The 56,451-nt window shown below is 73.6% G+C and carries 50 protein-coding genes and 1 pseudogene (2 of these 51 only partly in view); 37 read left to right on the top strand and 14 right to left on the bottom strand.

The features are described 5' to 3' along the window. The 6 genes and pseudogenes from ACFYU0_RS17940 to ACFYU0_RS17915 form a co-directional block, all read left to right on the top strand. A protein-coding gene (locus ACFYU0_RS17940) for an IS110 family transposase (protein ID WP_389302122.1) crosses the window boundary here: on the top strand, positions 1–807 show its 3' portion. Its footprint begins 291 nt before the window's first position; the window shows 807 of its 1,098 coding nt (coding positions 292–1,098); its start codon lies beyond the left edge, outside the window; the stop codon is at positions 805–807. Positions 808–839: 32 nt separating this feature from the next. Next, positions 840–2,126, top strand: coding sequence for a 4-carboxymuconolactone decarboxylase (gene pcaC / locus ACFYU0_RS17935; protein ID WP_351671722.1), 1,287 nt, complete (start codon positions 840–842; stop codon positions 2,124–2,126). 36 nt (positions 2,127–2,162) lie between these two features. Continuing rightward, positions 2,163–2,798 (top strand): MBL fold metallo-hydrolase, encoded by a 636-nt coding sequence (locus ACFYU0_RS17930; protein ID WP_389302118.1) that lies wholly within the window; start codon positions 2,163–2,165, stop codon positions 2,796–2,798. Positions 2,799–2,838: 40 nt separating this feature from the next. After that, a complete protein-coding gene (locus tag ACFYU0_RS17925; RefSeq protein WP_351671716.1) occupies positions 2,839–3,618 on the top strand; it encodes an exodeoxyribonuclease III in 780 nt (259 codons plus the stop codon). 15 nt (positions 3,619–3,633) lie between these two features. Beyond that, the gene (locus ACFYU0_RS17920) at positions 3,634–4,053 is read left to right on the top strand and encodes a DUF6278 family protein (RefSeq protein WP_351671713.1); all 420 of its coding nucleotides are present in this window, start codon (positions 3,634–3,636) and stop codon (positions 4,051–4,053) included. A 148-nt stretch (positions 4,054–4,201) separates the two neighbouring features. After that, positions 4,202–4,519: pseudogene (locus ACFYU0_RS17915) on the top strand (amino acid ABC transporter permease); the annotation flags it as partial. Positions 4,520–4,568: 49 nt separating this feature from the next. On the opposite strand, the gene ACFYU0_RS17910 reads toward ACFYU0_RS17915, so the two are convergent. Further along, positions 4,569–6,134: an alpha/beta fold hydrolase gene (locus tag ACFYU0_RS17910; protein WP_389302114.1), complete on the bottom strand. Its 1,566-nt coding sequence runs from the start codon at positions 6,132–6,134 to the stop codon at positions 4,569–4,571. 117 nt (positions 6,135–6,251) lie between these two features. Continuing rightward, entirely contained in the window at positions 6,252–7,001 is a 750-nt protein-coding gene (locus ACFYU0_RS17905) for a hypothetical protein (RefSeq protein WP_351671707.1), read from the bottom strand. A gap of 143 nt (positions 7,002–7,144) precedes the next feature. On the opposite strand from ACFYU0_RS17905, the gene ggt reads away from it, so the two are divergent. Further along, the gene (gene ggt, locus ACFYU0_RS17900; RefSeq protein ID WP_389302111.1) at positions 7,145–8,947 is read left to right on the top strand and encodes a gamma-glutamyltransferase; all 1,803 of its coding nucleotides are present in this window, start codon (positions 7,145–7,147) and stop codon (positions 8,945–8,947) included. Positions 8,948–8,982: 35 nt separating this feature from the next. On the opposite strand, the gene ACFYU0_RS17895 is transcribed toward ggt, so the two are convergent. Continuing rightward, the gene (locus tag ACFYU0_RS17895; RefSeq protein ID WP_389302108.1) at positions 8,983–11,685 is read right to left on the bottom strand and encodes an ATP-dependent Clp protease ATP-binding subunit; all 2,703 of its coding nucleotides are present in this window, start codon (positions 11,683–11,685) and stop codon (positions 8,983–8,985) included. A 145-nt stretch (positions 11,686–11,830) separates the two neighbouring features. After that, the gene (map, locus tag ACFYU0_RS17890) at positions 11,831–12,607 is read right to left on the bottom strand and encodes a type I methionyl aminopeptidase (RefSeq protein ID WP_351671699.1); all 777 of its coding nucleotides are present in this window, start codon (positions 12,605–12,607) and stop codon (positions 11,831–11,833) included. 62 nt (positions 12,608–12,669) lie between these two features. Between map and ACFYU0_RS17885 the strand changes: the two genes are divergently transcribed. The 10 genes from ACFYU0_RS17885 (at position 12,670) to ACFYU0_RS17840 (ending at position 24,595) form a co-directional block, all read left to right on the top strand. Next, positions 12,670–12,921, top strand: a complete 252-nt coding sequence (locus ACFYU0_RS17885; protein ID WP_351671696.1) for a helix-turn-helix transcriptional regulator — start codon at positions 12,670–12,672, stop codon at positions 12,919–12,921. 148 nt (positions 12,922–13,069) lie between these two features. Next, on the top strand, positions 13,070–14,884 hold the full coding sequence (locus ACFYU0_RS17880) for a hypothetical protein (protein WP_389302105.1): 1,815 nt from the start codon (positions 13,070–13,072) through the stop codon (positions 14,882–14,884). A gap of 157 nt (positions 14,885–15,041) precedes the next feature. Further along, the gene (locus ACFYU0_RS17875; protein WP_351671690.1) at positions 15,042–15,884 is read left to right on the top strand and encodes a nitrilase-related carbon-nitrogen hydrolase; all 843 of its coding nucleotides are present in this window, start codon (positions 15,042–15,044) and stop codon (positions 15,882–15,884) included. Then, positions 15,881–17,164, top strand: a complete 1,284-nt coding sequence (locus tag ACFYU0_RS17870) for an aspartate aminotransferase family protein (RefSeq protein ID WP_389302103.1) — start codon at positions 15,881–15,883, stop codon at positions 17,162–17,164. The genes ACFYU0_RS17875 and ACFYU0_RS17870 overlap by 4 nt, the downstream gene beginning before the upstream one ends. 17 nt (positions 17,165–17,181) lie before the next feature. After that, positions 17,182–18,804: a PucR family transcriptional regulator gene (locus ACFYU0_RS17865; protein ID WP_389302101.1), complete on the top strand. Its 1,623-nt coding sequence runs from the start codon at positions 17,182–17,184 to the stop codon at positions 18,802–18,804. A gap of 155 nt (positions 18,805–18,959) precedes the next feature. Next, positions 18,960–19,802 (top strand): nitrilase-related carbon-nitrogen hydrolase, encoded by an 843-nt coding sequence (locus ACFYU0_RS17860; RefSeq protein WP_389302098.1) that lies wholly within the window; start codon positions 18,960–18,962, stop codon positions 19,800–19,802. A 31-nt stretch (positions 19,803–19,833) separates the two neighbouring features. After that, positions 19,834–21,237, top strand: a complete 1,404-nt coding sequence (gene hydA, locus ACFYU0_RS17855; protein WP_351671683.1) for a dihydropyrimidinase — start codon at positions 19,834–19,836, stop codon at positions 21,235–21,237. Positions 21,238–21,248: 11 nt separating this feature from the next. Beyond that, positions 21,249–22,268: a TIGR03842 family LLM class F420-dependent oxidoreductase gene (locus ACFYU0_RS17850; protein ID WP_351671681.1), complete on the top strand. Its 1,020-nt coding sequence runs from the start codon at positions 21,249–21,251 to the stop codon at positions 22,266–22,268. A 134-nt stretch (positions 22,269–22,402) separates the two neighbouring features. Then, positions 22,403–23,941, top strand: coding sequence for an NCS1 family nucleobase:cation symporter-1 (locus ACFYU0_RS17845; RefSeq protein ID WP_389302094.1), 1,539 nt, complete (start codon positions 22,403–22,405; stop codon positions 23,939–23,941). A gap of 111 nt (positions 23,942–24,052) precedes the next feature. Further along, positions 24,053–24,595: a TlpA disulfide reductase family protein gene (locus ACFYU0_RS17840; protein ID WP_351671677.1), complete on the top strand. Its 543-nt coding sequence runs from the start codon at positions 24,053–24,055 to the stop codon at positions 24,593–24,595. A gap of 7 nt (positions 24,596–24,602) precedes the next feature. Here ACFYU0_RS17840 and ACFYU0_RS17835 read toward each other — a convergent pair whose 3' ends face one another. Continuing rightward, complete coding sequence (locus ACFYU0_RS17835; RefSeq protein WP_389302090.1) at positions 24,603–25,268, bottom strand: hypothetical protein; 666 nt, start codon at positions 25,266–25,268, stop codon at positions 24,603–24,605. A gap of 161 nt (positions 25,269–25,429) precedes the next feature. Then, positions 25,430–26,494: a biotin/lipoate A/B protein ligase family protein gene (locus ACFYU0_RS17830; protein WP_351671671.1), complete on the bottom strand. Its 1,065-nt coding sequence runs from the start codon at positions 26,492–26,494 to the stop codon at positions 25,430–25,432. 259 nt (positions 26,495–26,753) lie between these two features. On the opposite strand from ACFYU0_RS17830, the gene ACFYU0_RS17825 reads away from it, so the two are divergent. The 4 genes from ACFYU0_RS17825 to ACFYU0_RS17810 all read left to right on the top strand — a co-directional run bounded on the left by ACFYU0_RS17825 (position 26,754) and on the right by ACFYU0_RS17810 (position 31,513). Then, entirely contained in the window at positions 26,754–28,571 is a 1,818-nt protein-coding gene (locus ACFYU0_RS17825; RefSeq protein WP_389302087.1) for a gamma-glutamyltransferase family protein, read from the top strand. Positions 28,572–28,663: 92 nt separating this feature from the next. Beyond that, positions 28,664–29,509 (top strand): inositol monophosphatase family protein, encoded by an 846-nt coding sequence (locus ACFYU0_RS17820; RefSeq protein WP_389302085.1) that lies wholly within the window; start codon positions 28,664–28,666, stop codon positions 29,507–29,509. An 88-nt stretch (positions 29,510–29,597) separates the two neighbouring features. Beyond that, on the top strand, positions 29,598–31,007 hold the full coding sequence (locus ACFYU0_RS17815; RefSeq protein ID WP_351671662.1) for an NAD(P)/FAD-dependent oxidoreductase: 1,410 nt from the start codon (positions 29,598–29,600) through the stop codon (positions 31,005–31,007). After that, a complete protein-coding gene (locus tag ACFYU0_RS17810) occupies positions 31,004–31,513 on the top strand; it encodes an O-acetyl-ADP-ribose deacetylase (protein ID WP_351671659.1) in 510 nt (169 codons plus the stop codon). Before ACFYU0_RS17815 ends, ACFYU0_RS17810 begins: the two co-directional genes overlap by 4 nt. 272 nt (positions 31,514–31,785) lie before the next feature. Here ACFYU0_RS17810 and ACFYU0_RS17805 read toward each other — a convergent pair whose 3' ends face one another. The 3 genes from ACFYU0_RS17805 to ACFYU0_RS17795 all read right to left on the bottom strand — a co-directional run bounded on the left by ACFYU0_RS17805 (position 31,786) and on the right by ACFYU0_RS17795 (position 33,069). Continuing rightward, the gene (locus ACFYU0_RS17805) at positions 31,786–32,112 is read right to left on the bottom strand and encodes an SHOCT domain-containing protein (RefSeq protein WP_351671829.1); all 327 of its coding nucleotides are present in this window, start codon (positions 32,110–32,112) and stop codon (positions 31,786–31,788) included. A 36-nt stretch (positions 32,113–32,148) separates the two neighbouring features. Continuing rightward, complete coding sequence (locus tag ACFYU0_RS17800) at positions 32,149–32,607, bottom strand: DUF6325 family protein (protein WP_389302082.1); 459 nt, start codon at positions 32,605–32,607, stop codon at positions 32,149–32,151. 87 nt (positions 32,608–32,694) lie between these two features. Beyond that, positions 32,695–33,069 carry a GAP family protein gene (locus ACFYU0_RS17795; protein WP_389302079.1) on the bottom strand — a complete coding sequence of 125 codons (375 nt, stop codon included), beginning with the start codon at positions 33,067–33,069 and terminating at the stop codon, positions 32,695–32,697. Between the two features lie 150 nt (positions 33,070–33,219). Here ACFYU0_RS17795 and ACFYU0_RS17790 point away from each other — a divergent pair, with 150 nt between their 5' ends. The 6 genes from ACFYU0_RS17790 (at position 33,220) to ACFYU0_RS17765 (ending at position 41,629) form a co-directional block, all read left to right on the top strand. Continuing rightward, positions 33,220–34,107 (top strand): hypothetical protein, encoded by an 888-nt coding sequence (locus tag ACFYU0_RS17790; protein WP_351671653.1) that lies wholly within the window; start codon positions 33,220–33,222, stop codon positions 34,105–34,107. Between the two features lie 863 nt (positions 34,108–34,970). After that, a complete protein-coding gene (locus ACFYU0_RS17785; protein WP_351671650.1) occupies positions 34,971–36,209 on the top strand; it encodes a hypothetical protein in 1,239 nt (412 codons plus the stop codon). Positions 36,210–36,369: 160 nt separating this feature from the next. Beyond that, on the top strand, positions 36,370–39,093 hold the full coding sequence (locus tag ACFYU0_RS17780; RefSeq protein ID WP_389302076.1) for a LuxR C-terminal-related transcriptional regulator: 2,724 nt from the start codon (positions 36,370–36,372) through the stop codon (positions 39,091–39,093). 29 nt (positions 39,094–39,122) lie between these two features. Continuing rightward, positions 39,123–40,751, top strand: a complete 1,629-nt coding sequence (locus ACFYU0_RS17775) for an MFS transporter (protein ID WP_389302073.1) — start codon at positions 39,123–39,125, stop codon at positions 40,749–40,751. An 18-nt stretch (positions 40,752–40,769) separates the two neighbouring features. After that, the gene (locus tag ACFYU0_RS17770) at positions 40,770–41,288 is read left to right on the top strand and encodes a hypothetical protein (protein WP_389302071.1); all 519 of its coding nucleotides are present in this window, start codon (positions 40,770–40,772) and stop codon (positions 41,286–41,288) included. A 143-nt stretch (positions 41,289–41,431) separates the two neighbouring features. Further along, positions 41,432–41,629, top strand: a complete 198-nt coding sequence (locus ACFYU0_RS17765) for a hypothetical protein (protein WP_351671639.1) — start codon at positions 41,432–41,434, stop codon at positions 41,627–41,629. Positions 41,630–41,706: 77 nt separating this feature from the next. On the opposite strand, the gene ACFYU0_RS17760 is transcribed toward ACFYU0_RS17765, so the two are convergent. After that, positions 41,707–43,116 carry a DUF2252 domain-containing protein gene (locus ACFYU0_RS17760; protein WP_389302068.1) on the bottom strand — a complete coding sequence of 470 codons (1,410 nt, stop codon included), beginning with the start codon at positions 43,114–43,116 and terminating at the stop codon, positions 41,707–41,709. A 185-nt stretch (positions 43,117–43,301) separates the two neighbouring features. Between ACFYU0_RS17760 and ACFYU0_RS17755 the strand changes: the two genes are divergently transcribed. From ACFYU0_RS17755 to ACFYU0_RS17720, 8 genes are all read left to right on the top strand, one after another. After that, complete coding sequence (locus tag ACFYU0_RS17755; RefSeq protein ID WP_351671633.1) at positions 43,302–43,961, top strand: DUF308 domain-containing protein; 660 nt, start codon at positions 43,302–43,304, stop codon at positions 43,959–43,961. Positions 43,962–44,208: 247 nt separating this feature from the next. Beyond that, positions 44,209–44,709, top strand: a complete 501-nt coding sequence (locus ACFYU0_RS17750; protein ID WP_389302065.1) for an SHOCT domain-containing protein — start codon at positions 44,209–44,211, stop codon at positions 44,707–44,709. Between the two features lie 33 nt (positions 44,710–44,742). Next, positions 44,743–45,171, top strand: a complete 429-nt coding sequence (locus ACFYU0_RS17745; protein WP_351673532.1) for a hypothetical protein — start codon at positions 44,743–44,745, stop codon at positions 45,169–45,171. A 94-nt stretch (positions 45,172–45,265) separates the two neighbouring features. After that, the gene (locus tag ACFYU0_RS17740; RefSeq protein WP_389302063.1) at positions 45,266–47,179 is read left to right on the top strand and encodes a glycoside hydrolase family 15 protein; all 1,914 of its coding nucleotides are present in this window, start codon (positions 45,266–45,268) and stop codon (positions 47,177–47,179) included. Next, a complete protein-coding gene (locus tag ACFYU0_RS17735) occupies positions 47,172–48,683 on the top strand; it encodes an MFS transporter (RefSeq protein ID WP_389302060.1) in 1,512 nt (503 codons plus the stop codon). Before ACFYU0_RS17740 ends, ACFYU0_RS17735 begins: the two co-directional genes overlap by 8 nt. A 62-nt stretch (positions 48,684–48,745) precedes the next feature. After that, a complete protein-coding gene (locus ACFYU0_RS17730) occupies positions 48,746–49,621 on the top strand; it encodes a methylenetetrahydrofolate reductase (RefSeq protein WP_389302058.1) in 876 nt (291 codons plus the stop codon). A 95-nt stretch (positions 49,622–49,716) separates the two neighbouring features. Then, the gene (locus ACFYU0_RS17725; RefSeq protein WP_351673524.1) at positions 49,717–51,198 is read left to right on the top strand and encodes an AlkA N-terminal domain-containing protein; all 1,482 of its coding nucleotides are present in this window, start codon (positions 49,717–49,719) and stop codon (positions 51,196–51,198) included. Positions 51,199–51,209: 11 nt separating this feature from the next. Then, on the top strand, positions 51,210–51,692 hold the full coding sequence (locus tag ACFYU0_RS17720) for a methylated-DNA--[protein]-cysteine S-methyltransferase (protein ID WP_389302055.1): 483 nt from the start codon (positions 51,210–51,212) through the stop codon (positions 51,690–51,692). Positions 51,693–51,701: 9 nt separating this feature from the next. Here ACFYU0_RS17720 and ACFYU0_RS17715 read toward each other — a convergent pair whose 3' ends face one another. Continuing rightward, entirely contained in the window at positions 51,702–52,445 is a 744-nt protein-coding gene (locus tag ACFYU0_RS17715) for an NAD-dependent deacetylase (RefSeq protein ID WP_389302052.1), read from the bottom strand. Positions 52,446–52,555: 110 nt separating this feature from the next. Here ACFYU0_RS17715 and ACFYU0_RS17710 point away from each other — a divergent pair, with 110 nt between their 5' ends. Then, positions 52,556–52,756: a type II toxin-antitoxin system VapB family antitoxin gene (locus ACFYU0_RS17710; protein WP_351673514.1), complete on the top strand. Its 201-nt coding sequence runs from the start codon at positions 52,556–52,558 to the stop codon at positions 52,754–52,756. 4 nt (positions 52,757–52,760) lie between these two features. Here the strand turns inward: ACFYU0_RS17710 and ACFYU0_RS17705 are convergent, their stop codons facing one another. Together ACFYU0_RS17705 and ACFYU0_RS17700 are read right to left on the bottom strand one after the other, a co-directional pair. Next, positions 52,761–53,255, bottom strand: a complete 495-nt coding sequence (locus ACFYU0_RS17705) for an NUDIX hydrolase (protein ID WP_351673512.1) — start codon at positions 53,253–53,255, stop codon at positions 52,761–52,763. Positions 53,256–53,282: 27 nt separating this feature from the next. Further along, positions 53,283–54,356, bottom strand: a complete 1,074-nt coding sequence (locus ACFYU0_RS17700; protein WP_351673510.1) for an ADP-ribosylglycohydrolase family protein — start codon at positions 54,354–54,356, stop codon at positions 53,283–53,285. Between the two features lie 150 nt (positions 54,357–54,506). Between ACFYU0_RS17700 and ACFYU0_RS17695 the strand changes: the two genes are divergently transcribed. Next, positions 54,507–55,658, top strand: coding sequence for a glycerate kinase (locus ACFYU0_RS17695; RefSeq protein WP_389302047.1), 1,152 nt, complete (start codon positions 54,507–54,509; stop codon positions 55,656–55,658). A 4-nt stretch (positions 55,659–55,662) separates the two neighbouring features. Here the strand turns inward: ACFYU0_RS17695 and ACFYU0_RS17690 are convergent, their stop codons facing one another. Then, positions 55,663–56,451, bottom strand: partial view of an alpha/beta fold hydrolase gene (locus ACFYU0_RS17690; RefSeq protein WP_351673508.1) — the 3' portion only. It continues 444 nt past the right edge of the window; 789 of the gene's 1,233 nt are visible here — the last part of the coding sequence; its start codon lies off the right edge, out of view — the gene reads right to left on this strand; its stop codon occupies positions 55,663–55,665.

The following is a 56,451-nucleotide window of genomic DNA, read 5'->3' as shown; positions in this document are numbered from 1 at the left end:
AACCGGCCGGATCGCTCGGCCCGCCGGCTGCTGGGGAAGTCGGACCCGCTCGATGCCCAGGCCGCAGCGCGAGCCGTGCTCAGCGGTCGCGCCCGGGCCCGGGCCAAGTCCGGCGACGGTCCAGTGCACAGCGCCCGGATATTGAAACTCGCCAAGGACTCCGCAGTCAAAGCCCGTACCCAGGCGATCAACCAGCTCAAAGCCGTCCTGGTCATCGCCGACCCCGCACTGCGGGAACGACTGTCCAGCCTGGGCAACCGCGAGCTGTTCCGCACCTGCGCACGCCTCGGCCTACCCGCCGGTGGGGGAGACGAGGACGCGGTGGCCCAGGCCACCCACCTGACGTTGCGCATGCTCGCCGAGCGCATCGAACAGCTCACCGAGCAGATCAATGAGCTGAACCAACGCCTGACCCAGCTCGTCGAACACCACGCCCCACAGCTGCTCGTACCGGTGGGCATCGGTCCGGACAGCGCCGTCACTCTCCTGATCACCATGGGAGACAACCCCGAGCGGCTGAACACCGAGGCGTCCTTTGCTGCCCTTTGCGGAGTCAGCCCCATCGAGTACTCCTCCGGCCGTCGGAGCACGCGCCGGCTCAACTACGGCGGCGACCGACAGGCCAACGCCGCCCTGCACCGCATCGTCTTCACCCGCCTGCGCCACGACCCGCGTACCCAGGCGTACTTCGAACGCCGCACCCAGGAGGGCAAGACCCGACGCGAGATCATCCGATGCCTGAAGCGATACGCCGCCCGCGAGGTCTTCAACCTGGTCAGACCAGTATCCAGCGTCCCCCTGTTATAGGGGCGTCCGTGAGACGTGAGAGGGTCTGGGGCGTGAGTGAGACACCCCCGAACACCCTGCAATACCGCTTCGACGGGCCAGAGGACGCTCCGGTCCTGATCCTGGGTCCCTCACTGGGTACCACATGGCACATGTGGGACCGGCAGATCCCCGAGCTGACGAAGCAGTGGCGGGTCTTCCGGTTCGACCTGCCGGGCCACGGCGGCGCACCCGCACACCCGGCCCCGTCCGTCGGCGAGCTGGCGGCCCGGCTGCTGGCCACGCTGGACGCGGTCGGCGTGCAGCGCTTCGGATACGCGGGCTGCGCCCTCGGCGGCGCGGTCGGCCTCGAACTGGCCCTGCGGCACCCCGAGCGCCTCGCCTCGCTCGCGCTGGTCGCCGCCTCGCCCCGGTTCGGCACCGCCGACGAGTTCCGCCAGCGCGGGGTGATCGTCCGCACCAACGGGCTCGACCCGATCGCCCGGACCTCCCCCGACCGCTGGTTCACCGGCGGGTTCGCCGCCGCCCAGCCCGCGATCACCGAGTGGGCGGTGCAGATGGTCCGCACCACCGACCCGGGCTGCTACATCGCCGCCTGCGAGGCCCTGGCCGGCTTCGACGTGCGGCCCGAGCTGGGCCGGGTCGGCGTGCCGACGCTGGTGCTGGTCGGCTCCGACGACCAGGTCACCGGCCCCGCCGAGGCCCGCACCCTGGTCGCCGGCATCCCGGACGCCCGCCTCGCGGTCGTGCCCGGCGCCTCCCACCTGGTCCCGGTCGAGCAGCCCGCCGCCGTCACCGACCTGCTGGTCCGCCACTTCTCCACCGCCTGGCAGCAGCCCTACGACACCGGTCAGACCGCCCTGCCGGCCGCGCCCGTCCATCCGGCCGTCGCCGCGCCGCCGCAGGCGGGCCCGGTCGCCGAGATCGCCCCCTTCGTGCCGCCGCAGCCGCCCGGGCCGCCGGACCGGTACCAGAGCGGGCTGAAGGTCCGCCGGGAGGTGCTGGGCGACGCGCACGTCGACCAGGAGCTGGCGCAGGCCGACGAGTTCTCCGGGGACTTCCAGGAGTTCATGACCCGCTACACCTGGGGCGAGGTCTGGGACCGGCCCGGCCTGGACCGCCGCACCCGGAGCTGCGTCACGCTCACCGCGCTGATCGCCGGCGGCCATCTGGAGGACCTGGCCCTCCACGTCCGCGCCGCCCTGCGCAACGGACTCACCCCCCACGAGATCAGGGAAGTGCTGCTCCAGGCGGCCGTGTACTGCGGGGTGCCGGCGGCGAGCCGGGCGTTCCGGGTGGCCCGGCAGGTCGTCCGGGAGGAGACCACCCCCGCCGAGTGAGGCCCCAGGCCGCCGCACGCGGCAGGATGGGGAGCCATGAGGCTCACCAAGAAGACCCACGCCTGCGTCCGCCTCGAGAAGGACGGGCGGACGCTGGTCATCGACCCGGGCGGGTTCAGCGAGCAGGACGCGGCGGCCGGCGCCGACGCCATCCTGGTCACGCACGAGCACCCGGACCACTTCGACGAGGGACGGCTGCGGGCCGCGCTGGAGGCCCGCCAGGGCACGGAGATCTGGACCCTGAAGTCGGTGGCCGCCCTGCTCGCGCCGGCCTTCCCGGGCCGCGTGCACACCGTCGGCCACGGCGACGCCTTCACCGCGGCCGGCTTCGACGTGCGGGTCCACGGCGAGCTGCACGCGGTCATCCACCCGGATCTCCCGCGCGTCACCAACGTCGGCTACCTGATCGACGACGGCCGGGTCTTCCACCCGGGCGACGCCCTCACGGTCCCCGGGCAGCCGGTCGAGACCCTGATGGTCCCGGTGATGGCCCCCTGGAACAAGATCTCCGAGGTCATCGACTACGTCCGGGAGGTCCGGCCGCAGCGCGCCCTCGACGTGCACGACGCCCTGCTCACCGACCTCGCCCGCCCGATCTACGACGGCCACCTCGGCCGCCTGGGCGGCACGGACCACCGCCGGCTGGCGCCTGGAGCGTCCGCCGAACTGTGACCCGGGCCGGCTGTCACACCCGGCGGGTAGGTTGTGAGACATGCGCATCGCCACCTGGAACGTGAACTCGATCACCGCCCGCCTGCCGCGGCTGCTCGCCTGGCTGGAGAGCAGCGGCACCGACGTGCTCTGCCTCCAGGAGGCGAAGATCGCCGAGGAGCAGTTCCCGTTCGAGCCGCTGCGGGAGCTGGGCTACGAGGCGGCGGTGCACGCCACCGGCCGGTGGAACGGCGTGGCGGTGCTCTCCCGCGTCGGCATCGACGACGTGGTCAAGGGCCTGCCCGGCGACCCGGGGTACGACGGCGCCACCGAGCCGCGCGCCCTCGCGGCGACCTGCGGCCCGGTCCGCGTCTGGTCGGTGTACGTGCCCAACGGCCGCGAGGTGGAGCACCCGCACTACGCCTACAAGCTCCAGTGGTTCGAGGCCCTGCGGGCCGCCGTGGCCGGTGACGCGGCCGGCAGCCGCCCGTTCGCCGTGCTGGGGGACTACAACGTGGCGCCGACCGACGAGGACGTCTACGACCGGGCCGCCTTCGAGGGCTCCACCCACGTCACCCCGGCCGAGCGCGCCGCCCTGGCCTCGCTGCGCGAGGCGGGCCTCGCGGACGTCGTCCCGCGCCCCCTGAAGTACGACCACCCCTACACCTACTGGGACTACCGCCAGCTCTGCTTCCCCAAGAACCGCGGCATGCGCATCGACCTGGTGTACGGCAACGCGCCCTTCGCCGCGGCCGTGAAGGACGCCTACGTCGACCGCGAGGAGCGCAAGGGCAAGGGCGCGTCCGACCACGCGCCGGTGGTGGTCGACCTGGACGTGTGATGCCACGCTGGGCCCATGAACATTCCGTTCCTGGGCCACCGGCACCACAAGAACGGCCGCGCGGCGCTTCCGGCCGACCCCGAGGCGATCGCCGCGCTGCTGTCCGAGTGTGAGCTGCTCCGCTCGCAGGCGGCCCAGGCGGGCGTCCGGCTCGACGACACCCCGGCCTCCCTGGAGGCCCTGGACCAGCTCGTCCCGCGCTGGCGCGACGACCCGGAGATCCTGCCCTGGCTGGGCAATGACGCGGGGCTGTACGTGGGCACGGTCGTGGTGCGCACCGTGCCCGGCGCGGCCTGGCGGATCCGGGCCGACGGCGAACCGGTCGTGCGGCTCGCCTCCGGCCGTGAATTCGAGCTCGTGCGGGCGGGGCAGGAGTGGGCCGCGAGCGGTGTCCCCGAACTGTCGCAGCTCTACGCCGAGGTCTCCGAGGCCTGAGTCGATCGCGGGCGCGTTCAGCGTCACCGGACGGCTCGGCGCCCAGGCTCCTTCGCCGGGCCCTGATCTCCTCCCCGTCACCGGCCAGTTCACCTCCGCCCCGTGGACGCCGTTCGAGCACGAGGGCGTCCAGCGGCTGCTCCCGCCGGCCGTGCTGCCCGCCGTCGTAGGCCAGTTGACGGTCGTGCTGAGGGACACCTCCCTGGGCTTTCTCATCACGTATGAGGAGTTCCTCCACGCGGGGAAGCTCATCGCGTCCAACCTCGACTACGATTTGCCGTTCATCCCCGTGGTGATGGTGATCGCGCCGATCCGCATCGGGATGTGCACGCTGCTCTCGTGGTTCGCCGGCCGGGTGTCCCGCCGTGGGCAGCGCAGTCCCGGGACCGATGCGGTGACGGTCGTCACGGCCGGTCCGGGGGCGCTGCTGCCGGGTGGGGAACCCCCCACGGCCCCGCGACCGTAGGGGGGGTGGCAGTTCATACGGGCCAGGCTCGTCCGGCGGCAGCCGGAGATCACTGCTCGCGCAAGGGGACGGACAGGTACGACGGGTCGTCCGCCGGCGAGGAGAAGGTCAGCTGCGCGCCGGACGGGTTGTGCTCCGTGTAGAGCGGGTCGACCGTGTCCACCACCAGCGCGAGGCGGTGTCCGGCGGGGACGTCGTAGGCGGTGGAGAACAGGTCGAGGTCCACGTCGAACGGCTCACCGGGCGTCCTGCCGTGCCAGGTGAGGGGCGCGTTGGTCACCAGCTTGCCGAAGCCGAGCGGGCCCACGTCGTACAGATAGGCGATCATGGTGCCGCTCTCCGCGGTCGGGGTGAGCGTGGTGTGCAGCGCCGCGGTGCCGCGCACCCGCTGGGCGGTGCCGTACCGCTCCGACTGCCAGACGGCCGCCCAGCGGCGCGGCAGCAGCGGTATGGACGCCACGGGCGGCAGCTGGGCGACCTGGTCCAGGATGCTGGAGAGGAACACGGTCCCGCCGTCGGCGCCGGAGTCGACGCCCGTGTGGATGGTGGTGGATCCGCCGAGCGCGACCTTCCGGCGGGTCGCGCCGACCGACTTCCAGTCGGGGTAGCCCTCGTACCCTTCCGCGCTGCGGGACTTGAGCTGCACCGGCTGCTCACGGTCGATGCCGTTGTCGGCGCCCTTGAGGTAGTGGTCGAACCACCGCCCGGTGTCCGTCCACACGTCGTTGGGCACTCCGAACAGGCCGGGCAGCTCGGCGGTCGCGTGGTCGCCGGGGCGCAGCTCCAGCCGCTTGGGCACGGTCAACTTCTGGTAGAAATCGGCGTTCTGGTTGGCCGGGAAGACGGTGTCGCCCCAGGCGTCGGCGAGCAGGACGGCGGCGCCGTTGCGGTTCAGCCGGTCGACGTAGGTCGCGGCCGAACGTTTGCGTCCCCAGTCGATCATCTCCTGCTCGTGGGACAGGTCGCCGGCGTAGAGCCGGTCGAAGACCTGCCGGACCTCGGGGCTCTCCCGGCCGGTGAGGGTGCCCACCCCGTCCAGCACGGCGGCCGCCTGGACGTGCTGGGTGCGGCCCGAGTAGATGGAGCCGATCAGGTCGGCCCAGCCGCTGAGCGCGGCGACCGCCCTGATCCGCTTGTCGTGGGCGGCGGCCAGCAGGCTGATGCCGGCGCCGTAGGAGACGCCCGCCATGCCGATGCGGTGCTCGTCGGCCGGGGTGTTGGCCAGTGCCCAGTCGATCACCTTGGAGGCGTCCGCTGTGTCCGGCGGACCGGCCACTTCTATCTCGCCGCCGGACTGCCAGAACCCGCGCGCGTTGTAGGTCAGCACCACGTACCCGGAGTCGGCGAGCTTCTTCGCCTGGGCCAGGTACTCCACTTGGGGGAAGCCCCAGCTCGTGGGCAGCACGACGAGCGGGTAGGTCCGCGAGCCGTCGGCGCCCGCGGGCGTGACGACGTTCGCCTTCAGTACGGTGCCGTCGGCGCCGGTGATGTCCACGAACCGTACGGACGGGGCGGCCTGGGCGGCCGGGGCCAGTGCGACGACCGTACCCGCGACCAGCGCCGTGGCGACGGCTCCGGTGACGGAGGCGCGCAGGCCGGTGCGACCGTTTCTCATGGGGTCACTCCTCACTCGGTGACTCGGTAAGGTGCAAAGTGACCCGACGGTAGCCGTGCGCTCCCGCCGTAAGTAACCCGCCGGTAAGTTACGTACGGGTAAAGGTTGTTGAGGACCCTAGGAGCCCGTCGCCGCGGCTGCCTCCGGCAGCGGCGTCCGGGCCGCCCGGGTCACGTCCGCCACCAGCTCCACCACATCGGGGCCGTACGCCTGCGAGTTGACCACCTTCAGCAGCAGCACGAAGGAACCGGAGCCGTACTTGCGGGCCAACCGCTCGTGGCCGCGCGCCAGGTAACGGGTCGCCGCCTGGTTGGTGATCGCCCGCTGGCCGCAGAACAGGAACACCGGACGGGCCTCCTCGCCCCGGCTGCCCGCGGTGAGCCGGGCCAGCAGCACGTACTCGCTCCTCCCGGCCTCCACGCGGTAGTCCTCGCCGCCGATGTGGAAGGCGCCCGCCTCCGGACCCGACTCCGCCTCGGTGTTCACCCCCACGCCCGGCAGCAGGGAGGAAAGGTGGGCCGCCATCCGGCGGTTGGAGCTGGGCCCGCCGAGGCAGAACTCCGTGCGCTCGCCGAAGCCCTGCTGGGTCGCGTCGTGCGCCACGACCCGGGCGTGCGCGTTGCAGTCCTTGATCAGGGCGGACAGCTCCAGCAGGGCGAACACGTCGTGCCGCATCACCGACAGCTCCGGGCCGCCCGCGTTGCGGTTGACGACCAGCAGCGACTCCGAGTGGTCAGGCAGCCCGAAGAACGCCTGCTTGCGGCGGAGCCGGCGCCGCCACAGGTAGGTCCGGGCCAGCCAGCCCAGTGCGGCACTGACGCCCGCCGCTATGACACCCAGGACGATGTTGCGCACGTCGTCGTTCATGGCCGCGCATGGTAGCGGTCCGGCACGTCCACCACGTACCCGTGTTCGAGGTGTGACGGTCGTGTGGCGGGTGCCCGAGGCGTACTGTCGGTACGGAGGCAATCTCGTTACGCTGCGCGGACTTGTCCCTGCGGGAGGTACGGATGGGTCGTCCTGGCACGCGGAAACTGGCGGTTCTGGCGGTCTCGGCCGTCGTGGTCACGGTGGGAGCGGCCGCGCCGCCCGCCGGGAGGAGCGGCGGCACGGCCAAGAAGGCGCCGGTGGCCGTCGGCTACGGCGGCGCCGTCTCCAGCGTCGACGCGGACGCCTCGGCCGCCGGCATCGAGGTGCTGAAGAAGGGCGGCAACGCGGTCGACGCGGCCGTCGCCACCGCCGCCGCGCTCGGCGTAACCGAGCCCTACTCGGCCGGTGTCGGCGGCGGCGGCTACTTCGTCTACTACGACGCCAGGACCCGCACCGTCCACACCGTCGACGGCCGCGAGACCGCGCCCCTGTCCGCCGACTCGGACCTGTTCACCGAGAACGGCAAGCCGCTCGCCTTCGCCGACGCGGTCAGCAGCGGCCTGAGCGTCGGCACCCCCGGCACGCCCGCCACCTGGCAGACCGCGCTGGACCAGTGGGGCACCCGGCGCCTCGGCACGGTCCTGAAGCCGGCCGAGCGGATCGCCCGCCAGGGCTTCACGGTGGACGACACCTTCCGCTCGCAGACCGCCTCCAACGAGACCCGGTTCCGCTACTTCCCGGACACCGCCAAGCTGTTCCTGCCGAACGGCAGGCTCCCGGTCGTCGGCTCCACGCTCAGGAACCCGGAACTCGCGCGCACCTACGAGGAACTGGGCCGCAGGGGCGTGGCCGCGATCTACCGCGGGGACATCGGCGACGACATCGTCAAGACGGTCGAACACCCGCCGGTGGACCCCGCATCCGGCTGGAACGCGCGCCCCGGCAAGCTGGCGGAGAAGGACCTCGCCGTCTACCGGGCCAAGCTCCAGGCGCCCACCAGGACCTCGTACCGCGGCCTCGGCGTGTACTCCATCGCACCCTCCTCCTCCGGCGGCACGACCGTGGGAGAGGCGCTCAACATCCTGGAGCGCAGCGACCTGTCGAAGGCGAGCCGGGCGCAGTACCTGCACCGCTACATCGAGGCCAGCCGCATCGCGTTCGCCGACCGCGGCCGCTGGGTGGGCGACCCCGCCTTCGAGGACGTACCGACGAAGGAGCTGCTCTCGCAGCGGTTCGCCGACTCGCGGGCCTGCCTGATCAAGGACGACGCGGTCCTCAAGAGCCCGGTCCCGCCGGGGGACCCGCGGCACCCGGCGGCCTGCGGCACCGGCGGCAAGGCGGCCCCGACCACCTACGAGGGCGAGAACACCACGCACCTCACGGTGGCCGACAAGTGGGGCAACGTCGTCGCCTACACGCTCACCATCGAGCAGACCGGCGGCAGCGGCATCACCGTCCCCGGCCGGGGCTTCCTGCTCAACAACGAGCTGACCGACTTCTCGTTCACGCCCGCCGACCCGGCCGTGCACGACCCGAACCTGCCGGGCCCGGGCAAGCGGCCGCGCTCCTCGATCTCCCCGACGATCGTCCTGGACCGCCACGACAGGCCCGTCGTCGCGCTGGGTTCCCCCGGCGGCGCGACCATCATCACCACCGTGCTGCAGACCCTGACCGGCTTCCTGGACCGGCGCCTGCCGCTGGTCGACGCCATCGCCGCACCGCGTGCCAGCCAGCGCAACGCCGCCCAGACCGAGCTGGAACCCGCGCTGTACGACAGCGACCTGCGGGCACAGCTCGAGGCGGTCGGGCACAGCTTCAAGCTCAACCCCGAGATCGGCGCGGCCACCGGCGTCCAGCGGCTGCCGGACGGCAAGTGGCTGGCGGCCGCGGAGAAGGTCCGGCGGGGCGGCGGCTCGGCGATGGTGGTGAACCCGGCGCCGTAACCCCGCCCCGCGCGCCGCCGTCCCGCGGCCCGGTCCTACAACTCGGGAGCGGGCGGCGGCGGTTCGTCCGCCGGTCCGGCGTCCTCGCCCGGTCGGTCCTGCGCCGCCGGTCCGGTGCCCGCCGGCGGGGTATCGGCGGCCGCCGGGGGAGCGGGCGGCGGCGGTGCCGACGGCGCGGGCGCGGCCGGCGGCGGGGCGGCCGGTGTGCTCCGCTCCGTGCGGAAGTCCAGCCGCCCGTCCGCGACGTCCACCGTCACCCGGCTGCCCTCGGAGATCGTGCCGTTCAGCAGCAGCCGGGAAAGCTGGTTGTCCACCTCCCGCTGGATGGTGCGGCGCAGCGGGCGGGCGCCGTACTCCGGCTGGTAGCCGCGTTCGGCGATCCAGTCGACGGCGCCGTCCGTGAAGCTCACCGTGACGCCCTGCCCGAGCATCAGGCGGCGGGTGCGCTCCAGCAACAGGTCGGTGATCTGCCGCAGTTGCCCGCCGGTGAGCTGGCGGAAGACGACGATCTCGTCGATGCGGTTGAGGAACTCCGGCCGGAAGTGCTCCCGCAGCGGACGCAGGATCTGCTCGCGCCGCGCCTCCTCGTCGGCGTCGGCGCCGCCCGGCCCGAAGCCGATCCCGGCGCCGCGCCGGCTGATCACGTCCGAGCCGAGGTTGCTGGTCATCACGATGACGGTGTTGGTGAAGTCCACCGTGCGGCCCTGCGAGTCGGTCAGCCGGCCGTCGTCCAGCACCTGGAGCAGGATGTTGAAGACGTCCGGGTGCGCCTTCTCCACCTCGTCCAGGAGCAGCAGCGAGTACGGGTGCCTGCGCACCACCTCGGTGAGCTGGCCGGCCTCCTCGTGGCCGACGTACCCGGGCGGGGCGCCGACCAGCCGGGAGACGGTGTGCCGCTCCTGGTACTCGCTCATGTCGAGGCGGACCATGCGCTCCTCGCTGCCGAACAGCGCCTCGGCGAGCGCCCGGGCCAGCTCGGTCTTGCCGACGCCGGTCGGGCCGAGGAAGAGGAAGCTGCCGATCGGCCGGTCCGGGCTGGCCAGCCCGGCGCGCGAGCGCAGTACCGCCTCGGCGACCACCGCGACCGCCTCCTCCTGGCCGACCACCCGCTGGTGCAGATGCTCCTCCAGGCCGAGCAGCCGTTCCTTCTCCTCCTGGGTCAGCCGGCTGACCGGGATGTTGGTCTGCCGGGACACCACCTCGGCGATGGACTCCGCCGTCACCTCGAGCTGGCCCTCGTCGGCCTGCCCGTCCTGGCTGGACTCCGCGATCCGCCGCTTCAGCTCGCCGATCCGGTCGCGCAGCTGCATGGCCTGCTCGTAGCTCTCGTCGGCGACCGCCTGGTCCTTGTCCCGGACCAGTTGCTCCACCTCGCGCTCCATGGTGCGCACGTCCGTGCCCTTGGTCCCGGCGCCCAGCCGCACCCGGGCGCCGGCCTGGTCGATCAGGTCGATCGCCTTGTCCGGCAGGCGGCGGTCGGTGAGATAGCGGTCGGACAGCTCCACGGCGGCGACCAGCGCCTCGTCCGTGTAGCGGACCTGGTGGTGGGCCTCGTACCGGTCGCGCAGCCCGCGCAGGATCTCCACGGTGTCCGGAACCGACGGCTCGGGCACCAGGATCGGCTGGAACCGGCGGGCCAGCGCCGCGTCCTTCTCGATCCGCCGGTACTCCTCCAGCGTGGTCGCGCCCACGATGTGCAGCTCGCCCCGGGCGAGCGCGGGCTTGAGGATGTTGCCCGCGTCCATCGCGCCGCCCTCGCCGCCGGAACCGGCGCCGACGACGGTGTGCAGCTCGTCGATGAACACGATCAGCTGGTCGGAGTGGGCGCGGATCTCGTCCACGATGTTGTTCATCCGCTCCTCGAAGTCGCCCCGGTAGCGGGTGCCGGCGACGACCCCGGTCAGGTCGAGGGCGACCACCCGGCGCCCGGCCAGCATCTCCGGCACGTCACCGTCCGCGATGCGCTGCGCGAGCCCCTCGACGACGGCCGTCTTGCCGACGCCGGCGTCGCCGATCAGCACCGGGTTGTTCTTCCCGCGCCGGGACAGCACCTCGATGGTCTGCTCGATCTCCTGGTCGCGGCCGATGACCGGGTCCACCCGGCCCTGCCGGGCCATGTCGGTCAGGTCGCGGCCGTACTTGTCGAGCGTCGGCGTCGAGGTGGGCCGCTGCCGCTCGGGGCGCGGCTGAGCGGCCTCGGGGGCCTCGGGCGGCAGGGCGCCCGCCTGGAAGCGCGCCGCGTTCAGGATGTGCCCGGCCGCCGAGTCCGGGTTCATGGCGAGCGCGCTCAGCACGTGCTCCGGCCCGATGTACCCGGCGCCACTCGCCCGTGCCATGTCGTGCGCGTCCAGCAGGGCGCGTTTGACGGCCGGGGTGAGCGACAGCGAGGTCGGCGGCGGCGCCTCGCCCGGCGGCTGGTGCGCGGGACCGGCGCGGTGGTCGATCTCCGTGGCCATTGAGTCCGGGTCGGCCCCGGAGCGGCTGAGCAGGCTCCGGGTGGGCTCGGCGGCGAGGGCGGCGCGCAGCAGGTGCTCGGTGTCCAGGTCGCGGCTGCCGTGCTCGGCGGCGTACTGGGCGGCTCCTCTCACCAGCTCACGGGCCGGCTGGCTGAGCAAGCGCCCGATGTCGATGTGGCGGGGGGCGCCGCGTCCGCCGGGGACGCCGGAGCCGGTGCCGCCGAAGAAGCGGGCGAAGAATTCTCCGAAGGGGTCCTCCGGGCCGTTGTAGCCGCTGGTCATCGTTTCGTTTCCTTCGCAGACGACGTGCGGAGCGGCCGGGTAACCCGGGGGCGGGCCGCTCATGCCACGATGACACGAGCTTCTGCGAAGGGCATGTGCAGGAACGCTCGCTCAGCAGGCCCTTCGGCTCCCCGCCCGCCGCCTCTCAGGAGGCCTCGCGCGCCGTGAGGATCCGGGGGCCGTCGTCCGTGACGGCCACGGTGTGCTCCGCGTGCGCCGCGCGCGAGCCGTCGGACGTACGCAGGGTCCAGCCGTCGCCCGCCTCGTAGTAGGCGTCCTTGCCGCTGCCGATCAGCATGGGTTCGATCGCCAGGACCATGCCGTGGCGCAGCGGGACTCCCCGGCCGGGGCGGCCCTCGTTGGGGACGTCCGGCTCCTCGTGCATCCGGCGGCCCACGCCGTGGCCTCCGAAGCCCGCCGGGATGCCGTAGCCCGCCGCACGGCAGACGCGGCCGACGGCGTGCGCGATGTCGCCGACGCGGTTTCCGACCCGGGCCGCCTCGATGCCCGCCGCCAGCGCGCGCTCGGCGGTCTCGACCAGGCGCAGGTCCGCCGGGCTCGGGCGGCCCACCACGAAGCTGATCGCCGAGTCGCCCACCCAGCCGTCCAGCTCGGCGCCGCAGTCGATGGAGACGAGGTCGCCGTCGCTCAGCCGCTGCCGGGTCGGGATGCCGTGCACGATCGCGTCGTTGACGGAGGCGCAGATCACCCCCGGGAACGGGGTGGGCGCGAAGGAGGGGCGGTAGCCGAGGAACGGTGAGGACGCCCCGGCCTCGCGCAGCACGTCCCGTGCCACCTCGTCCAGCTCCAGCAGCGAGACGCCGACGCCGGCGGCCTCCCGTACGGCGGTGAGGGCCCGGCCCACCACCTGTCCTGCCGCGTGCATCGCGTCGATCGACGTGTCCGTCTTCAGATCCATCATGCCAATTACTATACCGGTATTTGAATGGGGTACCCGCCGTGCGACGGTATTAGAATGGGGTCATGGTGCGCACCCCTCTCACCCCTGAAGAGCGCGAACGCGGCGAGCGGCTCGGGCAGTTGCTGCGCGACGCGCGCGGCGGGCGGAGCATGGCCGAGGTCTCGGCGGCGGCGGGCGTCTCCGCCGAGACGCTGCGCAAGATCGAGACCGGGCGGGCCCCGACCCCCGCCTTCTTCACGGTGGCCGCGCTGGCCGGGGCGCTCGGGCTGTCCATGGACGACCTGCTGGCCCGGTGCGCTCCCGTGGGCGTCTGACGGGCGCCGGACGCGAGCCGGCGCGCACCCCGGCCGGGACCGCGCGGCGAGCCGCCCGCACACTCGCCGAAAACTCCGCGTAGCGGACCCGTAACACGGCTGGTGTTGCCTGACGGGCGAAGCGCTGGCGATCGGGCGGGAGTCGGGCATGGCTGTGGAGCAACTTCCGGCTCGCGTCCGGGAGTTCGCGAACTACCTGGACGGCCTCCTCGGGCGTCTGGACCAGGGCGGCGGCTGGTGCGCCGTCTTCTGGCAGCGGGACCCCGAGGGGATGCGGGTCTGTCTCAACGGCCGGGAGCTGCCGCCCTGGGACGTGCTGGAGTCACTGCTGCAGGACCTCGCGGCGGCCCACGGCTCCGCCGTCGCCACGGCCGAGCGGGACCGCGCCCGCGCCCTGCACGCGGCGGCGGCCTCGGCGTACGACACCCTGCCCGGCGCCCGCGACGCCCTCGGCGACCGGCTCGACGTCATGCTCCGCGAGCAGCGGTACGCCGCCGAACGCCGCTCGGAACTGACCCGCCGGCTCACCGCCGCCACCTCTCGCGAGGAGACCGAAGCCCTCCGCCTCGACCTCGCCTGGGCCCACGACGACCACGACCGCGCCACCGCCCGCCGCGCCGAGCTGAAGGCCCGGCTGTCCCGGCTGGACGCGGGCGCGCGGGGCGCCGGGCCGTATCCGGCGGGGCCCTCGCGCCCGCAGGACGGGCCGCCGCTGGACGAGCGGCACTCCGGCGCCCCGCCGAACCCCTGGTTCGCCGCGCCGGCGGCCGAACCGGAGCCCCGGCCCGGTGCGTCGCGGGAAGGGCGCGACTGGAGAAGTCCGTCAACGGTCGAGCCGGAGTTCGGGCCGGGAGTGTCGCCGGAAGGGCGCGACTGGAGAAGTCCGTCAACGGTCGAGCCGGAGTCCGGGCCGGGAGTGTCGCCGGAAGGGCGCGACTGGAGAAGTCCGTCAACGGTCGAGCCGGAGTCCGGGCCGGGAGTGTCGCGGGAGGGGCGCGACTGGGGAAGTCCGTCAACGGCCGATGACGAGCCCCGGCCCGGGGAGTCGCGAGCGGGGCATGACCCGGGAGTTCCTCCGGCGACGGGGCGGGGGCCGCGCTCCGGGGCACCGGAGGCAACCGCCTTCCGGGCCTCCGGGCCTGGCGCCCCGGACGTCGGTCGTGCGCCCGTGGGCGGCCCCGCCGAGCCCCGCACGGTCACTCCCGCCCCCGACCCCGCCCCGCCCCCCGCCGGTGCCCGCAGGCGGCGCCGGGGCGGGGCCCGGTTCGCCGGCGGCGTCGAGGACGGTGCCGTGCCTGTCGCCGTGCCGCCGCAGGCGCCCCTCCCCGCCGTGCCCGGGGCGTCGGGCGGCCGGCGTTCGCCGCGAGGGGCCCGGTTCGCCGGCGCGGTGGCGGGGGAGGAGCCTGCGGAGCGGCCCGCCGAGGCGGTGGACGCGCAGGCGCTGGCAGCCGTGGCCGGGGCCGTGGAGCGGCTGGTGCGGCTGCGGGCCGAGGGGCGTACCGGCGAGGCGCACGCGCTGCTGGTGGAGATCGCGCACTGGCCCGCCGGCCGGCTCCCGCTGCTCGCGGACGGGCTGCGGCGCGCCGGCCTCGGCGCCGACTGGGACACCCTGCTCTGGGAGGCCGCCTCGCTGCCCGCCGAGCGGCTGGTCGCCGCGGCCGACGCGCTCCGGGCGGCCGGGCGGGCGGCGGACGGCCGGCAGATGCTCCGGCAGGGCGTGGCCCGGCCCGCCGCGGAGATCGGCGCGGCCGTGCTGGAGCTGGCCGGGCAGGGACGGGACCGCGAGGTGCGGGCACTGCTGGACGCCTACGTCCGGGTCCGCACGCCCGAGGAAGCGGCCCGCAGCGCCGCCGCCGACCCGGACCGGCTCGTCCCGCTCCTGCTGGAGGCCGCCGCGGGCGCGTCCGAGGAGCGCCACTGGGACCTGGTGCACGCCCTGCGGGTCGCCGGGTTCGCTCCGTGACCGGCGCCGCGATCACCCTAAGGAGTGTCAAACGTGATCGACTTGGCGGGTTGGCGACGATGGTCTTGGCAAGGACGTCCGGGAGGCTTACTTTCGTCCCTCTACGGGCCGTTTCTACGGGCGTAGAGGCTCGGACGTAGCGTCGAAGGAGCAGCTCATGGCCAACGTCGTACGTGCCGCACTGGTCCAGGCCACCTGGACCGGCGACACCGAGTCCATGGTGGCGAAGCACGAGGAGCACGCGCGCGAGGCGGCCCGCCGGGGCGCGCGGGTCATCGGCTTCCAGGAGGTCTTCAACGCCCCCTACTTCTGCCAGGTCCAGGAGCCGGAGCACTACCGCTGGGCGGAACCGGTGCCCGACGGGCCGACGGTCCGCCGGATGCGGGACCTCGCCCGCGAGACCGGCATGGTGATCGTCGTGCCTGTCTTCGAGGTCGAGCAGTCCGGCTTCTACTACAACACCGCCGCCGTGATCGACGCCGACGGCTCCTACCTCGGCAAGTACCGCAAGCACCACATCCCGCAGGTCAAGGGCTTCTGGGAGAAGTACTACTTCAAACCCGGCAACCTGGGCTGGCCGGTCTTCGACACGGCAGTCGGCAAGGTCGGCGTCTACATCTGCTACGACCGGCACTTCCCCGAGGGCTGGCGGCAACTCGGGCTCAACGGCGCCCAGTTGGTCTACAACCCGTCGGCGACCCACCGAGGCCTCTCCTCCTACCTGTGGCAGCTCGAGCAGCCCGCCGCGGCCGTCGCCAACGAGTACTTCGTCGCCGCCATCAACCGGGTCGGCCAGGAGGAGTACGGCGACAACGACTTCTACGGCACGAGCTACTTCGTCGACCCGCGCGGGCAGTTCGTCGGCGACCCGGCGAGCGACAAGAGCGAGGAACTCGTCGTCCGCGACCTCGACTTCGACCTCATCGAGCAGGTCCGGCAGCAGTGGGCCTTCTACCGAGACCGCCGCCCCGACGCCTACGAAGGACTGGTGCAGCCGTGAACGACCTCTACGCCCGCCACCGCGGCGTCCTGCCCGACTGGCTGGCCCTTTACTACGACGAGCCGCTGGAGATCACCCACGGCGAGGGCCGGCACGTCTGGGACTCGGCCGGCAACCGCTACCTCGACTTCTTCGGCGGCATCCTCACCACGATGACCGCGCACGCCCTGCCCGAGGTGACCAAGGCCGTCACCGAGCAGGCCGGCCGGATCGTCCACTCCTCGACCCTCTACCTCAACCGGCCGATGGTCGAACTGGCCGAGCGCGTCGCCCAGCTCAGCGGCATCCCCGACGCCCGGGTGTTCTTCACCACCTCGGGCACCGAGGCCAACGACACCGCCCTGCTGCTCGCCACCACCCACCGGCGCACCAACACCGTGCTGGCCATGCGCAACAGCTACCACGGCCGCTCCTTCAGCACGGTCGGCATCACCGGCAACCGCGGCTGGTCCCCGACCTCGCTGTCCCCGCTGCAGACCCTGTACGTCCACGGCGGCGTCCGCAGCCGGGGCCCGTTCGCCGAACTCGACGACCGCGCGTTCATCGACGCGTGCGTGGCGGACCTGAAGGACGTCCTCGGGCACACCCGGCCCCCCGCCGCCCTGATCGCCGAACCGGTCCAGGGCGTCGGCGGCTTCACCTCGCCGCCGGACGGCCTCTACGCGGCCTTCCGGGAGGTGCTGAACGCCCACGGCATCCTCTGGATCAGCGACGAGGTGCAGACCGGCTGGGGCCGCACCGGGGACCACTTCTGGGGCTGGCAGGCGCACGCCCGCAACGGCCCGCCGGACATCGTCACCTTCGCCAAGGGCATCGGCAACGGCATGTCCATCGGCGGGGTGATCGCCCGCTCCGAGATCATGAACTGCCTGGACGCCAACAGCATCTCGACGTTCGGCGGCACCCAGATCACCATGGCCGCCGGTCTCGCCAACCTCGGCTACCTCCTCGAACACGACCTCCAGGGCAACGCCCGGCGGGTCGGCGGCATGCTCCTCGAACGGCTGCGGGCGGTCGGCGCGCAGCTCCCCGGGATCCGGGAGGTGCGCGGTCGCGGTCTGATGATCGGCGTGGAGCTGGTCAGGCCCGGCACCGACGAGGCCGATCCGCGGGCGGCCGCGAACGTCCTGGAGGCGGCCCGCGACGGCGGCCTGCTCATCGGCAAGGGCGGCGGCCACAACACCAGCGCCCTGCGTATCGCCCCGCCGCTGTCCCTGACCGTGGCGGAGGCCGAGGAGGGCGCGGCGATCCTGGAACGCGCGCTGAGGAGCACGTACTAGAGAGCGGGCCGACGGCGATGACCACCACCTCCTCCCACTCCCGGCAGCCCGGCTGGCAGCCGCTGGAACCCGCCCTGTCCGTCCGGCAGGTGCTCACCCTGGAGCGGGTGCTCGCCGGGGAGCCCGAGGTGGTGGCCGGAGCGGGGCAGCTCGACCGGCCGGTGCGCTGGGTGCACGTCGCCGAGGCCGCCGACGTCGGGGTGATGCTCACCGGCGGCGAGATGGTGCTCACCACCGGCGTGCTGCTGGCCGGTGACGAGGCCAAACAGGCCGAGTACGTCCAGTCCCTGCACCGGGCGGAGGCCGCGGCCGTCGTCCTCGGGCTCGGCCGTGCCTTCCCCGCACCGCCCGAGGTGATGCGCCGGGCCGCCGAGCGGTGCGGGCTCCCCATGGTGGTGCTGCACCGGCCGTTCCCGTTCGCGGAGCTGACCGAGGAGGTGCAGTCCCGCCTGGTACGGCGGAAGTTCGCGGCGGTGAGCCTGTCGGAGACCGTCCGCACCGCGCTCACCGGGCTGATCACCGCGGGTGCTCCGCTGCAGCACCTGCTCGACGAGGCCGCCCAGCACAGCGGCTGCCCCGTCGTCGTCACCAACCTCGCCCACCGGGTCCTCGCCACGGCGGGGGAGCGCCCCGCGGTGGACGACGTGCTGCGCGACTGGGAGCGGATCGCCCGCCAGGCGTGGGGGCACCCCCCAGGCCGTTCAGGCACCGGGGCAGGCGGCGGGGGCGACGGCTGGATCCGCGCCGAGCTGGGCGGGCGCGGTGAGCAATGGGGCCGGCTGCTGCTGTGCGGGTACCGGGGCGACACGGCCACCGGGCGGCTGCTCGCCGACCGGACCGCCGAGGCGCTGGTGCTGCACCGCATGCTCGGCGGCGGCTCCGCCCGCACCTGGGAGGAGCAGTCGGCGCAGAGCCTGCTCACCGACCTGGTCTCCGGGGTGGTGCCCGCCCGGCAACTGCTGCCCCGGGTCCGGGCGGCCGGGCTGCCGGTCAACCGGCGCACCTTCGTCCCCCTCGTCGTGCCCGGCGGGGACGCGGGCCGACTCGAGCGGATGCTGCGGCTGCTGGGACTGCCCGGGCTGGTCGCCGAGCTGGCCGACGGGGCCACCGCCGTGCTGCTCAGCCTCGCCCGCGACCAGCACGCCGAGGCGCTCACCGCGCACTTCGCCGCGCGGCTGCGGACGGCGAGCGGGGCGCCGAACGCCGTGGTCGCGGCCGCCGATCCCCGCACCGTCTGGGAGGACGTGCCCGCGGGGCTGCGGGAGGCCCGGCACGTCGCCGACGCGGTCGCCGACTCCTCCGCCGTACTCGACCTGCCGGCCGTCGTCCGGCTGCGCGACGTCCACCTGCGCGGCCTGGTACGGCTGCTGCGGGACGACCCGCATGTGCAGTCCTTCGCCGAGCGGGAGCTGGACGGGCTGTTGTGCGGGGCCGACCAGGGGCTGCTGAACGTGCTGCGCACGTATCTGGCGACGGGCCGCAACAAGTCCCGCACCGCGCAGTTGCACCACGTCTCGCGGCCCGCCCTCTACCGCCGGCTGGAGGCCATACAGGCACGGCTCGGCGTCGACCTCGACGACTTCGAACAAGCGGCCTCCGTGCACATAGCGCTCCTCGCGCACGACGCGCAACAGGGGTGAAACATGCGACGACCTGGGAAAACGGCGGTGAAACATGTACCGGCGAACACGTGACACGGTGGCACGCCGACCGCCCGCGGACGTGACACGATGCAACTCAAACCGGCCCACCGGGCTTCCTAGTCTCGGCGTACACCGAGCGACCGGAGGTCCCGATGAGCCGAGTGATCCGTGCCGCCCTCTTCCAGACCGCCTGGACCGGCGACAAGGAGTCGATGATCCAGGTCCACGAGCAGGCGGCCCGCGACGCGGCCGCGCAGGGCGCCCAAGTCCTCTGCTTCCAGGAGCTGTTCTACGGCCCCTACTTCTGCCAGGTGCAGGACAAGGCCTTCTACGAGTACGCCGAGCGGATCCCCGACGGCCCCACCGTCCGGCGCTTCCAGGCGCTGGCGCGGGAGCTGGGCATCGTCCTGGTCCTGCCCATGTACGAGGAGGAGCAGCCGGGCGTCCTGTACAACACCGCCGCCGTGATCGATTCGGACGGCTCCTACCTCGGCAAGTACCGCAAGACCCACATTCCCCAGGTGCAGGGCTTCTGGGAGAAGTTCTACTTCCGGCCCGGCAACAGCGGCTGGCCGGTCTTCGACACCGCCGTCGGCCGGATCGGCGTCTACATCTGCTACGACCGCCACTTCCCGGAGGGCTGGCGGGCGCTGGGCCTGGCCGGCGCCGAGATCGTCTTCAACCCCTCGGCCACCTCGCGCGGCCTCTCCCGCTACCTGTGGCAGCTCGAACAACCGGCGGCGGCCGTCGCCAACGAGTACTTCGTCGGCGCGATCAACCGGGTCGGCGTGGAGGACCTGGGCGACAACGACTTCTACGGCACCACCTACTTCGTGGACCCCGAGGCCCAGTTCGTCGGCGAGGTGGCGAGCGACAAGGAGCCCGAACTCGTCGTCCGCGACCTGGACCTGGCCAAGCTCCGCGAGGTCCGCGACCGCTGGCAGTTCTACCGCGACCGGGCGCCCGGCGCCTACACGCCGCTGACCGCGCCCTGACCGCAGCGCCCACCCTGGGAGGAGAGGGACCATGAGCAGCCGTACCGTCATCCGCGGTGGTCTCGTCATCACCGCGTCCGACGAGATCCACGCCGACGTCCTGATCGAGGACGGCCGCATCGCCGCCCTCGCCGCCTCCGGCACCCCGGCCGCCGAGGCGTTCGGTGACGGCCGGGTCATCGACGCCACGGGCAAGTACGTCATCCCGGGCGGCGTCGACGGGCACACCCACATGCAGATGCCGTTCGGCGGCACCACCGCCGCCGACACCTTCGAGACCGGCACCCGCGCCGCCGCCTGGGGCGGTACGACCACGATCGTCGACTTCGCGATCCAGAGCGTCGGCGGCACCCTGCGCGAGGGCCTGGACGCCTGGCACGCCAAGGCAGAGGGCAACTGCGCCATCGACTACGCCTTCCACATGATCGTCTCCGATGTGAACCAGGAGACGCTCAAGGAGATGGACCTGCTGGTCGAGGAGGGTGTGACCAGCTTCAAGCAGTTTATGGCCTACCCCGGGGTGTTCTACTCCGACGACGGCCAGATCCTGCGGGCCATGCAGCGCGCCGCCGAGAACGGCGGCCTGATCATGATGCACGCCGAGAACGGCATCGCCATCGACGTCCTGGTCGAACAGGCGCTGGCCCGGGGCGAGACCGACCCCCGCTACCACGGGGAGGTCCGCAAGGCCCTGCTGGAGGCCGAGGCCACCCACCGCGCCATCAGGCTCGCGCAGGTCGCCGGGGCCCCGCTGTACGTCGTGCACGTCTCCGCGCAGGAGGCGGTCGCCGAACTGGCCAGGGCCCGGGACGCGGGGCTCAACGTGTTCGGCGAGACCTGCCCGCAGTACCTGTTCCTGTCCACGGACAATCTCGCCGAACCGGACTTCGAGGGCGCCAAGTACGTGTGCTCCACCCCGCTGCGCCCCAGGGAGCACCAGGCCGCCCTGTGGCAGGGCCTGCGCACCAACGACCTGCAGGTGGTCTCCACCGACCACTGCCCGTTCTGCTTCACCGGCCAGAAGGAGCTGGGCCGGGGCGACTTCTCCAAGATCCCCAACGGCCTGCCGGGCGTGGAGAACCGCATGGACCTGCTGCACCAGGCCGTCGTCGACGGGCACATCTCCCGGCGCCGCTGGATCGAGATCGCCTGCGCCACCCCGGCCCGCATGTTCGGCCTCTACCCGAAGAAGGGCACCATCACCCCGGGCGCCGACGCCGACGTCGTCGTCTACGACCCGCACGCCGAGCAGGTCATGTCCGCCGAGACGCACCACATGAACGTCGACTACTCGGCCTACGAGGGCAGGCGCACGACCGGCCGCGTCGAGACGGTGCTCTCGCGCGGCGAGGTCGTCATCGACCAGCGGGAGTACACCGGGCGCGCCGGCCACGGCGCCTTCACTCCGCGCACCACCTGTCAGTACCTCAACTAGGAGCGGCGCCCATGGACTTCGGACTCGTCCTGCAGACCGACCCACCGGCCTCCCGTGTCGTCAGCCTCATGAAGCGGGCCGAGCGCAACGGTTTCAGCCACGGCTGGACCTTCGACTCCGCCGTGCTGTGGCAGGAACCGTTCGTGATCTACAGCCAGATCCTCGCGAACACCACTGGGCTGCGGGTCGGCCCCATGGTGACCAACCCGGGCACCCGCACCTGGGAGGTCACCGCCTCCACCTTCGCCACCCTCAACGACATGTTCGGCAACCGCACGGTGTGCGGGATCGGCCGCGGCGACTCCGCGATGCGCGTCGCCGGCCGCAAACCCAACACGCTGGCCCGGATCAGCGAGGCCATGAAGGTCATCCGCGCCCTCGGCCGGGGCGAGGAGGCCGACCTCGGCGGCACGAAGATCCGCTTCCCGTGGGTCGCCCCCGGCGCCGAACTCCCGGTGTGGATGGCCGCGTACGGCCCGAAGGCGCTGAAGATGGCCGGTGAGGAGGCCGACGGCTTCATCCTCCAGCTCGCCGACCTCTACCTCACCGAGCACATGGTGAAGGCCGTCAAGGACGCGGCCGCCGCGGCCGGCCGCGACCCGTCCGAGGTCACCGTCTGCGTGGCCGCCCCCGCCTACGTCACCGCCGACGACTCGCCCGGGGCACTCGCCCACGCCCGTGAGCAGTGCCGCTGGTTCGGCGGGATGGTCGGCAACCACGTCGCCGACCTGGTGGCCAAGTACGGCGAGCACTCCGCCGAGGTCCCCGACGAACTCACCGAGTACATCAAGGCCCGCCAGGGCTACGACTACGCACACCACGGGCGCAGCGGCAACCCCGACACCCGGTTCGTGCCCGACGAGATCGTCGACCGGTTCTGCCTGATCGGGCCGGCCGAGAAGCACATCGAGAAGCTGAACGCCCTGCGCGAGCTCGGCGTCGACCAGTTCGCGGTGTACGACATGCACGACGCCCAGGAAGCCGTCATCGACGCCTACGGCTCCCGGGTGATCCCGGCGGTCAACGCCTGACCGCCACCCTCGCGTTGGTCTCCCCCTCGCCGCGGTCCCGTCGCGGCGAGGGGGCACAGGGCGCTCACCCGCGCACCCCCCATGCGCCGCCCGCACGGCCTCTCCCGACCCACCTCACCCCGATTGGCCTGCCCATGACCGACACCGCTCCCTCAGCCATACCCCTGTCCGGCCAGGTGACCCAGCCCGACGGGCGGGTCGAACTCGCCCCCGGCACCCGGCCGCCCGGCGACCGGTACGCCAATGAGGACCTGCTCCCCGTCCCGGTGGAAGGACGCACCTGGACGACGTACAACTTCTCCGCGCTGTGGGTGGGCATGGCCCACAACACGGCCTCCTGGACCCTGGCCTCCGGGCTGATCGCGGTGGGCATGGACTGGAAGCAGGCCGTGTTCACCATCGCCCTCGCCAACCTGATCGTGCTCGTGCCGATGCTGCTCACCGGCCACGCCGGACCCAAGTACGGCATCCCCTTCCCGGTCTTCGCCCGCGCCAGCTTCGGCGTGCGCGGCGCCAACCTGCCCGCAGTGGTCAGGGCGTTGGTGGCGTGCGGCTGGTTCGGCATCCAGACCTGGATCGGCGGCGAGGCCATCTACTTCCTCGCCGGCAAGCTCATCGGCGACCGCTGGGCGAACGCCTCGCACATCGGCGGCCACGCCTGGACCATGTGGCTGTCGTTCGCCATCTTCTGGGCCATTCAGATCGCCATCATCCACCGCGGCATGGAGACCATCCGCCGCTTCGAGAACTGGGCGGCGCCCTTCGTCCTGGTCGGCGCGTTCGTGATGCTGTGGTGGATGAGCAGCAAGGCCGGGGGCGTCGGACCGCTCTTCGACCAGCCGTCCAAGCTGGGCTGGGGCGGTGACTTCTGGAAGCTGTTCTGGCCCTCCCTGATGGGCATGATCGGCTTCTGGTCGACCCTGTCGCTCAACATCCCCGACTTCACCCGCTACGGCCGCAGCCAGCGGGCCCAGACCCGGGGGCAGGCCCTCGGCCTGCCCACCACGATGACCCTGTTCGCGTTCCTGTCCGTGCTGGTCACCTCCGGGTCCCAGGCGGTCTACGGCGAGCCCGTCTGGGACCCGGTCCAGCTCGCCGCCAAGACGGACAACGTGGCCGGCCTGCTCTACGCCCTGGTCACCGTGCTGGTCGCCACCCTGTCCGTGAACATCGCGGCCAACCTGGTCTCCCCGGCGTTCGACTTCTCCAACGTGGCTCCCCGCAAGGTCAGTTTCCGCACCGGCGCGCTGATCACCGCGGTCCTGGCCGTGCTGATCTTCCCCTGGAAGCTGTACTCGGACCCGCAGGGCTACATCTTCACCTGGCTCGGCCTGGTCGGCGGCCTGCTCGGCACCGTCGCCGGCATCCTCGTCGCCGACTACTGGATCCTGCGCCGTACCCGGCTGGTCCTCGCCGACCTGTACCGCGCGGGCGGCCGGTACTGGTACACGGGCGGCTGGAACTGGCGGGCGGTCGCCGCGTTCCTGGCCGGCGGCGTGCTGGCGGTCGGCGGCGCCGACTTCCACCCGCTGATCGACGGCCGCCCCGTCCCGGCGCTGTCGCCCCTCGCCGACTACGGCTGGGCGGTGGGCCTCGGCACCTCCCTGGTGCTGTACCTGGCGCTGACCTGGCTCACCGGGCGGAAGGAGGACCCGGCGGAGGCGGCGGTCTGAGACGGCCCGCCCCGGCGGCCCCGGGCCGCCGGGGCCGCCCACCCGTCACGGGGCGCGCTCTCGGCACCCCCAACACAGGTCGATCACAAGGCTGTTGAGATACTCCCCGTTGTGAAGCGACGAGCGATTCTGTGGGCCGCCGCCTGCCTGACGCTGGCCTCCTGCCACGCCGGGATGGCGACCGCCGGTTCCGGGGCGGAGCGGAGCGGGCCCCTGCCGGCGGCTCAGCGCAAGGACGCGCCCGATCTCGTGGGCGACAGCCTGGACGGCAGACCGCTCAGACTGGCCGACTACCGGGGGGAGGTCGTCGTCCTCAACGCGTGGGCGTCCTGGTGCGGCCCCTGCCGGGCCGAGGCGGCCGAACTCCGCGCGGCGCACGAACACCTCGCGGGGAAGGGCGTGCGGGTCGTCGGACTCGACGCCGACACCGACCCCGCTGGCGGCCGTGCCTTCCAGCGGGAGCACCGGCTCGGTTACCCCAGCTTCCGGGACCCGTCCGGCCGGCAGATGCTGCGGTTCCCCAGGGGTACGGTGCCGCCGGGCGTGCCGTTCACCGTCGTCATCGACACCCGGGGCAGGATCGCGGCCGTCCACGCCGGGCCCGTCACCGAACGCGAGATACGCGACCTGGCGCTGCCGCTCACCCGCTCCTGACGGACGGTCAGCCGGACGTGCCCGACCCGAGGGCGGCCACGGCGCTCTTCGCCGCCTTGATGGCGCCCTTGTTGATCTCGTCCGTGCTGGGGGCCTTCTTGGTCTCGAAGTCGCTGCCGTTGTAGGTGACGACGACCAGCGCGTTGGAGGCCCGTACCAGCACCACGCCCTCGCGGGTCTCCTGCTTGCTCTCGGTGGTGAGGTTCACGACCGAGTAGCCGGCGTCACCGACGCCCGGGACCTCGCCGCCGCCGCTCTTCTCGGCGACACGCTGCTGGTACTCCTTCTTCGCGGCGTCGTCCGACGCGGTGATCTCGAACGAGACGTCGAGCCAGCGGTAGTCGTAGCCCTTGAGGGCGTTCCAGGAGCAGGTGCGGCGCAGCGCGGTGTCCGTCGACGGGATCTCCTTGCCCGACGTCTTCGCCCCGGGCACCAGGGACTTGACGGTCGCCACGGGGACGCTGGAGCAGGGGGCGGGCGCGGCCTTGTACGACTTCGACACCGCGGTGGACGACGGCGCGGACGCCGAGTCGGTGGGCGTCTGCCGGGACGGCCGGTGATCGGCGGCCGCCGGTGCGGCGGGCTCCGAGGACATCGACCAGCCGGCGCAGGCGAGTACGACGACCGGCATCAGGCGCGCGGCCAGGGCGAGCGGCAGAGGCAGTGAACGCACGGCGCACTTCTCGTGGGGGAGGGGGCGCGGAAGGGTCCCGCGGGGTGGGCTGGGACGACAGTGTCACACGACTGAGTGTGCGGCGGAAGGCCGAACTCGCTGTGTGCCCGGCCGGTAACTCAGCCCCACGGACGCCGTGTTGAAAATACCGTTATGTCCGGTCAGGGGACGCGGGCGGTCCACTCCGGCGAGGTGAATTTGGTCCGCGCCAGCTCCTCGGCCCGCGCCAGTTCCTCCGGTGTCACCTTGCCGTCCACGAGGCCGTACCGCCCGCGGAACGACCCGATCATCCGATCGATGACCGCGTCCCGCGGCAGTCCCGTCTGCCGGCGCAGCGGATCGACCCGCTTCTTCGCGCTCCGGGTGCCCTTGTCGGACAGCTTCTCCCGCCCGATCCGCAGCACCTCGACCATCTTGTCCGCGTCGATGTCGTACGACATGGTCACGTGGTGCAGCACGGCGCCGGGACCCCCGCCCGGCCCGACGACCCGCTTCTGCGCCGCGCCCGCGATCTTGCCCTGGTCGGTGGCGATGTCGTTCAGCGGCTGGTACCAGGCGCGGATGCCCATCTCGCCGAGGGCGCCGAGCACCCAGTCGTCCAGATAGGCGTAGCTGTCCTGGAAGGACAGGCCCTGCACCAGCGACTCGGGCACGGACAGGGAGTAGGTGATCGTGTTGCCGGGCTCCACGAACATGGCGCCGCCGCCGGAGATCCGCCGCACCACCTCGATGCCGTGCCGGGCGGCCCCCTCCGGGTCCACCTCGTTGCGCAGCGACTGGAAGCTGCCGATGATCACCGAGGGCGCGCCCCACTCCCACACCCGCAGCGTGGGCGGCCTGCGGCCCGCCGCCACCTCGGCGGTCAGGACCTCGTCCAGGGCCATGTGCAGGGCCGGCGGCTGCGGGCCCTCGTGGATGAGCTGCCAGTCGTAGTCGGTCCAGTCCGTGGCGTGCGCGAGCGCGCGGCGCACCGCGATCCCGACTCCCTCCGAGGTCAGGCCGTACATGACCGTCCCCGCGGGCAGCGCCGCGTCGATACGCGCGGCCAGCCCGGCCGCGTCGGTGTCCGCCGGGGCGCCCTCGAGCGCGCGGTTCACCGCGTCCAGCGCCTCGTCCGGCTCCAGGAAGAAGTCGCCCGCCACGCGCACGTCGCGCAGCACACCGTCCTCGGCCGCCACGTCCACCACGACCAGCTTGCCGCCGGGCACCTTGTACTCACCGTGCACTGTCAGGGCCTCCCTCTTCCACCCGGGGATCAACGCCGCGGAGCCCGGCGGTGTTCCCGGCGCGAAGGGTGCTCCCGCCCCGGGATCAACGCCGCGGAGCCCGGCGGTGTTCCCGGCGCGAAGGGTGCTCCCGCCCGGAAGAGGCGGCGCGGGGGCGGCGGAAGCGGCGGTTCAGCGGGGCCGGAAAAACACGGCGTCCGCGCCGGGCGGGTCCGATACTGGTGGTCCCGGCCCCCGCGCGCGACCCCCGAGGTGACAGATGCGGTTCACCACCCGGCCCACCCTCCAGGGCACCTTCGGCATGGTGTCCGCCACGCACTGGCTGGCCGCCCAGTCGGCGATGGCGGTGCTGGAGGACGGCGGCAACGCCTTCGACGCGGCCGTGGCCGGCGCCTTCGTGCTGCATGTGGTGGAGCCGCACCTGAACGGGCCCGCCGGCGAGGTGCCCATCCTGCTGGCGCCGGCCGGCGGCGAGGTCCGCGTGCTGTGCGGGCAGGGCGTCGCCCCGGCCGCCGCCACCGTCGCGCACTACCGGGGGCTCGGTCTGGACCTCGTGCCCGGCACCGGCCCGCTCGCCGCCGCCGTGCCCGGCGCCTTCGACGCCTGGCTGCTGCTCCTGCGCGACCACGGCACCAAGCCGCTGGAGGACGTCCTGAAGTACGCCGTCGGCTACGCCGAAGACGGGCACGCGCCCGTGGAGAACGTCGGCGCGACCGTGGAGAGCGTACGCAGGCTGTTCGAGACCGAGTGGACCTCCTCCGCCGAGGTGTACCTGCCCGGCGGGCGCGCGCCCCGGCCCGGCGAGCGCTTCCGCAACCCCGCCCTGGCCGCCACCTGGCGCCGGCTGCTGGCCGAGACCGCCCGGGCCGGCGACCGGGAGGCGCGCATCGACGCCGCGCGCGAGGTGTGGCGCTCCGGCTTCATCGCCGAGGCCCTGGTACGGCAGTCCCGGCGGCCCACCCTCGACACCAGCGGGCGGCGGCACACCGGCACCCTCGCCGAGGCCGACCTGGCCGGCTGGTCGGCGACGTACGAGGCCCCGGTGACCTACGACTGGAACGGCTGGACCGTGTGCAAGGCCGGCCCGTGGAGCCAGGGCCCCGTCTTCCTCCAGCAGCTGGCCCTGCTCCCGCCCGAGCTGCCCGCGTACGGCTCGGCGGACTACGTCCACCTGCTGATCGAGGGCTGCAAGCTCGCCATGGCCGACCGGGAGGCCTGGTACGGGGACGCGGCCGACGTGCCGCTCGCCGCCCTCCTGTCGGACGAGTACAACGCCGGCCGCCGCGCGCTCGTCGGCGAGAAGGCCTCCTACGAGCTGCGCCCCGGCAGCCCGGGCGGCCGCACCCCGCGCCTGCCCGCGCAGGCGCTCGCGCGCGTGACCGCCGCCGGTTCAGGCTTCAGCCCGATGGGCGCGGGCGAGCCGACCGTCGCGGACCTCACCGGCGAGGCCCAGGTGGCCGCCGACGGCGGCACCCGCGGCGACACCTGCCACCTGGACGTCGTGGACCGCTGGGGCAACATGGTCGCGGCCACGCCCAGCGGCGGCTGGCTGCAGTCCAACCCGGTCGTGCCCGAACTCGGTTTCCCGCTCGGCACCCGGCTGCAGATGACGTGGCTGGAGGAGGGGCTGGCGAACTCCCTCACCCCGGGCCGACGCCCCCGCACCACCCTCACCCCGTCCCTCGCGCTGCGCGGCGGTGTCCCGGTGATGGCGTTCGGCACGCCCGGCGGGGACCAGCAGGACCAGTGGCAGCCGCACTTCTTCCTCGCCGCCGTGCTGCGCGCCCCGGTCCGCGGCGGACTCGACCTGCAGGGCGCGATCGACGCCCCGAACTGGCACAACGACAGCTTCCCCAGCTCCTTCCATCCACGCGGCCGGCGCCCCGGCAGCGTCACCGTGGAGTCCCGCACGGACCCCGGGGTGATCGACGCGCTGCGCCGCCGGGGCCACGACGTCACCGTCGGCCCCGGCTGGTCGGAGGGCCGCCTGTGCGCGGTGGCCCGGGACCCGGAGACGGGCGTCCTGTCCGCCGCCGCGAACCCGCGCGGGATGCAGGGGTACGCCGTCGGCCGCTGACGGCCGCCGCGGCACCCGCTCTTCATCCCGATTCCACCCGGTGTCCACCGGCCGGGCGGGGATTGTCAGCGGCGCGTGTTCTCATGGAGGACATGATCGACGAAACGGAAACCATCGAGGAGTTTCTCATCCGCGGTTCGGCCGACGTGGAGGAAGCGGTCCGCAAGGCCGCCGCGGCCGAGATCCTGCCGCGCTTCCGCCGCCTCGCCGAGCACGAGGTGGACCGCAAGAGCGGCCCGCACGACCTGGTGACGGACGCCGACCGGCTCGCCGAGCAGCGGCTCACCGAAGTCCTGGGCGCCCTGCTGCCCGGCTCCGTCGTGGTCGGCGAGGAGGCGGTGCACGCCAACCCGGCCACCTACGAGGCGATACGGGGCGACGCACCGGTCTGGATCATCGACCCGGTCGACGGCACCCGCCAGTTCGTGCACGGCGACGAGGGCTTCTGCACGCTGGTCGCGCTCGCCCACCGGGGCGTCGTCCAGGCCTCCTGGACCTACGCCCCCGTGACCGACACGTTCGCCACGGCCGTCCGCGGCCGGGGCGCCCACCTCGACGGCGAGCGCCTGTTCGCGGGCCCGCCCGCGCCCGGCCGCGACCTCACCGTCGCCACCTCCCACCCGGACTTCACCACCGACGAGCAGAAGCACGCGCTGCGCGCCCTGTGGACCGACGGGGTCGCCCCGCGCCCCTGCGGCTCCGCCGGACTGGAGTATCTCGCCCTCGCCCGGGGCGAGTTGGACGCGGTCGCGTTCTCCTGGGAGGCGGCCTGGGACCACGCGGCGGGCCTGCTGCTGGTCGAGGAGGCGGGCGGCGCCCACCTCACGCTCACCGGTGAGCCGTTCCGGGTGACCGGCGGCAACACACTGCCGTTCACCGCCGCCCGGGACGCCGCCACCGCCCGCCGCGTGGCGGGGCTGCTGCGCACGGGCGGCTGAGGCACCCGGCACCGGTCACCGCGGAGGCACCGGCATATCCTGATCGCGAGTGGCCATCGGCTGACGAAGGAGTCCGAAGGTGCCGTCGATGCTCGATGCGGTCGTGGTGGGTGCGGGACCGAACGGTCTGACCGCTGCCGTGGAGCTGGCCCGCAGGGGCCACTCCGTCGCCCTGTTCGAAGCCCGCTCCACCGTCGGCGGCGGCGCGCGCACCGAGGAACTGACGCTGCCCGGCTTCCGGCACGACCCGTGCTCGGCCGCCCACCCGCTCGGCGTCAACTCGCCCGCCTTCCGCGCCCTGCCCCTGGAGCGGTACGGACTCCAGTGGGTGCACGCCGGTCTGCCCATGGCGCATCCGTTCCCGGACGGCAGCGCGGCGGTGCTGGCCCGGTCCGTCGCCGAGACGGCGGCCTCCTTCGGCCCGCGCGACGCGGGCGCCTACCGCAGGCTGGTCGAGCCGTTCCTGGCCAAGTGGGACACCCTGGCCCGGGACTTCATGTCCCTGCCGTCGACCGCGCTGCCCCGTGACCCGGTCACCCTGGCCCGCTTCGGCCTCGCCGGACTGCCGCCCTCCACCCTGCTCATGCGCCGCTTCCGCGACGAGCCCGTCAAGGCGCTCTTCTCCGGCCTTGTCGCCCATGTGATGGCGCCCCTCGGCGGCCTCGCCACCGGCGCCGTCGGCCTGGTCTTCGCGCTGGCCGCGCACGCCCGCGGCTGGCCCCTGGCCCGCGGCGGCTCCCAGGCCATCTCCGACGCCCTCGCCGCCTACCTCACGGACCTCGGCGGCGCCGTGCACACCGACTACGAGGTCAAGCGCCTCGACGACCTGCCTCCGGCCCGCGCGTACGTCTTCGACACCTCGCCCGCCGCGCTCGCCCGCATCGCCGGCTTCGGCGGCCACTACGACCGCTTCCGCTACGGCCCCAGCGTCTTCAAGATCGACTACGCGCTGGACGGCCCGGTCCCCTGGACCGCTCCCGAGGCCCGCGTCGCCGGCACCGTGCAGGTCGGCGCGAGCCAGGCCGAGATCGGCACCGCGCTGCACGCGGCGTCCCGCGCGGGCCGCGCCCCCGACCGGCCGTTCCTGATCACCGTCCAGCCCAGCGTGGCCGACCCCACCCGGGCGCCCGAGGGCAAGCACGTCTTCTGGGCCTACGGCCACGTCCCGAACGGCTGGCGGGGCGATCTCACCGACGCCATCGAACGCCAACTGGAGCGCTTCGCGCCCGGCTTCCGCGACCGCGTCCTCGCCCGCGCCACCACCGGCCCCGCCGAACTCGCCGCGCACAACGCCAACTACGTCGGCGGTGACATCGCCTGCGGCGCGGCCTCCGGGCTCCAGCTGCTGCTGCGCCCCAGACTGTCCCTGTTCCCGTACCACACCCCCCACCCGGCCGTCTTCATCTGCTCCTCGGCCACCCCGCCGGGCCCCGGCGTGCACGGCATGTCGGGGCACAACGCGGCGAAGGCCGTCTGGCGGAGACTGAGGCAGACATGACCACCATCACCCTCGTCCAGGGCGACATCACACGGCAGAGCGCCGACGCGATCGTCAACGCCGCCAACTCCTCGCTGCTCGGCGGCGGAGGCGTGGACGGCGCGATCCACCGCAGGGGCGGCGCCGCCATCCTCGAGGAGTGCCGGGAGCTGCGCGCCTCCCGATACGGCAAGGGACTGCCCACCGGCCAGGCGGTCGCCACCACGGCCGGCGCGCTGGACGCCCGCTGGGTCATCCACACGGTGGGCCCGGTCTGGTCCGCCACCGAGGACCGCTCGGAACTCCTCGCCTCCTGCTACCGCGAGTCCCTGAAGGTCGCCGACGAACTCGGCGCCCGGACGGTCGCGTTCCCGGCCGTCTCCACCGGCGTCTACCGCTGGCCCATGGACGACGCGGCCCGCATCGCAGTGCGGACGGTGCGCGACACACCGACCTCGGTCGAGGAGGCGCGCTTCGTCCTCTTCGACGAGCGGGCGTACGAGGCGTTCGCCGCGCACCTCCCCTGACGGACGCGACGGGCACGGGGGCGTCGCCGCCGGCGAGGCGCAACCACTTGTACGCGAGGCCGGTTGCAGCGCCGCGTGGGGGGATCGGGGGCGGCGCCGCAACGGGTCGATACCGGCGTGCCCGCGCCTCGCCGACCATCCGTGGCCCGTACGCACGGATACGCAATCCATTCGCGGCGGCCTCCAGGACCTGGGCGTTCCGACGAGGGCACGCTGATGCGCGCCGTGATCGCCCTCCGACGGGGCTGGCCGACTTCGCGGGCGCCCCGCCGTCAGCTCAGCAGACGGCGCTTCTGGGCCTCGAACTCCTCGTCCGTCAGCACCCCTTGTGTCTTCAGGTCGGCCAGCTGCTTGAGCTGGTCGATCTTGCTGGACATGTCGTCACCGGCGGCCGGCTGCGCGGCGGCGGGCGCGGGCGGCGGCGGGGCCGTCTGCTGCTGTTGCTGCGCGTACTGCTGCTGTTCGTACTGCTGTTGCTGCTGCGCGCTGTCCTGCTGCGCCCACCGGCCGGCCTGGCGGCGCGAGACACGGTTGGACACGGCGGTCGCGGTTCCGGCGACGACGGCGGTGCGTGCGACGCCCCTGAGCAGTCCGGGCATGATCGTCATCTCCCAGTGTCGAAGAGGGCCCGCCGGTCAGGCGGCCGCGGAACCGCCGGGCGGAACCGTCTCCTCCGTGGCGTCCAGCGAGGCCAGCAGGGCCTGGACGGGGATGCGGCCGCTCGCCACGAGCTGGGCGCCGCTGCGCCGCAGGGCGCGGGCCAGGGGAGCGGCCCACAGGTTCTCGTAGACCAGCACCGCGGCGGAGTTGCCCGGCTCCAGCGCGTTGCCCGCCTCCTCGATGTCGCCCTGGTCCAGCACACCGGCGGAGGCGCCCTCGAAGACCGTCAGGTCGATCTCGTCGCCGAGGTCGCGCAGTTCCAGCGCGACGACCGAGCCGTCGGTCTCCTTGCGGATGAAGGCCAGGTCGATGATGCGGACGATGCCCCGCTCGGCGAGATCGACCAGCAGCGGGAACGCCTCGCCCGTCATGCGGTTGCCGGGAAACTCGATCACGAGGTAGTCGACGGGGCCCATTTCTTCGACGCTTTCCATGACCACTCCTTGCAAGCCGCGTGCGTCCGCCCCCAGCGCCAATTCCAGCACGCGGCACGGGGCCCCGCACTTCCGAACCGGCACGGCTCAACCGGTGAGCTGGTAGATGCTCTTGCCCACCAGCCTCCGGGCGGTGAGCCGTGCGGACGAGGACTCCCTGACCGGGACCGCGCCGGCCGCCCGGCGACGGCGCCGGCGCTCGCCGTAGAGGATCAGCGACAGGCCGATGAGCAGCTTGACCGCGAGGACGGCGGTCGAGGGCGGGGACTTGGGCGGTGGCGGCTGCCCGCCGGTGAAGGCGAGGACGATCGCGATCACCGCGACCAGACAGGCCAGCCAGCTCAGGATGAACACCAGCCCCTTCCACACGCCCTTCGCCGACGCCACGACGAGGACGAAGGCCATGAGGGGCAGCGGGTCGAGCGTGATGGCCAGGCCGATGAGCAGCAGGTCGAGCACCATGGCGGACCCCTACGTGTCGGAACACCACGAGCGTAGGCAGCGCCCGCCGGAGCGACATCTCGTGGCCGCCGCTCCCGGCCGGCGGACCGTCTCCGGGGTGCCGTGCCGGGCGCCGCCCCCCAATCTGGACGCAGCGAAAGGAGCCACACCATGCCGACCTCCGCACGGGTGCCGTCGGTGGGCCGGATGGTCGCCTGGGCGAAGTCGGCACACCGCCGGGCGGAAGGCCGCTTCCCGGTGGTCACGCATCTCGCGGACCGGATGGTGTCGGTGAACATCTTCGACTCCGGCACCCGCCTCGCCGCGCAGTGCTTCCTGACCGCGGTCCCGTTGCTCTTCGTCGTCGCGGCCTACGCGCCCGCGTCGGTGCGCCACCAGCTGATCGACTCGGTGCGGGCGGTGTTCGGGCTGACGGGCGCGGCGAACGCCGAGTTCGTGAAGGTCTTCGAACCCACGACGGGCAACCTCCAGCAGGCCACGGGCGTCGTGGGCGGCCTGATGGTCCTGCTGTCCGCCACCGCCGTCAGCCGGGCGATGCAGCGGCTGTGCAAGCGCGCCTGGGAGATCCCGCGCGCGGGCACGCACATCGCGCCGTGGCGGTGGCTGGCGTGGCTCGCGCTGTGGCTCGGGGTGCTGGTGCTCCAGGGCCCGGTCCGCGACGGGTTCGGCGTGGGCGCCTGGCTGGGCGTCCCCCTCACCCTCCTCACGCAGGTGGGACTGTGGTGGTGGACCCAGCACCTGCTGCTCGGCGGGCTGATCGGCTGGAAGCCGCTGCTGCCGGGCGCCGTGCTCACGGCGGTCGTGCTCACCGTGCTGGCGATGACCGCGCGCCTGTACATGCCGCGGGCGCTGAACAGCGCGCTGGCCGAGTACGGACCCGTCGGCTCCGTCTTCGTACTGCTGTCCTGGCTGATCGTGGTCTGCGTCGCGGGAGCCGTCAGCATCAGCGTCGGCGCCGTCATGGCCCAGGAGCCGTTCCTGGCGCACCGCCTCGGCAGCCCGCCGCCCCTGCGCGACCGCGACCCGCGAACCGCCTGAGACGCCGAAGGGCCGCCGCGCCGAAGGGCCGCCGCGCCGAAGGGCCGCCGCGCCGAAGGGCCGCCGCGCGAGAAGCGTTCCTCGTCATCGCCCGTACGGCCACTGCCGCTCGCCCGTCCGGTCTACCCAGCGCGCGTGGAACCCACGGGCCTGACGCAATGGGGATGTTCAGGCCCCTACCACGCCGGAGGCCCCACGTGCCCGCCTCACCCGACCCGCACGCACCCGGCCCCGCCCCCCAGCCCCCGACCCCGCCGGATTCCGGCTCCGAGCGCCCGGATCACCATCCGTCCTCGGCGGGCGGCCCCGGCCTTGAGCACAAGCGCCCAGCCGCGCCCGCGCCGGACTCCGGTCCCGACCGCCCGAGCCAGGCCTGGCCCGCAGGGGGCCCCGGCTCCGAACGCCCGGCTCAGGATTCGTCCGCAGCAGGCCCCGGCGGCCCTGAGCGCCCGCCCCCGGCCTCGCCCGCAGGAAATCCCGCATCCCCGCACCCGGCCCCACCCCCGCACGCGTCCGCGTCAGACCCCGGTCACCCCGGGCCGGGCCCGGGCTCAGCCGGGCCGGCTCCGGGCTCCGCCGGGTCGGCTCCGGGCTCCGCCGGGTCGGCTCCGGGCTCCGCCGGGTCGGCTCCGGGCTCCGCCGGGTCGGCTCCGGGCCCGGCCGGGTCGGGGGCCGGTTCGCAGGGCTCCGGGGCCCCGGCGCACGGGGGCGGCCCGGGCGGCGACCGGCCTCCGCCCGGCGGCGACCGGCCTCCGTCCGGCGGTGACCGGCCTCCGCCCGGGGGGTCGGCCAAGGCGGGGCCCGGTGACCGGCCTCCGCCCGGCGGTTCCCCCAAGGCGGGGACCGGGGGAGGCGCGGGGCATGTGGCGCGGGCCGTCGCCTCGGCCGTGCTGATCGTGCTGACCTGCGTGCTCGTGCCCGTCGCGTTGCTCGCCACCTGGGTGCACGACATCGTGCTGGACACCGACCGCTACGTCGCCACGGTCGACCCGCTGGCCACCGACCCCGCGATCCAGGACGCCGCCGTCCACCGCATCACCGAGGCCGTCGGCGCCCGCGTGGACGGTCAGCGGGCCGCCGCCGACATCGCCTCCTGGCTGCAGTCCCAGGGCCTGCCGCCGCGCGCCGCCGACGCGGTCAGGGGGCTGGGCCCGCAGCTCGACTCCGCCGTCAACCAGGCCGTCACGAAGACCGCCACCCGCGTCGTACACAGCGACGCCTTCGCCACGGTGTGGAACACCGCCAACCGCGCCGCCCACAACGCCGTCGTGCACGCCCTCACCGGCCAGGGCCGCGGCGCGGTCGGCGTCAGCGACGGCACGGTCACCCTGGACGTGGGCACGGCCGTGGACCGGGTCAAACAGGAGCTGGTGAACGCGGGCCTGAAACCCGCCGACAAGATCCCGCAGGTGAACAAGCAACTGGTGCTGTTCCACTCCGACGAACTCGCCAAGTTCCGCAAGGCCGCCCACCTCCTCGACGTCGTCGGCAACTGGTTCCCGGTGCTCGTCGTCGTCCTCGGCGCCGCCGGCGTGTTCCTGGCCCGCCAACGCCGAAGAGCGCTCGCCCGCACCGCGCTGGGCGCCGCCTTCGCCTGCCTGGTGGTGGCCATCGCCCTGGTCGTGGCCCGCCGCTACTACCTCGACCACCTCCCGCCCCAGGTGCAGTCGAAGGCCGCGGCCGCGGCCGTCTTCGACACCCTGCTGCACTTCCTGCGGATCAGCCTGCGCACGGCCGTCGTCCTCGGCGTCGTCATCGCGCTGGGCGCGTACTTCGTCGGGCCCGGCAGGCTGCCGGTGGCCGTGCGCGGCGCGTCCGACCACACCGCCGACTCCGCCGCGCGCTGGGCGGCCGCCCACCACGTCAGCACCGGGCGGGTCGGCTCCTGGGCACTGGCCTACCGCCGGGCCATCACCCTCGTCGTGCTGCTGATCATCGCGCTGGTCTTCGCGCTGTGGAACCACCCGACCGTGCTCACGGTCCTGCTGCTGGTCCTCGTGCTGCTCGGCGTCCTGGCCGTGCTCGCGCTGCTCGCGGCGGCCGGCCGCACCCAGCTCCACCAGGCACGCGGGCAGGCGCGCCCGCCCGGGAACGAGACCTGACCGGCGCCGCCGCGCCGGCCCGCTCCCCGGCGCGGGCGAGTGCGCGAAGCGACGCACCGGCACGTCCCGTACCCGTGCGAACTGCGCGGGGACGGGAACACTGCGATGCTGATCGTGGAGTGCAAGCGTCCATCGGCCCTCGGACGGGGGTGATGACCCCGTGGCTGCGAGACACGAGAACACACGGGGACCAGCCGTCGGGTACGTCGACCCACTGGGAGAGCCGTTTCTGCAGACCCGTTTCGCCCTGCCCGCCAGACCGGCCACCTTCCTGCGCCGGCGGCGGCTGACCGAACACCTCGACCAGGCCCTCGGCACCCCGCTGACGATGGTCAACGGCTCGGCGGGCGCGGGCAAGACCCTGCTGGTCGCGGACTGGGCCGCCCGGCTCGGACAGCCGGTCGCCTGGTTCACCAACGAGGCGGAGGACCAGGGCTGCGGGATGTTCTGGGCGTACGTCCTCCAGGCCCTGCGCGCCGCCGGGGTGTCCCTGCCCGCCGGTATCGACTGCCCCGGAGACGCCGGCCGGGTGGAGCACACCCTGCTGGCCCGCCTCGCCGACGCGCTCAGCGGGCGGGCGCGCCCCGCCGTCCTCGTGCTCGACGAGTTCGACCGGGTGACCGCCCCGCGGATCGCGGAGCAGCTGGAGTTCGTCCTGCACCACGCCGGCCCGGGACTGCGCCTGATACTCGTCACCCGCACCGAGCCGCTGCTGCCCCTGCACCGGTACCGGGCCGCCGCGGCGATGACCGAGATCCGGGACGCCGAGCTGGCCTTCACCGCCGACGAGGCCGTGGCCCTGCTGGAGCGGCACGGCCTGCGGCTCTCCGCCGAGGCCACCCGCGCCCTGGTGGAGCGCACCCGGGGCTGGGCCGCCGGGCTGCGGCTGTGCGCCATGGCCGCCCAGCAGCACCCGGACCCCGAGGCGTACCTGGCGGACTTCGAGGCCGGCCGGAGCACGATCGCCGACTTCCTCCTGGCCGAGGTGCTGAAACGGCAGCCGGCCCGGACCCAGGAACTGCTGCTGGGCGTCAGCGTGATGGAGCGGTTCTGCCCCGACCTCGCCGAGGCGCTGACCGGCACCGGCGGCGTCGAGCCGGAGCTCGCCGGACTGCACACCCAGAACGCGTTCGTGGAGGACCTCGGGCACTCCTGGTACCGGCTGCACCCGCTGTTCGGCGAGATCCTCCGGACCCATCTGCGGGTCCGCTCGCCCGGCCTCGAACCGGAACTCCACCGGCGTGCCGCGCGCTGGCTGCGGGCCTCGGGCTCCCTGCCGGAGGCACTGGCGCACGGCGCCGCCGCGAGCGACTGGGAGTTCACCACCCGTGCCCTCGTCGACGACCTGGCGATCGGCCAGCTCTTCACCGGCCTGCGGGCCGACGACCTCACCGAGCTGTTCGCCCGGATGGGGCCGGAGGTCCCCGGCACGGCGGCGGAACTGGTGCGCGCGGCGCGCGACCTGTCGGGCCGCGACGTGGACCGCGGCCTGACCCATCTGCGCCGGGCCGAGGACGGCCTGCGCGACGGGAACGGCCCGCGCACCGGGGGCGGCCGGCACGCCGGGGACGTCCCGGCAGCGTTCCCCTCCGACGCGGCGGCCCGGCTGAGCTGCGTGCTGCTGGAGGCCCTGGCGGCGCGGCTGACCGGATCGCCCGGCCGGGCCGAGAAAGCGGTGGCCGAGGCCGGGAAGCTGCGCGACGAGGTCCCCGCCCCGCTGCTGGACAAGCACCCCGAGCTGACCGCCCTGCTGCTCACCCACCTGGGCTCCGCCCGGCTGTGGGCCGGCCGCTTCGATGACGCGCGCGACGCCCTGGCCGAGGCGGCCGGCTGCCCCGGCGGGGCGTCGACGGCGCTGCCCAGGGAGGACTCCCTGGGGCAGCTCGCCCTGATCGACTATCTGAACGGCTGGCTCGGCAGGGCGGAGCGCCAGGCGCTGGCCGCGCTGAGCGAGACGGAGCGGTTCGGTCTGGGCCGCCCCGCGGACCCCGGCCTGGGACAACTGGTGCTGGCCGCGGTGGCCGTCGAACGCGACGACCTCGCGCGGGCCCGCGGACTGCTGGACGAGACGGCCGGCTCCAGGGCCGTCCCGCTCGACCCGGTGACCGCCGCCGGCCGCTCCCTGGCGACGGCGCGGCTGCTGCTGGCGCGGGGCGAGCCCAGAGCCGCCGCGGCCGTCGCCGACCCGGCCGTACCGACGCTGACGGCATCCCCCTGGGCGGAGGTGCACACCGCGCTGGTCACCGCCGCCGCCCATCTGGCCGAAGGTCGGCCGGACTCCGCCGCGAAGGTGCTGGACGAGGTGCCGTACGACGGCGAGCCCGCGTACGCGGCGGAACTGGCCGGGGCCCAGCTCGCCGCCGGCAACCGCGACGCGGCGATCGGCCTCCTCGGCCTGCTGGACGACCGGGACGGCACCGGCCCCGGGGTCACCGTCCGGGCCGCGCTGGTGCGCGCGCGGGCCGCACAGGAGGACGGAGACGAGGCCACCGCCCGCAAACTGCTCGCCCGCGCCCTGCTGGACGCCCGCGGCGAACGGCTGCGGCGCCCCTTCCTCGAGGCCGGACCACAAATCCGCCACCTCCTGGACACCCCGCCCCTGCAGGCCCTGGCCGCCGGCTGGCTCGTACCCGGCGGCTCCACGGCGCGGGCCCGTCCGGGCGCGGCGGCCGAGCCGGCGCCGCTGGTCGTCGAGGAGCTGAGCGGACGGGAGCGCGAGGTGCTGTGCCGGCTCGCCCAGATGATGTCCACGGAGGAGATCGCCGCGGACCTGTACGTGTCGGTCAACACCGTGAAGACCCACCTCAAGAGCGTCTACCGGAAGCTCGGGGTGAACCGGCGCGGCGACGCGGTGCGGCTGGCCCGCGAACGCGGGTTGATCTGACCCCGGCACGGATCGGCGAGGTGGAGCGCGTGAGACATTGGCGAGCGCTGATGGTTCTGGGCACGGCCCAGTTCCTCATGGTCCTGGACACGTCCGTCATGAACGTCTCCATCAGCCGGCTGGTCGAGGACTTCGACACCGAGGTCACCGCCATCCAGGCCGTCATCACCCTGTACGCGCTGGTCATGGCGGCGTTCATGATCATCGGGGGCCGGCTGGGCGACATCCACGGCCGCCGCCGTCTTTTCCTCCTCGGTCTCGCCGTGTACGGCACCGGGTCGGCCCTGACCGCTCTGGCGCCCACGCTGTGGGTCCTCGCCCTCGGCTGGTCCGTCATCGAGGGACTCGGCGCCGCGATGGTGCTGCCGGCCATGGCGGCCCTGGTCGCGGAGTCCTACCGGGGGAAGGACCGGGCGGTCGCCTACGGGGTGATCGGCGGGCTGGCCGGTGCGGGGATCGCGGTCGGTCCGCTGCTGGGCGGCTGGGTGACCACGTACCTGACCTGGCGGCTGGTCTTCGCGGGCGAGGTCGTGGTCGTCGTCGCCGTCCTGTGCTGCCACCGGGTGATCAAGGAGTCCCGCCGGACCCGGCCGGCGCCCCGGATGGACGTGGCCGGCGCGGTGCTCTCGGCGGCCGGGCTGGCGCTGGGCGTGCTCGGGGTGCTGCAGAGCAGCACCTGGGGCTGGGTGCAGCCGCGCAACCCGCCCTTCACCGTCCTCGGCTTCGCGCCGACCCTGTTCGTCGTCGGCGCCGGGGTGGCCCTGCTGCACCTCTTCGTGCGCTGGGAGCACGCACGGGAGGCCAGGGGCGCCGACCCGCTGGTGCACCTGCCGCTGTTCCGGGTGCCGCCCCTGCGGTCGGGGCTGCTGACCCTGCTGAGCCAGAACCTGATCCTGCTGGGGCTGTTCTTCACGATCCCCCTGTACCTGCAGGTGGTGCAGGGGTTCGACGCCTTCCAGACGGGACTGCGGCTGCTGCCGGTGTCCATCACGATGCTCGTCACGTCGCTGACCGCCGCCCGGCTCGGCCGGACCATGGGGCCGCGCCGGGTGGTACGGCTGGCCCTGCTGACGCTCACCGTGTCCATCGTGTGGCTGCTGGCCACCATCAAGCCCGCCATCGACGACGCGCAGTTCGCCGCCGCCATGGCCGTGCTCGGCATCGGCATGGGCCTGCTCGCCTCGCAGCTCGGCAACGTCGTGCAGTCCAGCGTGGGCGAGGAGGAGCGCAGCGAGGTCGGCGGCCTGCAGTTCACCGCGCAGAACCTCGGGTCGGCGCTGGGCACCGCGCTCATCGGGTCGATGCTGATCGGGGCGCTGGCCCACGCCTTCACCGCCGACGTGGAGAACGATCCGGTGCTGTCGGCGCAGACCAAGCAGCAGACCGGGGTGGCCCTCGAGGCCGGTCTCACCTTCGTGCCCACCGACCAGGTCCGCTCGGCCGCCGAGCACGCCGGGCTGCCCCCGGCCGAGGTCGACGCGCTCACCGGCTCCTACGCCTCGGCGCAGCTCGACGGCCTGAGGGCGGCGATCCTCGCCACCGGCGCGATCACCCTCGCGAGCTTCCTCGTCACGCCCGGCCTGCCGTCGGCGCCGGAGCGCGGCGCCAAGCGGCCGGAGCGCGGCGCCCCGGCCGGCGCCGGCGACCCCGTCCCGTGAGCCCGAAAGGATGCGCCGATGTCCTCGACCCGCCCGACCACCGCACGGACGCAGCGTGCCGGCCGCCACAGCCACGCCGACTACACGGGCGCCGTCTACGGCTCGATGCTCGCCGCGTCGGTGGTGATCGGCGCCGGCGGCCCGGGCAAGTTCCCCCGGGTGCAACTGGTGCTGCTGCTGGTGCTCACCGGTCTCGTCTTCTGGGTCGGGCACGTCCACGCCACGCTGTTCGGCGCCCGGCTCGCGCAGCGGTCGCTGACCGGCCCGACCGTCTGGCGGGTGTGCCGCGAGGAGTGGCCGATCGTCGAGGCGGCGGTCCCGCCGGCCCTCGCCGTCGCCGTGAGCCCGCTGCTGGGACTGGACGTGGCGGGCGCCGTGTGGCTCGCCGTCGCGGTCGCCGTGGCCGGCCAGGTGGGCTGGTCGGCGGTCGGCGCACGGCAGGCGGGAGCGTCCTGGCGGCTGGTGTCCGTCACGGCGGCGGTCAATCTGCTGCTCGGCCTGGTGATCATCGCCTTCAAGATCGCGCTGACCCACTGACCCACTGACGCGCCCGCGCCCGCGGTCGTCCGCCGATCCCGGGCGCGGCCCCCGTATCACCTGTGCCGGGTGAGGCCCGGGCCCCGGTGGCGGAGCAGGATCGCAGGTGAGACCGCAGGCGGCCCGCGGCGGGAGAACGGCACATGCGCTACGAGATCCGCGTCGATGGACACATGTCGGAGACCCTGACCAAGGCATTCCCCGAACTCGATCATGTGATGATGTCCGGCCAGACGGTTCTGTTCGGGCGGATCATCGACCAGGCGCATCTCTACGGGCTGCTGGTCCGCTTCCAGTCACTGGGACTGCGGGTCGTGGAGATGCGTCAAGTCCCCGAGTGAAGGCCGGGATCGGCTCCGGCCCGCCCCTGTCCGCTCTCCGCCGCCCGGACGCGTCCCCCCTGGCCCGCCGCCGCGACTCACACGTCCGCCGCCTCGATCCGCCCCGAGCGCGCGGCCTCGCCCAGTGCCGCGAAGTCCCGCTCGTTCTGGTCCGCGTACGCCTGCGCGAAGTGCGGCAGCGCACGGTCGAAGCGGTCCCCGCCGCCGAGGTAGGCGGCGATGGCGACAGGGTCGCCGGAGCGGGCGTGGGCCCGGGCCAGCGAGGCCCCGCACACCTGCCCGAACAGGTTCAGCAGAGCGGGGTCCATGGTGTCCGGGCGCACGATGCCCTTCCAGTCCAGCAGTTGGCGCACGTAGAAGTCCCGGCCCAGTCCGTCGAGGCCGATGACATGGGTCCAGCCCAGGAAGATGTCACTGGTCGTCTGGATGAGCCGCTGCCCGGCCACCACCCGGTGGCCCTGGTTGTCGTACCGCTGCCCGTGCGTGTACGGCGCGAGCACCGACTCCTGGGCCTCCTTGGCCTGCAGCAGCAGCGGATCGTCGTCGTCCCGGCCGAGCAGCAGCAGGATCCAGCAGCGGGTGCCGACACTGCCGACGCCCACCACCTTGCGGGCGACGTCCACCAGCCGGTAGCGGTCCAGCAGATGCCGCCGCTCCGAGGGCAGCGTGCGCGCGTACTCCTCCAGCAGCGACTGCAGGTACCGGTCCTCCTGCTCCGCCGTTTTGCCGGCCTCCAGGTCCCGCAGAGGAGTGATCAGCGGTGGGTCCGCCGCGATCCGACGCCCCTGCGGCGTCAGCGTGGTCAGCTTGGCGAAGGCCCGCATGTGGGTGCGCGAGCGGGCGCGCGCCGTCGCCTGTTCGGTGCGGCGCCTGCCCGCCTTGTCCATCGAGGAGGCCAGCAGTTCGCGCATCCGGTCGGCGTCGTCCTGGGCGTACCAGACGTCCAGCGTGCGCATGCGGGCGAACTCCCGCATCCGCTCACGGTAGGCACGCACGCAGCGGAGCACCGCCTCGTTCTGCTGCCGGGCCGGGAAGCCGTTGGCCTGGCCCGCGATGACGAAGCTGGCCGCCAGCCGCTTCACGTCCCACTCGAACGGACCCGGGCAGGTCTCGTCGAAGTCGTTGATGTCGAAGACCAGATGCCGTTCCGGTGAGGCCAGCAGCCGGAAGTTCAGCAGGTGCGCGTCGCCGCACAGTTGCACCTGCAGCCCGGTGCCGGGCAGCGGGCCGAGATCCGCCGCCATGACCGCCGCGGCCCCTCGGTAGAAGCGGAACGGGGATTCGAGCATCCGGCCGTAGCGGATCGGCACCAACTCCGGCAGCCGCGTGGCCGACTGATGTTCCAGCACCTCGATCACGTCCGGCCGGTCCGGCGCGGGCTCGAAGACGCCGTGGGCCGAACGCGGCACGTGGGAGCGGGCGTTCCGGCCCCGGGCCATGCGGTCGCTCAGCGACCGGGAGCCGGTGACGGCACTCGGTGCGGTCATGTGCGTGCCCTCCTCGTGCCTCACCCCGTGCCACTCCACCCCACCCGTTCCGCCCGGTGGGAGGGATCACCCGTGGTGGGTGATCCCTCCCGCCCCCCGGAACGGAATGCTGGCCGTCGAGGGGTTCGCGCGCCGCCCCGCCTGGCGGTCCGGAGACGCCCCCGTCGCTCACGCGAGGAGGAGCCATGACCGAGTCGCGTGGTGCGGCACCGGGCAACGGACCGTCGCATGCGTTCGGCGGGGCGGCCGCCGGACCGGGACAGGGGCCGGGGGAGGCCATGACGGTGCTCGCCCGGTCCTGGCTCTGGATCCTGGGATCGGCGCTCGTGACGCTGGTCCCGGGAATCCTCATCCTGGTCTGGCCGGACGAGACCCTGCACGTCCTGGCCGTCCTCATCGGCCTCTACCTGCTGCTCATCGGCGCGCTGCGGTTCGTCACCGCCTTCTCCCGGGAGGGAGCCGGGGAACGGCTGCCCGGACTGCTCATCGCGCTGCTGTTCGTCCTCGCCGGGGTGCTCTGCCTGCGCAACCCGCTGCAGACCATCGCCGCGCTGTCACTGATCGTCGGGCTCGCCTGGCTGGTGTCCGGCATCCTCACGCTCTACACCGCGATCTCCGCCGAGGACCTCCCGCACCGCGGGGTGGTCCTCGGCGGAGCGCTGCTCGGCATCGTCGCCGGGATCGTGGTGCTGGTCCTGCCCACCGAGTCGGCGCGGGCGCTGACCCGGCTGCTCGGGCTGTGGCTCATCCTGCTGGGCCTGGTCGAGCTCGCGGTCGCCCTGGCCTGGCGGTCCGCGCTGCGCAAGGCGGGCACCGCGCAGGCCGCCCCGCGGCACGCGCCGTGAGACACCCCGGGGGGCGCCCGGCGAGACGCCCCGCGAGGCGAGCCGGGTCCGTGCGGCCCGCACCGCCGGCGGGCGGCGGCCGCACGGACCCGGCTCGCCGTCGCGCCCGCCGCCGGACGGCGGTGGCGCCCGGGGCCACGATCACCCGCCTCGGGTGAGGCCGGCCCGCCCCGCCCCGCGCACGCTGGGATCGGCAGACAACGCCCCGGCCGGCTCGACAGGCCGGAGCCCCGGACTGAGGAGAGAAATGAGCGCGCAGACCTACCTCGCGTACGACTATCCACTGCTGAGCGCCTTCTGGACGATGCTGGTGTTCTTCCTGTGGATCATGTGGTTCGTCCTGCTGTTCCGGGTCATCGTCGACGTGTTCCGTGACGACGGCATGAGCGGCTGGGCCAAGGCCGGCTGGACTCTCTTCGTGATCGTGGTGCCGTTCCTGGGCGTCCTCGTCTACCTGATCGCCCGCGGCAGGGGCATGGGGGAGCGGGAGATGAACCAGGCACGGGCCCAGCAGGCGGCCTTCGACTCCTACGTCCGGGAGACCGCGCTGGGCGGCGCGGACCGCAGGAGCAGCGCCGACGAACTCGCCAAGCTGTCCGAGATGCGCACGCGCGGCGACATCAGCGACGACGAGTTCCGCAGGGCGAAGGAACTGGTCCTCAGCGGCGGCGGCGGCACGGGCACCGGCACCGGCTCCGGGACGGCGCAGCAGCCCGCCCGCGGCGTGCCGACCTCGTCCGGCCGCTGAGCACCTCCCACCTCGACGAATGGAGGCACTGGTATGACCGCACCGCGCACCAGCACGCACACCGGGACCGCCAAGCAGCAGTGGGCCGGCGGACTGACGGCCTTCGCGGGCATCATGCTCATGATCGCCGGACTGCTCAGCCTGTTCCGCGGCATCATGGCGATCGCCCAGGACGACGTCTTCGTCACGACCCCGAACTACGTCTTCAAGTTCGACCTCACCAGCTGGGGCTGGATCCACCTGGTCCTCGGTGTGATCGCGGTGGCCGTCAGCTTCGGTCTGTTCGGGCCGTCGACGTGGGCACGGGTCGCCGGCGTGGCCATCGCCGGGCTCGTCATCATCGCCAACTTCCTGTCCCTGCCGTACTACCCGGTCTGGTCGGTCGTGATGATCGCGCTGTCCGGCTTCATCATCTGGGCCCTGTGCGTCGTCAAGCGCGACGACGCCGCCACGATGCCCTAGTCCGTGTCCGCGAAGCCACGCCCGCGCGGCGGCTTCGCGGACACGCCCCGGGCGCGGGTGCGCGACCCGTCGCCGCCGCGCGCGAGGAGGACGCATGGACAGGTATCCGCCCATCGCGGAGCACGGAATGGTGGGCGATCTCCAGACGGCGGCCCTGGTGTCGTCCGACGGGACCGTCGACTGGTGGTGCACCCCGCGCTTCGACTCGCCCAGCGTCTTCGCCTCGCTGCTCGACAGCGAACGCGGCGGGCACTGCCGGCTGGCGGCGGAGCACCCGGACGGCGACGGGATGACGGTGCGTCAGCTGTACCTGTCCGACACGGCGATCCTGGTCACCCGGTTCATGGGCCCCGGCGGCGTCGGCGAGGTCGCCGACTTCATGGTCCCCGTCGACTCGCCCGAGCCCACCGGCCGGCACCGTCTGATCAGGATCGCCCGGGTCGTGCGGGGGTCCCTGCCCTTTGTCCTCACCTGCCGGCCGCGCTTCGACTACGGACGCGCCCGGCACTCCCTCACCCTCACGGGCGGCCACGCGGGCGTCCTGCGGGGCCCGGGCACGGACCTGCACGTCCAGACCACCGGCGGCATCACGCTGCGGGCCGACGGCGACGACGTCACCGCCCGCTTCACCCTCTCCGCGGGCCAGGCCGCCGCCGTCGTCCTGACCAGCGCGGACGGGGGAGCTCCGGCCCCCGCGACGCCGTCCCTGAACGGCGTCGCCGAGGACCTGGAGCGGTGCCGCGACTTCTGGCTGTCCTGGCTGCGGTCCTGCACCTACCGCGGCCGCTGGCAGGAGGTGGTCAACCGCTCGGCGATCACCCTGAAGCTGCTCACCTACCGGCCGACCGGCGCGCCCGTCGCCGCGGCCACCATGGGACTGCCCGAGCAGGCGGGCGGCGAGCGCAACTGGGACTACCGCTACACCTGGATCCGGGACGCCTCCCTGTCCGTCGGGACCCTGATCGACCTGGGCTTTCTTGAGGAGGCGTACGCCTTCCGCCGCTGGCTGCGCGACCGCGTCGAGGCCGGCGGCACCACCTCGGGCGACCCCCTGCAGATCATGTACCGGGTGGACGGCGACCCCCACCTGACCGAGGAGACCCTCGACCACCTGGAGGGCTACCTGGGATCACGGCCGGTACGGGCGGGCAACGCGGCCGCCGACCAGCTCCAGCTCGACATCTACGGCGAGGCCTCCGACGCCTTCGTGGTCGGCCGGGACGTCGGCGCGATACGCGGCTGGAAGGCGCTGAGCGGCGTGCTGGACTGGCTGGCGGACAACTGGGACCGCCCCGACGAGGGCATCTGGGAGACCCGCGGGGGCCGGCAGAACTTCACCTACAGCCGGCTGATGGCCTGGGTGGCGTTCGACCGGGGCATCCGCGCGGCCACCGAGTTCTCCCGCCCGGGCGACGTCGAGCGCTGGACGGCCGCCCGGAACGCGGTCTTCGAGCAGATCACCGAGCGCGGCTGGCACGACAAGCGGAAGGCCTTCGTTCAGCACTACGACACCGACGTGCTGGACGCCTCGCTGCTGCTGATGCCCCGGGTCGGCTTCCTCTCCCCGCACGACCCGGACTGGATCAGCACCCTCGACGCCATGGACGAGGAACTGGTCAGCGACAGCCTGGTCTATCGGTACGACCCCGCCGCGTCCCCCGACGGACTGCGCGGCTCCGAGGGCACGTTCAACCTCTGCAGCTTCCTCTACGTCGAGGCGCTCGCCCGCTCCGGCCGCCTCCTGCAGGCCCGGCACGCCTTCGACAAGATGCTCACCTACGCCAACCACGTCGGCCTGTTCGCCGAGGAGATCGGCCCCTCGGGCGAGCAGCTCGGCAACTTCCCCCAGGCGTTCACCCACCTCTCGCTCGTCACCGCCGCCATGGCGCTCGACGAGGAGCTGAACCGGGCGAACGCGCTGCCGAGCGACGGTGGGACCCGGCACCCCGGCGTCCACGGCTTCAAGGTGCCGCCCGAGTCCACGGACGCGGGAGCCGAGGATGGCTGACCAGGCGGTACCGGCCAAGGTCCCGCCGGAGGAGCGGCGGGTCCTCGCCGCGCTGGCCCTCGCCCAGTTCATCTGCAGCTTCGCCGGCTCCAACATGAACGTGATGATCAACGACATCAGCAGGGACCTGGACACCACGGTCCAGGGGGTGCAGGTCTCCATCACCCTCTTCCTGCTGGTCATGGCCGCGCTGATGATCCCCGGCGGCAAGATCACCGACCGCTACGGCCGCAAGCGGTGCTTCCTCGCCGGGCTCGTCGTCTACGCCGTGGGCGCGCTGCTGTGCGCGGGGGCGCCCGGACTCGGCGTCCTCATCCTCGGCAACTCGATCCTCGAGGGCGTCGGCACCGCCCTGCTGATCCCGCCGGTCTACATCCTCACCACCCTGCTGTACCCCGACGTCACCTCCCGTGCCCGGGCCTTCGGGGTGATCATGGCGCTGGGCGGCATCGGCGCGGCGGCGGGACCGCTGATCGGCGGACTCATCACGACCGGCATCAGCTGGCGGGCGGCCTTCGTGTTCCAGGCGCTGGTCATCGCGCTGATCGTGTGGCTGAGCCGCGGTATCGAGGACCCCCTGCCCCCGGACCCGCACCGCGCCTTCGACACCGGGGGAGCGGTCCTGTCGGCCGCCGGTCTTGTACTCATCGTCATGGGCATCCTGGCGGCGGACAACGACGTCCGGCTCATGATCGCGCTGCTCGTCCTCGGCGGCCTCGTCCTCGTCTGGTTCTTCCGGTCGACGCGCGCGAAGGAACGGGCCGGCCGCCAGCCCCTGCTCTCGCTCAGCCTGTTCCGCGACCGCACCTCCAACCTCGGGCTCGTCACGCAGAACGTCCAGTGGCTGCTGCTCATGGGCACGTCCTTCACGGTCGCCGCCTACCTCCAGGTGGTCCGCGGCTACGACGCCATCCGGACCGGAGTGATCTTCACGGCGGCCACGCTCGGGCTGCTGCTGACCTCGCTGGCCGCCCAGCGGCTGGCCGAGCGGCGGTCGCAGCGGACGCTGATCATGGCCGGCTTCACGCTCTCCGTCGCGGGCGTGGCGGTGCTGGTGGCCCTGGTCGCCTCCTTCTCCACCGCCTGGGCCTTCGTGCCGGGGCTGCTGCTCATCGGGCTCGGACTCGGCGTGATGCTGACCCCGTCGGTGAACGTCGTCCAGTCGAGCTTCCCGGAGGAGCGGCAGGGCGAGATCTCCGGCCTGTCCCGCAGCGTGTCCAACCTCGGTTCGTCGTTCGGCACCGCCATCGCCGGCACCATCCTCGTCGCCGGTCTCACCACGGGCGCCTACGCCGCCGCGATGATCACCCTCGGCGTGATCGGCCTCGGCGGCCTCGCCGCCGCCGCCCGCCTGCCCGGCGCACCGGACCGCACGGCGGCCGCGGACGCGACGGCCGGCTCGGCGCCGGGAGCCGGCGCGGAACCGGAGACGGGGGCCGGGGCGGAGCCGCCGGTCCCGGATGCCGGGCGACCCCCGGCTCCGCGCCGCCCGCACCGCGCGTGACATCATCGGCCCCGGTCAGGACCGACGCCGGAAGCGGTGGCAGGAGCCGCACGAGGAGCACGATGAACCCCGGTCTCACCGCCCCGCCCGCGGTGGGCGCCTCGCTGCTGGACGACTTCTCGCTGGAGATGACCGGCAAGGACGTGCCCAAGCTGCGGGAGGCGCGCCACACCATCCCGCCGGGGACGCGGATCAACGTCACGTTCCTCGCCGGCGAGGACCTCGCCACGCGGCTGGCCGCCGCCCGCGAGGTCAAGCGGTTCGGCTTCGTCCCGGTGCCGCACATCTCCGCCCGCCGCCTGCCGTCCCGGGCCCACCTGGAGGAGTTCCTGGCCGGCCTGGCCGCGGACGGCACCGCCGAGAACGTCTTCGTGGTCGGCGGCGACCCCGCCCGCCCGGAAGGCCCGTACCCGGACGCCCTGTCCGTCATCCGCACCGGGCTGCTACAGCGGCACGGAGTGCGCCACATCGGCATCAGCGGCTACCCGGAGGGCCACCCCGCGATCACCGACCGCGCGCTGTGGTCGGCGCTCACCGACAAGTCGGCGGCCCTCGGCGCCGAACGGCTCACCGGCGACGTCATCACCCAGTTCGGATTCGACGCCGACCCCGTGCTCGGCTGGCTGGAGGCCGTCCGCGCCCGGGGCGTCGCCCTGCCGGTCCGCATCGGCGTGCCCGGCCCCGCCGGGGTGCGCCGGCTGATGACGTACGCGACCCGCTTCGGCGTCGCCACCAGCGCCTCCGTGGCCCGCAAGTACGGGTTCTCACTGACCAACCTGATGGGCACGGCGGGCCCCGACCGCTTTCTGCACGCCCTGGCCCGGCGCCACGACCCCGCCCGGCACGGCAGGGTGAAGGTGCACTTCTACACGTTCGGCGGGCTGCGGGCCACGTCCGAGTGGATAGCCCGGTTCCGGCACGGCGAGCGGACGGACTGACCACCCGCGGGGCGGGTCGGCGTCCGCCGGTCACCGCGACGTACGTGTCGGATTCCCGCCAGCGAGCGGCCCCCTCGGTGACCGATCCTTGAGCCATGCAGACAGGGATGCACCTCGACCGGGAGCACTGCGTGCGCGCCGTGCGGTCCAAGGACGCGCGGTTCGACGGATGGTTCTTCACGGCCGTCCTGACCACCCGCATCTACTGCCGGCCGAGCTGCCCGGCCGTGCCGCCCAAGGCGGAGAACATGACGTTCCTGCCGAGCGCGGCGGCCTGCCAGCAGGCCGGGTTCCGGGCCTGCAAGCGCTGCCGCCCGGACACCAGCCCCGGCTCCCCGGAGTGGAACCTGCGCGCCGACCTGGTGGCCCGGGCGATGCGGCTGATCGCCGACGGCGTCGTGGACCGCGAGGGCGTGACCGGGCTGGCCGCCCGGCTCGGCTACAGCTCACGGCAGGTGGAACGCCAGCTCCTCGCCGAGCTGGGCGCCGGGCCCCTCGCCCTGGCGCGGGCACAGCGCGCCCAGACCGCGCGGCTGCTCGTCGAGACGACCTCGCTGCCCATGGCGGAGATCGCCTTCGCGGCCGGCTTCTCCTCCATCCGGGCCTTCAACGAGACCGTCCGCGAGGTCTTCGCCCTCTCCCCGAGCGAGCTGCGCGCCCGGGTGCCGGGGAACCGCGCGGCGAGCACCCCCGGCACCCTCGCGCTGCGACTGCCGTTCCGTGCCCCGCTCAACCCGGACAACCTCTTCGGCCACCTCGCCGCCACCGCCGTACCGGGCGTGGAGGAGTGGCGGGACGGCGCGTACCGGCGCACCCTGCGCCTCCCCTACGGACACGGCATCGTCGCCCTCACCCCGCACCCCGACCACATCGCCTGCCGGCTCACCCTCGGCGACCCGCGCGACCTGACCGTGGCCATCAGCCGCTGCCGGCGCATGCTCGACCTGGACGCCGACCCCGTCGCCGTCGACGAGCGGCTGCGCGCCGATCCGCTGCTCGCGCCGCTGGTGGACCGGGCGCCCGGCCGCCGGGTGCCGCGCACCGTCGACGAGGCCGAGTTCGCCGTCCGCGCGGTGCTCGGCCAGCAGGTCTCCACGGCCGCGGCCCGCACCCACGCGGCCCGCCTGGTCGTCGCGCACGGAAAGCCCCTGGACGACCCCGAGGGCGGCCTCACCCACCTCTTCCCGTCACCCGAGGCGCTGGCCGCCGTGGACCCGGAGACCCTGGCCATGCCCCGGACCCGCCGCACCACCCTGACCACCCTGGTGCGCCAACTGGCCGACGGCGCCCTGCACCTGGGCGTCGAGTCCGACTGGGCCGAGGCGCGGGCCCGCCTGCTCGCCCTGCCCGGCTTCGGCCCGTGGACGGCCGACGTCGTCGCCATGCGGGCCCTCGGCGACCCCGACGCCTTCCTCCCCACCGACCTGGGGATCCGGCGCGCCGCCCGGGAACTGGGTCTGCCCGCCACCCCGGCGGCGCTCACCGCCCGCGCCGAGTCCTGGCGCCCCTGGCGGGCCTACGCGGTCCAGTACCTGTGGGCGACGGACGACCACCCCATCAACTTCCTGCCCGTGTGAGGACGTTCACGATGAAGCAGCACACCGTCACCGACAGCCCCTACGGCCCCCTGACCCTCGTCGCCGAGGACGGCGTCCTGTGCGGCCTCTACATGGCCGGCCAGCGCCACCGCCCACCCGAGGAGACCTTCGGCGACCCCGACGACACCCCCTTCGCCGAGGCCCGGGAGCAGCTCTCCGCCTACTTCGCCGGCGAGCTGAAGGAGTTCACCCTCGAACTCCGCCTGTCCGGGACCCCGTTCCAGCGCGGCGTCTGGGACCGGCTGACCCGCATCCCCTACGGAGAGACCCGCTCCTACGGCGAACTCGCCACCGAGCTGGGCAACCCCAAGGCGTCCCGCGCGGTCGGCCTCGCCAACGGCAGGAACCCGATCGGCATCATCGTGCCCTGCCACCGGGTCATCGGCGCGGCTGGCTCCCTGACCGGCTACGGCGGCGGACTCGACCGCAAACGCCGCCTGCTCGACTTCGAACGGGGAACGGCCCTGTTCTAGCGGCCGTGGTCACACGCCCCGTTCCGGCGTCGCGCCCAGCCGGTCCAGCAGGGCCGGCAGCGCCGTGCCGATCGGCTCGCGCACGATCTCGTCGGCCAGGTCGTCGTACGGCGTCGGCTCGGCGTTGACGATGATCAGCCGCGCCCCGTGATCGGCGGCGACGCCGGCGAGGCCGGCCGCGGGCTGGACCTGGAGGCTGGTGCCGACGGCGATGAAGATCTGGCAGGCCTTGGTGACGGCGACCGCCTCGCCGAGCACGACCGGGTCGAGCCGTTCACCGAACATCACGGTCGCCGACTTCAGGATGCCGCCGCACCCCAGGCACGGCGGGTCGTCCTCACCGGCCTTGACGCGGGCCAGGGCGTCCTCCATCGGCCCCCGGGCGTGGCACTTGGTGCACACCACGCTCCGCGCGGTGCCGTGCAGCTCCAGGACCTTGCGGGCGGGCATCCCGGCGAGCTGGTGCAGCCCGTCCACGTTCTGCGTGATCACCCGGACCGGGACCCCGGAGCGCTCCAGCGCGGCCACGGCCCGGTGCGCGGCGTTGGGCTCGGCGCCGCGCGCCCCGCTCGCGCGCCGCATCAACCACGACCGCCGCCGGATCTCCGGATCGGCCATGTAGTACTCGTACGTCACGAGCTTCTCGGCCTCCGGGTCCCGCCGCCACAGCCCGTCGGGCCCGCGGTAGTCCGGAATCCCGGAGTCGGTGGAGATGCCGGCCCCGCTCAGCAGGGCGACGAGGGGCTTGGTCATACGGCCGAGGGTAGGACCCCGATCAAGGACACCGCGAACGGATATCGCCGGCCCCGGCGTCGTCCTCGGATACGGCCGCGGCGGCGGGCGTCGGCTGTTAGCGTCGCGGCATGGCCAAGGTGACCGTTTCGCTCGACGCCCAGCTCGTCGTCGAGGTCATGGTGCTCGCGGGGGTCGGCGACCCGCAGGACGCCGTGGAACTCGTGGTCCGCGACTACATCCAGCGCGGGCACCGCACCGAGGCGCGCGTCGCCGAGCGCGAGGAGGCGCTGCGCGACGTGGACGCCAGGCCCCCGGACCCGGAGGGCTGAACCCTCAGGCGACCCGGTGGCCGTTCTCCAGCTCCGCCGTGCCCGCGCCCTCCGCCAGGACGTCCAGCGCGGCCAGCACCCGGCGGCCGAGCGCGCCGGGCAGGTGCGCGGGGAGATCCTCGCGGGGCACCAGGCGCCAGGACAGCAGTTCCTCCTCCTGCAGCCGGATGGCGTCGAACTCCGCCCCGGTGAGGACCCCGCCGTCGTACAGGTACGCCACCAGCGGCGGCCGTCCCGTGCCGAGCACCCAGTCCACCGCAAGCAGCCGGCCGAGCTCGCGGTCGAGGCCGATCTCCTCGAGCGTCTCCCGGCGGGCGCCCTGGCGCGGGCTCTCCCCGTCGTCGGACTCGACGGTCCCGCCCGGAAGGGCCCACCCCTCGCGGTAGTTGGGCTCCACGAGCAGCACCCGCCCCTCGGAGTCCCGGAAGAGCGCGGCTGCGGCGGCGAGGACGCGGGGCAGGCTCGCGATGTATGCGGCGAAGGTGTCCGTGCTGGTCATCCAGGAAGGGTAACCGGACACCGGACGCTAACGCCCGGCCGTCGCCAGGCGCACGGTGCGTTCGGCCAGCGCGCTGATCCGCACCCCGTCGAAGCCGAACACCGCGCTGCGCACCGTGTCCTGGAGTGGCTCCGTCCACTGGGGCGGGATCGCGGCCGCGCCGGTCATCACCCCGGCCACCGAACCGGCCGTCGCGCCGTTGGAGTCGGTGTCCAGGCCACCACGGACGGTGAGGGCGACGGTCCGGGTGAAGTCGCCGTCGCCGTAGAGCAGCCCGGCGGTCAGCACGGCCGCGTTGGGGACGGTGTGGATCCAGCCGAGCCCGGCGGTCTCCTCGGACACCGTGCCCAGGGTCTCCTCCCAGGACAGCCCGGCCCCGTGCAGGGACGTCACCCGGCGCACGGTCCGGGCCAGCCTGCTGCTCGCCGGGATCACGGCCAGCGCGCTCTCCAGCGCGTCCCGCACGTCCGGCGCGGTGAACGCCGCCGCGATCAGCGCGGCCGCCCACATCGCCCCGTAGACACCGTTGCCGGTGTGCGACAGCACCGCGTCCCGGCGGGCCAGCGAGGCCGCGCGGCGCGGGTCGCCCGGGCTGGTCCAGCCGTGCACGTCGGCCCGGATCAGGGCGCCGATCCACTCCTGGTACGGGTTGTCGTACGTCGCCGTCAGCGGCGGCTTCAGACCGTTGGCGAGGTTGCGGTACGCGGCCCGCTCCGCGGTGAAGGTCTGCAGGTACGGCAGCCCGAGCAGCCACAGGTCGCCGACCTGCTCGGTGCTGAAGCCGAAACCGTGGCTCTCCAGCAGGTGCAGCCCGAGGATCGCGTAGTCGACGTCGTCGTCCCGGCAGCTCCCGTGGACGCGGCCGCGCACGCACCGGCGCCACTCGGGCCGCAGCAGGGCGGCGTCGGCGGGGTCGGCCGGCTCGGGCAGGTAGTCGGTGAGCGGCAGCGCGTCCGCCCGGCGCAGATAGCGGTCGATGCGCTCGCGCGTCCACACCTCGCCCTGCTCGACCGGCTTGCCGAGCATGTTGCCCGCGATCCGGCCGAGCCAGCCGCCGTGGACGCGGTCGGCGAGGTCCGGGCCGTCGTCGAGGTCGCTCATGGCTGGTCCCTACCCGCTTTCCCCCGCCGCCTCCCAGCCGGTTCCCACGGTTCGGGCAGGGCATGGCGGCGCGGACGTCCTGAGGTTAAGGTCACAGCGGCGCGACTGGCCCCGACGTGCGCGGGGCCCGGAGAGCAAGGGGAATGCAAGGTGGCGGACGCTGCAGGCAACGGGACCCGTCGGGTGCTCATCGCCGCGGACAAGTTCAAGGGCTCGCTGACGGCCGTGCGGGTCGCCGAGCGGATCACGGCCGGGCTGCGCCGGGTCGTGCCGGATGTCGAGGTCGAGGCGCTGCCGGTCGCCGACGGCGGCGACGGCACCGTGGACGCGGCCGTCGCGGCCGGCTTCGAACGCCGCGAGGTCCGGGTGGCCGGGCCGCTCGGGCAGGAGGTGACGGCCGCGTACGCGCTGCGCGGCGGCACCGCGGTCGTGGAGATGGCTGAGGCGAGCGGACTGCAGCGGCTGCCCGCCGGGGTGTTCGCGCCGCTGACCGCCTCGACGTACGGCTCGGGCGAACTGTTGCGCGCGGCGCTGGACGCGGGCGCGCGGACGATCGTGTTCGGCGTCGGCGGCAGCGCCACGACGGACGGCGGCGCCGGGATGCTGTCGGCGCTGGGCGCGCGGTTCCTCGACGCGGACGGGGAGCCGGTGCCACCGGGCGGCGGCGGCCTCGCCGCGCTGACGCGGGCCGACCTGTCCGGCCTCGACCCACGCCTGGACTCGGTGGAACTGGTCCTCGCCAGCGACGTCGACAACCCGCTGACCGGGCCGAAGGGCGCGCCCGCGGTGTACGGGCCGCAGAAGGGCGCCACCCCGGACGACGTGGCGGCCCTGGACGCCGCGCTCGCGCACTTCGCCGAGGTGCTGGAGACCGCCGTGGGCCCGCGGGCCGCGGACTTCGCGGCGGCGCCCGGCGCGGGGGCGGCCGGCGGCATCGGCTACGGCGCCCTCCTGCTGGGCGCCCGGTTCCGCCCCGGCATCGAGGTCATGCTGGACGTGCTGGGCTTCGCCCCGGCACTGGAGCGCGCCTCGCTGGTGATCACCGGGGAGGGTTCGCTGGACGAGCAGACCCTGCACGGCAAGGCCCCGGCGGGGGTCGCCGCCGCGGCCCGCGCGGCGGGCAAGGAGGTCGTCGCGGTGTGCGGGCGGCTCGCCCTGCCCGAGGAGTCGCTGCGCCGGGCCGGGATCGGCCGGGCGTACCCGCTGACGTCCGTCGAGCCGGACGTCGCGACGTGCATCGCGGACGCGGGGCCGATCCTGGAACGGGTCGCGGAGCGGATCGCGCGGGACCTGCTCGGCTGAGCCGTCACTGTACGGGGGTCAGCTCACCGTCGAAGTCCCGGAACCAGCTGCCGCTGGTCAGGCCCTCCACCTTGTGGTTCTTGCACCACTGCTTCGACATGTGGTGGAGGGGCTTCGCGGTGCGCTCCCAGACGAGCGAGTGTCCCGCACCGGCGAGGCGGAACATCAGCTTCTGCGGCCCCGGGACGGCCGCGTAGAGGTCTGGCACGGAGAAGCGCAGGACGTCGGGGAACGTGGCCGGGCTGTTGGCGGTCCGGTCCGCGTCCCCGTAGACGATGAGCACGGGCACCCGTTCGCCGAGCACCCGGGTGCCGGCCGGGTTCTCGTACGGCACGGTCTGGTTGTTCCAACCCCACCAGTAGGTGTTGCGGTACCGCAGGACGCCCTCGTACGTGCCGGGTGCGCCCGCCACCTCGGGGCCCCACTTGCTGCCGAGCGCGTCGTTCGCCATACAGGCGGCCCACACGAGGTCCGGGATACCGGGCTCCCACAGGTCCGGGGTACTGGCCAGAGAGGCCTTCACCCCGGTCATGCTGCCGACGTTCATCGGAAAACCGAACATGTTGGGCGGCTTGGACACGGGCAGGGTCCCGGCCTCCATCGGGCGCCCGAAGGGCTCCGCGGGCTTCTGGGACCAGCGTCCCTTCGGCGGGAACATCGGGGCCAGCAGGAGCAGGCTCTCGACCTTGCCGGGATTCTGCAGGGTGTAGGGCCCCATCACAAAGGCGGCCGCGGACCAGCCGATGAAGCGGATCGGCTTGTTCCGGCCCGGCAGGTTCTGGATGAACGCGAC

It is taken from the genome of Streptomyces sp. NPDC003720 (assembly GCF_042875075.1).
In the GTDB taxonomy this organism is placed as follows: domain Bacteria; phylum Actinomycetota; class Actinomycetes; order Streptomycetales; family Streptomycetaceae; genus Streptomyces.
The sequence above is the reverse complement of the archived record's forward strand: the minus strand, read 5'-3'. Positions and strand labels throughout refer to the sequence as shown.

What these genes read in the sequence shown, in the direction of transcription:
- ACFYU0_RS17710 (WP_351673514.1), top strand. Translation starts at nt 52,556, where the DNA reads ATGGCCAAGGTGACCGTTTCGCTCGACGCCCAGCTCGTCGTCGAGGTC.
- ACFYU0_RS17865 (WP_389302101.1), top strand. Translation starts at nt 17,182, where the DNA reads ATGACCACCACCTCCTCCCACTCCCGGCAGCCCGGCTGGCAGCCGCTG.
- ACFYU0_RS17770 (WP_389302071.1), top strand. Translation starts at nt 40,770, where the DNA reads ATGTCCTCGACCCGCCCGACCACCGCACGGACGCAGCGTGCCGGCCGC.
- ACFYU0_RS17760 (WP_389302068.1), bottom strand. Translation starts at nt 43,116, where the DNA reads ATGACCGCACCGAGTGCCGTCACCGGCTCCCGGTCGCTGAGCGACCGC.
- ACFYU0_RS17800 (WP_389302082.1), bottom strand. Translation starts at nt 32,607, where the DNA reads ATGGAAAGCGTCGAAGAAATGGGCCCCGTCGACTACCTCGTGATCGAG.
- ACFYU0_RS17790 (WP_351671653.1), top strand. Translation starts at nt 33,220, where the DNA reads ATGCCGACCTCCGCACGGGTGCCGTCGGTGGGCCGGATGGTCGCCTGG.
- ACFYU0_RS17845 (WP_389302094.1), top strand. Translation starts at nt 22,403, where the DNA reads ATGACCGACACCGCTCCCTCAGCCATACCCCTGTCCGGCCAGGTGACC.
- ACFYU0_RS17750 (WP_389302065.1), top strand. Translation starts at nt 44,209, where the DNA reads ATGAGCGCGCAGACCTACCTCGCGTACGACTATCCACTGCTGAGCGCC.
- ACFYU0_RS17745 (WP_351673532.1), top strand. Translation starts at nt 44,743, where the DNA reads ATGACCGCACCGCGCACCAGCACGCACACCGGGACCGCCAAGCAGCAG.
- ACFYU0_RS17735 (WP_389302060.1), top strand. Translation starts at nt 47,172, where the DNA reads ATGGCTGACCAGGCGGTACCGGCCAAGGTCCCGCCGGAGGAGCGGCGG.
- ACFYU0_RS17805 (WP_351671829.1), bottom strand. Translation starts at nt 32,112, where the DNA reads ATGCCCGGACTGCTCAGGGGCGTCGCACGCACCGCCGTCGTCGCCGGA.
- ACFYU0_RS17720 (WP_389302055.1), top strand. Translation starts at nt 51,210, where the DNA reads ATGAAGCAGCACACCGTCACCGACAGCCCCTACGGCCCCCTGACCCTC.
- ACFYU0_RS17705 (WP_351673512.1), bottom strand. Translation starts at nt 53,255, where the DNA reads ATGACCAGCACGGACACCTTCGCCGCATACATCGCGAGCCTGCCCCGC.
- ggt (WP_389302111.1), top strand. Translation starts at nt 7,145, where the DNA reads ATGGGTCGTCCTGGCACGCGGAAACTGGCGGTTCTGGCGGTCTCGGCC.
- ACFYU0_RS17920 (WP_351671713.1), top strand. Translation starts at nt 3,634, where the DNA reads ATGAACATTCCGTTCCTGGGCCACCGGCACCACAAGAACGGCCGCGCG.
- ACFYU0_RS17875 (WP_351671690.1), top strand. Translation starts at nt 15,042, where the DNA reads ATGGCCAACGTCGTACGTGCCGCACTGGTCCAGGCCACCTGGACCGGC.
- ACFYU0_RS17930 (WP_389302118.1), top strand. Translation starts at nt 2,163, where the DNA reads ATGAGGCTCACCAAGAAGACCCACGCCTGCGTCCGCCTCGAGAAGGAC.
- ACFYU0_RS17810 (WP_351671659.1), top strand. Translation starts at nt 31,004, where the DNA reads ATGACCACCATCACCCTCGTCCAGGGCGACATCACACGGCAGAGCGCC.
- ACFYU0_RS17820 (WP_389302085.1), top strand. Translation starts at nt 28,664, where the DNA reads ATGATCGACGAAACGGAAACCATCGAGGAGTTTCTCATCCGCGGTTCG.
- map (WP_351671699.1), bottom strand. Translation starts at nt 12,607, where the DNA reads ATGATGGATCTGAAGACGGACACGTCGATCGACGCGATGCACGCGGCA.
- ACFYU0_RS17905 (WP_351671707.1), bottom strand. Translation starts at nt 7,001, where the DNA reads ATGAACGACGACGTGCGCAACATCGTCCTGGGTGTCATAGCGGCGGGC.
- ACFYU0_RS17880 (WP_389302105.1), top strand. Translation starts at nt 13,070, where the DNA reads ATGGCTGTGGAGCAACTTCCGGCTCGCGTCCGGGAGTTCGCGAACTAC.
- ACFYU0_RS17765 (WP_351671639.1), top strand. Translation starts at nt 41,432, where the DNA reads ATGCGCTACGAGATCCGCGTCGATGGACACATGTCGGAGACCCTGACC.
- ACFYU0_RS17850 (WP_351671681.1), top strand. Translation starts at nt 21,249, where the DNA reads ATGGACTTCGGACTCGTCCTGCAGACCGACCCACCGGCCTCCCGTGTC.
- ACFYU0_RS17730 (WP_389302058.1), top strand. Translation starts at nt 48,746, where the DNA reads ATGAACCCCGGTCTCACCGCCCCGCCCGCGGTGGGCGCCTCGCTGCTG.
- ACFYU0_RS17815 (WP_351671662.1), top strand. Translation starts at nt 29,598, where the DNA reads ATGCTCGATGCGGTCGTGGTGGGTGCGGGACCGAACGGTCTGACCGCT.
- ACFYU0_RS17725 (WP_351673524.1), top strand. Translation starts at nt 49,717, where the DNA reads ATGCAGACAGGGATGCACCTCGACCGGGAGCACTGCGTGCGCGCCGTG.
- ACFYU0_RS17885 (WP_351671696.1), top strand. Translation starts at nt 12,670, where the DNA reads ATGGTGCGCACCCCTCTCACCCCTGAAGAGCGCGAACGCGGCGAGCGG.
- hydA (WP_351671683.1), top strand. Translation starts at nt 19,834, where the DNA reads ATGAGCAGCCGTACCGTCATCCGCGGTGGTCTCGTCATCACCGCGTCC.
- ACFYU0_RS17860 (WP_389302098.1), top strand. Translation starts at nt 18,960, where the DNA reads ATGAGCCGAGTGATCCGTGCCGCCCTCTTCCAGACCGCCTGGACCGGC.
- ACFYU0_RS17825 (WP_389302087.1), top strand. Translation starts at nt 26,754, where the DNA reads ATGCGGTTCACCACCCGGCCCACCCTCCAGGGCACCTTCGGCATGGTG.
- ACFYU0_RS17795 (WP_389302079.1), bottom strand. Translation starts at nt 33,069, where the DNA reads ATGGTGCTCGACCTGCTGCTCATCGGCCTGGCCATCACGCTCGACCCG.
- ACFYU0_RS17740 (WP_389302063.1), top strand. Translation starts at nt 45,266, where the DNA reads ATGGACAGGTATCCGCCCATCGCGGAGCACGGAATGGTGGGCGATCTC.
- ACFYU0_RS17700 (WP_351673510.1), bottom strand. Translation starts at nt 54,356, where the DNA reads ATGAGCGACCTCGACGACGGCCCGGACCTCGCCGACCGCGTCCACGGC.
- ACFYU0_RS17925 (WP_351671716.1), top strand. Translation starts at nt 2,839, where the DNA reads ATGCGCATCGCCACCTGGAACGTGAACTCGATCACCGCCCGCCTGCCG.
- ACFYU0_RS17895 (WP_389302108.1), bottom strand. Translation starts at nt 11,685, where the DNA reads ATGACCAGCGGCTACAACGGCCCGGAGGACCCCTTCGGAGAATTCTTC.
- ACFYU0_RS17755 (WP_351671633.1), top strand. Translation starts at nt 43,302, where the DNA reads ATGACCGAGTCGCGTGGTGCGGCACCGGGCAACGGACCGTCGCATGCG.
- ACFYU0_RS17910 (WP_389302114.1), bottom strand. Translation starts at nt 6,134, where the DNA reads ATGAGAAACGGTCGCACCGGCCTGCGCGCCTCCGTCACCGGAGCCGTC.
- ACFYU0_RS17715 (WP_389302052.1), bottom strand. Translation starts at nt 52,445, where the DNA reads ATGACCAAGCCCCTCGTCGCCCTGCTGAGCGGGGCCGGCATCTCCACC.